Source organism: Georgenia sp. Marseille-Q6866, assembly GCF_965111665.1.
Window position 1 is genome coordinate 1 of the sequence record NZ_CBCOOR010000026.1, and the last position, 46,886, is coordinate 46,886.

39 protein-coding genes and 2 riboswitches are annotated in these 46,886 nt (G+C 73.6%); of the genes, 12 read left to right on the forward strand and 27 right to left on the reverse strand.

The window, feature by feature from the left end:
- The 7 genes from ACWPXV_RS15995 to purU form a co-directional block, all read right to left on the reverse strand.
- The coding region (locus ACWPXV_RS15995; RefSeq protein ID WP_454086144.1) for an endonuclease/exonuclease/phosphatase family protein at positions 1-435 on the reverse strand (435 nt) is incomplete at its 3' end.
- 75 nt (positions 436-510) lie between these two features.
- Positions 511-2,991: a gamma-glutamyltransferase gene (ggt, locus tag ACWPXV_RS16000; protein ID WP_454086145.1), complete on the reverse strand. Its 2,481-nt coding sequence runs from the start codon at positions 2,989-2,991 to the stop codon at positions 511-513.
- A 101-nt stretch (positions 2,992-3,092) separates the two neighbouring features.
- Entirely contained in the window at positions 3,093-4,289 is a 1,197-nt protein-coding gene (locus ACWPXV_RS16005) for an MFS transporter (RefSeq protein ID WP_454086146.1), read from the reverse strand.
- Position 4,290: 1 nt separating this feature from the next.
- Positions 4,291-5,166 carry a bifunctional methylenetetrahydrofolate dehydrogenase/methenyltetrahydrofolate cyclohydrolase gene (locus ACWPXV_RS16010; protein ID WP_454086147.1) on the reverse strand — a complete coding sequence of 292 codons (876 nt, stop codon included), beginning with the start codon at positions 5,164-5,166 and terminating at the stop codon, positions 4,291-4,293.
- Positions 5,163-6,461: a serine hydroxymethyltransferase gene (gene glyA, locus ACWPXV_RS16015; protein ID WP_454086148.1), complete on the reverse strand. Its 1,299-nt coding sequence runs from the start codon at positions 6,459-6,461 to the stop codon at positions 5,163-5,165. Before glyA ends, ACWPXV_RS16010 begins: the two co-directional genes overlap by 4 nt.
- 51 nt (positions 6,462-6,512) lie before the next feature.
- A riboswitch (ZMP/ZTP riboswitch) is annotated at positions 6,513-6,601 on the reverse strand.
- An 18-nt stretch (positions 6,602-6,619) separates the two neighbouring features.
- Positions 6,620-7,117, reverse strand: coding sequence for a GNAT family N-acetyltransferase (locus ACWPXV_RS16020; protein ID WP_251838615.1), 498 nt, complete (start codon positions 7,115-7,117; stop codon positions 6,620-6,622).
- Between the two features lie 250 nt (positions 7,118-7,367).
- A complete protein-coding gene (gene purU, locus ACWPXV_RS16025) occupies positions 7,368-8,225 on the reverse strand; it encodes a formyltetrahydrofolate deformylase (protein ID WP_454086149.1) in 858 nt (285 codons plus the stop codon).
- Positions 8,226-8,677: 452 nt separating this feature from the next.
- Here purU and ACWPXV_RS16030 point away from each other — a divergent pair, with 452 nt between their 5' ends.
- The 5 genes from ACWPXV_RS16030 to ACWPXV_RS16050 are packed head-to-tail and all read left to right on the forward strand — an operon-like array spanning position 8,678 to position 15,108.
- Positions 8,678-9,712 (forward strand): ABC transporter permease, encoded by a 1,035-nt coding sequence (locus ACWPXV_RS16030; protein WP_454086150.1) that lies wholly within the window; start codon positions 8,678-8,680, stop codon positions 9,710-9,712.
- A complete protein-coding gene (locus tag ACWPXV_RS16035) occupies positions 9,709-10,620 on the forward strand; it encodes an ABC transporter permease (RefSeq protein WP_454086151.1) in 912 nt (303 codons plus the stop codon). The genes ACWPXV_RS16030 and ACWPXV_RS16035 overlap by 4 nt, the downstream gene beginning before the upstream one ends.
- Positions 10,617-12,302, forward strand: coding sequence for a dipeptide ABC transporter ATP-binding protein (locus ACWPXV_RS16040; RefSeq protein WP_454086152.1), 1,686 nt, complete (start codon positions 10,617-10,619; stop codon positions 12,300-12,302). The genes ACWPXV_RS16035 and ACWPXV_RS16040 overlap by 4 nt, the downstream gene beginning before the upstream one ends.
- Complete coding sequence (locus tag ACWPXV_RS16045) at positions 12,299-13,972, forward strand: ABC transporter substrate-binding protein (protein ID WP_454086153.1); 1,674 nt, start codon at positions 12,299-12,301, stop codon at positions 13,970-13,972. Before ACWPXV_RS16040 ends, ACWPXV_RS16045 begins: the two co-directional genes overlap by 4 nt.
- A complete protein-coding gene (locus ACWPXV_RS16050; protein ID WP_454086154.1) occupies positions 13,972-15,108 on the forward strand; it encodes an LLM class flavin-dependent oxidoreductase in 1,137 nt (378 codons plus the stop codon). Before ACWPXV_RS16045 ends, ACWPXV_RS16050 begins: the two co-directional genes overlap by 1 nt.
- A gap of 77 nt (positions 15,109-15,185) precedes the next feature.
- On the opposite strand, the gene ACWPXV_RS16055 is transcribed toward ACWPXV_RS16050, so the two are convergent.
- Genes ACWPXV_RS16055 through ACWPXV_RS16070 form a run of 4 tightly spaced genes read right to left on the reverse strand, consistent with a single transcriptional unit; the run spans position 15,186 to position 19,445 of the window.
- Positions 15,186-15,539 (reverse strand): rhodanese-like domain-containing protein, encoded by a 354-nt coding sequence (locus ACWPXV_RS16055; RefSeq protein WP_454086155.1) that lies wholly within the window; start codon positions 15,537-15,539, stop codon positions 15,186-15,188.
- Positions 15,540-15,571: 32 nt separating this feature from the next.
- Entirely contained in the window at positions 15,572-16,771 is a 1,200-nt protein-coding gene (locus ACWPXV_RS16060) for an LLM class flavin-dependent oxidoreductase (protein WP_454086156.1), read from the reverse strand.
- A gap of 46 nt (positions 16,772-16,817) precedes the next feature.
- On the reverse strand, positions 16,818-18,200 hold the full coding sequence (locus ACWPXV_RS16065; RefSeq protein ID WP_454086157.1) for an NtaA/DmoA family FMN-dependent monooxygenase: 1,383 nt from the start codon (positions 18,198-18,200) through the stop codon (positions 16,818-16,820).
- Between the two features lie 18 nt (positions 18,201-18,218).
- Positions 18,219-19,445: an LLM class flavin-dependent oxidoreductase gene (locus ACWPXV_RS16070; RefSeq protein WP_454086158.1), complete on the reverse strand. Its 1,227-nt coding sequence runs from the start codon at positions 19,443-19,445 to the stop codon at positions 18,219-18,221.
- A gap of 266 nt (positions 19,446-19,711) precedes the next feature.
- Between ACWPXV_RS16070 and ACWPXV_RS16075 the strand changes: the two genes are divergently transcribed.
- Positions 19,712-20,260 carry an NADPH-dependent FMN reductase gene (locus tag ACWPXV_RS16075; RefSeq protein WP_454086159.1) on the forward strand — a complete coding sequence of 183 codons (549 nt, stop codon included), beginning with the start codon at positions 19,712-19,714 and terminating at the stop codon, positions 20,258-20,260.
- Positions 20,257-20,796, forward strand: coding sequence for a flavin reductase family protein (locus ACWPXV_RS16080; RefSeq protein WP_454086160.1), 540 nt, complete (start codon positions 20,257-20,259; stop codon positions 20,794-20,796). Before ACWPXV_RS16075 ends, ACWPXV_RS16080 begins: the two co-directional genes overlap by 4 nt.
- A 49-nt stretch (positions 20,797-20,845) precedes the next feature.
- Here the strand turns inward: ACWPXV_RS16080 and pulA are convergent, their stop codons facing one another.
- The 5 genes from pulA to ACWPXV_RS16105 all read right to left on the reverse strand — a co-directional run bounded on the left by pulA (position 20,846) and on the right by ACWPXV_RS16105 (position 31,400).
- Positions 20,846-26,839 carry a pullulanase-type alpha-1,6-glucosidase gene (pulA, locus tag ACWPXV_RS16085; protein ID WP_454086161.1) on the reverse strand — a complete coding sequence of 1,998 codons (5,994 nt, stop codon included), beginning with the start codon at positions 26,837-26,839 and terminating at the stop codon, positions 20,846-20,848.
- A 103-nt stretch (positions 26,840-26,942) separates the two neighbouring features.
- Positions 26,943-27,674 carry an AIM24 family protein gene (locus ACWPXV_RS16090; RefSeq protein WP_454086162.1) on the reverse strand — a complete coding sequence of 244 codons (732 nt, stop codon included), beginning with the start codon at positions 27,672-27,674 and terminating at the stop codon, positions 26,943-26,945.
- Between the two features lie 147 nt (positions 27,675-27,821).
- Positions 27,822-28,802, reverse strand: coding sequence for a malate dehydrogenase (locus ACWPXV_RS16095; RefSeq protein ID WP_454086163.1), 981 nt, complete (start codon positions 28,800-28,802; stop codon positions 27,822-27,824).
- Positions 28,803-28,824: 22 nt separating this feature from the next.
- Positions 28,825-30,042 (reverse strand): NADP-dependent isocitrate dehydrogenase, encoded by a 1,218-nt coding sequence (locus tag ACWPXV_RS16100; protein WP_454086164.1) that lies wholly within the window; start codon positions 30,040-30,042, stop codon positions 28,825-28,827.
- 113 nt (positions 30,043-30,155) lie between these two features.
- Entirely contained in the window at positions 30,156-31,400 is a 1,245-nt protein-coding gene (locus tag ACWPXV_RS16105) for a hemolysin family protein (protein WP_454086165.1), read from the reverse strand.
- Positions 31,401-31,540: 140 nt separating this feature from the next.
- On the opposite strand from ACWPXV_RS16105, the gene ACWPXV_RS16110 reads away from it, so the two are divergent.
- A complete protein-coding gene (locus tag ACWPXV_RS16110) occupies positions 31,541-31,828 on the forward strand; it encodes a hypothetical protein (RefSeq protein ID WP_454086166.1) in 288 nt (95 codons plus the stop codon).
- Positions 31,825-33,078 carry an NAD(P)/FAD-dependent oxidoreductase gene (locus tag ACWPXV_RS16115; protein WP_454086167.1) on the forward strand — a complete coding sequence of 418 codons (1,254 nt, stop codon included), beginning with the start codon at positions 31,825-31,827 and terminating at the stop codon, positions 33,076-33,078. The genes ACWPXV_RS16110 and ACWPXV_RS16115 overlap by 4 nt, the downstream gene beginning before the upstream one ends.
- A gap of 365 nt (positions 33,079-33,443) precedes the next feature.
- Here the strand turns inward: ACWPXV_RS16115 and purH are convergent, their stop codons facing one another.
- On the reverse strand, positions 33,444-35,012 hold the full coding sequence (purH, locus tag ACWPXV_RS16120; protein WP_454086168.1) for a bifunctional phosphoribosylaminoimidazolecarboxamide formyltransferase/IMP cyclohydrolase: 1,569 nt from the start codon (positions 35,010-35,012) through the stop codon (positions 33,444-33,446).
- Positions 35,013-35,042: 30 nt separating this feature from the next.
- Positions 35,043-35,132, reverse strand: a riboswitch (ZMP/ZTP riboswitch).
- A 123-nt stretch (positions 35,133-35,255) separates the two neighbouring features.
- On the opposite strand from purH, the gene ACWPXV_RS16125 reads away from it, so the two are divergent.
- A complete protein-coding gene (locus tag ACWPXV_RS16125) occupies positions 35,256-36,338 on the forward strand; it encodes a polysaccharide deacetylase family protein (RefSeq protein WP_454086169.1) in 1,083 nt (360 codons plus the stop codon).
- Between the two features lie 81 nt (positions 36,339-36,419).
- On the opposite strand, the gene ACWPXV_RS16130 is transcribed toward ACWPXV_RS16125, so the two are convergent.
- Both ACWPXV_RS16130 and purN read right to left on the reverse strand, forming a co-directional pair.
- Complete coding sequence (locus tag ACWPXV_RS16130) at positions 36,420-36,983, reverse strand: DUF6434 domain-containing protein (protein WP_454086170.1); 564 nt, start codon at positions 36,981-36,983, stop codon at positions 36,420-36,422.
- Positions 36,984-36,987: 4 nt separating this feature from the next.
- Positions 36,988-37,596, reverse strand: coding sequence for a phosphoribosylglycinamide formyltransferase (purN, locus tag ACWPXV_RS16135; RefSeq protein WP_454086171.1), 609 nt, complete (start codon positions 37,594-37,596; stop codon positions 36,988-36,990).
- Between the two features lie 38 nt (positions 37,597-37,634).
- On the opposite strand from purN, the gene ACWPXV_RS16140 reads away from it, so the two are divergent.
- Positions 37,635-38,048, forward strand: a complete 414-nt coding sequence (locus tag ACWPXV_RS16140; RefSeq protein WP_454086172.1) for a hypothetical protein — start codon at positions 37,635-37,637, stop codon at positions 38,046-38,048.
- A 74-nt stretch (positions 38,049-38,122) separates the two neighbouring features.
- Positions 38,123-38,671 carry a type 1 glutamine amidotransferase domain-containing protein gene (locus tag ACWPXV_RS16145; protein WP_454086173.1) on the forward strand — a complete coding sequence of 183 codons (549 nt, stop codon included), beginning with the start codon at positions 38,123-38,125 and terminating at the stop codon, positions 38,669-38,671.
- 1 nt (position 38,672) lies between these two features.
- On the opposite strand, the gene ACWPXV_RS16150 is transcribed toward ACWPXV_RS16145, so the two are convergent.
- The 8 genes from ACWPXV_RS16150 to ACWPXV_RS16185 form a co-directional block, all read right to left on the reverse strand.
- Positions 38,673-39,944 (reverse strand): cell division protein PerM, encoded by a 1,272-nt coding sequence (locus ACWPXV_RS16150; protein ID WP_454086174.1) that lies wholly within the window; start codon positions 39,942-39,944, stop codon positions 38,673-38,675.
- A gap of 158 nt (positions 39,945-40,102) precedes the next feature.
- On the reverse strand, positions 40,103-41,023 hold the full coding sequence (gene sucD / locus ACWPXV_RS16155; protein ID WP_454086175.1) for a succinate--CoA ligase subunit alpha: 921 nt from the start codon (positions 41,021-41,023) through the stop codon (positions 40,103-40,105).
- Positions 41,024-41,038: 15 nt separating this feature from the next.
- Entirely contained in the window at positions 41,039-42,199 is a 1,161-nt protein-coding gene (gene sucC / locus ACWPXV_RS16160; protein ID WP_454086176.1) for an ADP-forming succinate--CoA ligase subunit beta, read from the reverse strand.
- 203 nt (positions 42,200-42,402) lie between these two features.
- Positions 42,403-43,362 (reverse strand): aldo/keto reductase, encoded by a 960-nt coding sequence (locus ACWPXV_RS16165; protein WP_454086177.1) that lies wholly within the window; start codon positions 43,360-43,362, stop codon positions 42,403-42,405.
- Positions 43,363-43,392: 30 nt separating this feature from the next.
- The gene (locus ACWPXV_RS16170) at positions 43,393-43,998 is read right to left on the reverse strand and encodes a class I SAM-dependent methyltransferase (protein WP_454086178.1); all 606 of its coding nucleotides are present in this window, start codon (positions 43,996-43,998) and stop codon (positions 43,393-43,395) included.
- 147 nt (positions 43,999-44,145) lie between these two features.
- Positions 44,146-44,277 carry a hypothetical protein gene (locus ACWPXV_RS16175; protein ID WP_454086179.1) on the reverse strand — a complete coding sequence of 44 codons (132 nt, stop codon included), beginning with the start codon at positions 44,275-44,277 and terminating at the stop codon, positions 44,146-44,148.
- Positions 44,278-44,350: 73 nt separating this feature from the next.
- Complete coding sequence (locus ACWPXV_RS16180) at positions 44,351-44,944, reverse strand: DNA-3-methyladenine glycosylase I (protein ID WP_454086180.1); 594 nt, start codon at positions 44,942-44,944, stop codon at positions 44,351-44,353.
- Positions 44,937-46,823, reverse strand: a complete 1,887-nt coding sequence (locus ACWPXV_RS16185; protein ID WP_454086181.1) for an acyltransferase family protein — start codon at positions 46,821-46,823, stop codon at positions 44,937-44,939. The genes ACWPXV_RS16180 and ACWPXV_RS16185 overlap by 8 nt, the downstream gene beginning before the upstream one ends.
- Positions 46,824-46,886: the final 63 nt, after the last annotated feature.

The following is a 46,886-nucleotide window of genomic DNA, read 5'->3' on the forward strand; positions in this document are numbered from 1 at the left end:
CTCCGAGAGCGTGGTGAGCCGGGCGGTCACCTTGTCCAGGTGCGCGTACTTCGCGGCCATCCGCTCCGGCTCGCTCGCCGTCCCCGAGTGGACGTAGACGGACACCAGGGTGAGCGGACGGTCGCTGCCCGGCAGCTCGACGTCCATCTCCACCCAGCGGCCGGTGTCGACGGGCGGCTCGTCGTCGCCCAGGCCCACCCGCACCGCCGTCGCCGGCAGCCGCGACGCGACGGCCACACCGGCCCGGCCCTTGATGTCGCAGGCCTGGTGGGCCACGTGCCAGCCTTCCCCGAGGAGGTCGTGGACGACGTCGTCGGGGGCGCGGACCTCCTGGAGGAGGAGCAGGTCGGGCGAGCGGTCGGCGAGCCACGTGTCCATGCCCTTGCGGACGGCGGCGCGGATCCCGTTGACGTTGACGGTGGCGATTCTCAGCATCCGGCCATTCTCGCCTCGGGCGGTGACATGGCCGAAACCGGCGGGACCCGCCGTTGCGGGTCCCGCCGGCCCGTCCTACGGGCGGCGCACGCCCAGGGTGTCGGTCCCGTTGCCGTCCCAGTCCCCCACGTACACCTCGTCGCCCTCGCGGCCGAAGGTGAGGACACGGTCGGCGTCCCCGCCACGCAGCGAGTTGTTGACGTGGAAGACGCGCCCGCGCTGGATGGCCAGCGTGTCGGTGCCGTTGCCGTCCCAGTCGCCCGCGAGGGTGATGTCACCGGCGCGGCCGTAGGTGAAGACCGTGTCGGCGTCCCCGCCCCGCAGGGAGTTCTTCACGTGGTAGGTCGCGTCGCGGCGCACCGTGAAGGTGTCCGTCCCGTCGGCGTCCCAGTCACCGACGAGGACCGTGTCGTCCTCGCGGCCGTAACGGACGACGCGGTCGGCGTCGCCTCCGGTCAGCCGGTTCTTCACGTGGTAGTCCGCGCCGCGGCGCACGGCGAGCGTGTCGCGGCCGTCGCCGTCCCAGTCACCGACGAGCAGCGTGTCACCCGGGCGTCCGTAGGTGAAGGTCCGGGCCGCGTCACCGCCGCGGTGGCCGCCGGACACGTGGACGACGTTGCCGCGGCGCACCGCGATCGTGTCGACGCCGTCGCCGTCCCAGTCGCCGATGAGGACCTCGTCCCCGGTGCGGCCGTAGCGGAAGACCTCGTCCGTGGTGCCGCGCCAGTCGTTGCTCAGGTGGAACTGCGGGGACGCCGTGGGCGGGGGGACGTCCCCGGGCCGCACGACCATGGCGCTGCCACCACCCGAGCGCTCCGGCTCGGCGGCTGCCTGCAGCCGGCCGTCGGGAAGGAAGGCGATCCCAGTGACGTTGCCGAGCGTGCCCACCTCGGTGACCGTGTGGCCGCGGGCGCGGAGGGCCTCACCGAGCGCGGTGCCCGCGATCGCGGCCTCCGCCTCGCTGGCGGGGCCGTTACGGCTGGACAGCCGGGGAGCGGCGATGGCCTCGGGCAGCGACATGCCCAGGTCGAGGTGGTTGATCGCCACCTGGAGCACCGTCGTGATGATGGTGGACCCGCCGGGTGAGCCGAAGGCGGCGACCGGGGCGCCGTCGTCGAGCACGATCGTCGGCGCCATGCTGCTGCGCGGCCGCTTGCCGCCCTCCGGCGCGTTGGCGGGGTGCTCGGGGTCCGGCTCGAAGTCGGTGAGCTGGTTGTTGAGGAGGAAGCCGTACCCGGGCACGGCGATCCCGCTACCGCCGATCTGCTCGATCGTGAAGGTGTAGCTCACGACGTTGCCCCACTTGTCGGCGACCGTGAGGTGCGTCGTCGAGCCGTGCCCCTCCGCCGACCCGGCGGACGCGGCCGCGCCCTCGCCGTCGTCGTAGGGCCACGGGTCCCCGGCCGGGACGGGCCGGGCCTGCGCCTCGGGGCCGACGAGCTCGCGCCGCTCGTCGGCGAAGCCCTGGGACAGGAGGCCGGTGAGCGGGACGTCGAGGAAGGCCTCGTCACCGACGTAGGCGTTGCGGTCGGCGAAGGCCAGGGACGAGCTCTCGGCCATGAGGTGGAGGACCTCCTCCTCGGCCATGTCGGCGAGGTCGAAGCCCTCGAGGATGTTGAGGGCCTCACCCACCGTCGAGCCGCCGCTCGAGGGCGGCGCCATCCCGTAGACCTCCAGGCCGCGGTAGTCCACCATCGTGGGCTCCTGCTCGAGCGCCTCGTAGCCGGCGAGGTCCGCCAGGGTCATCTCCCCGGGCCGGACCGGGCGCTCGGCGCCGTCGGCCAGCGGCGGGTTGGTGTTCGTCGCGACGATCGCCTCGGCGATCTCGCCCTCGTAGAAGACGTCGGCGCCCTCCTCACCGAGGAGGCGGTAGGTGTCGGCAAGTTCCTCGTTGGTGATGACGGTGCCCTCCGCGGGCGCCTCGCCGTCGACGAGGAAGGTCTCGCTGCTCGAGGTGAAGTCCTGGAAGATCTCGAGGTTGTCCTCGGTCCGCGACTCGTACTGGGAGTCGGCGACGAAGCCGTCCTCGGCGAGCTCCACTGCCGGCGCCAGCACCTCCGCCAGCGGCATCGTCCCGTACTCCGTGAGCGCGACGTCCCACCCGGCGACCACGCCGGGCACGCCCTGGGACAGGCCCGAGACGCGCCGCTCGCCGAAGGGGATGGGCTCACCGTCCTCGAGGAAGACGTCGGGCTCCATCGCCGCCCACGCCTCCTCGCGCGAGTCGATCGTCGTGACCTCCTCCGTGTCGGCGGAGTAGAGGACGAAGAAGCCGCCGCCCCCGATGCTGCCGTCGTAGGGGCGGGTGACGCCGAGCGCGGCGGAGGCGGCGACAGCGGCGTCGACGGCGTTACCCCCCGCGCGCAGCACCTCCAGGCCGGCGGCCGAGGCGTAGGGGTCGAGCGAGGCGACCGCGCCGTCGTAGCCGGTGGCGGTCGCCTCCCTTTCATGTTTTTGGGGGATGCCGTGGGCGGGGACGCCGCCGACGACGAGCGCCGCGGTCAGCGGCAGGATGAGGGTGGCCGGCCGGAGCGGCCGTCTCGCGTGGTGCGACATCGTTGTCCTCCGTGCTGTAGGGACCGTCCGTGGATGCTACGGGGGCCCCCGCGCCCGGGGCATCGTCGAGAAGGATGACTGGCGGGTGGTTCGCGCGGCCCTCAGCGGCCCAGGATCAGCCCTGGGCGCGCCGCCCCGAGCACGACGACGAGCTGCGCCACCCCGAAGCCGGCGACGACGACGAGCACGAGGCTCCAGGAGAAGGTGCCCCCCACCCAGCCGGCGAGCAGCGGCCCGGACGCGGCGATCGCGTACCCGATGGTCTGCGCCATCGAGGAGAGCTGGGCGGTGTGCCCGGAGTGGGCCGTGCGCAGTCCGAGGAGGCTCAGCGCGAGCACGAGGGAGCTGCCCGTCCCCACGGCGGCGAGCCCGACCCAGGCGACGGCGGCCTGCGGCGCCAGCAGCAGCCCGCCCATCGCCACGACGATGCACAGGCTGATGACGACGCCGAGCGGTCGCAGGTCGGTGCGGCCACGCATGAGCGTGGCGACGAGCAGCCCAGCGAGCATCCCGACGAGCTGGAGGACGAACAGGTGCCACCCGGCGGCGCGCGGGTCCACGCCGAGGGAGGTCTCCACCGTGGGCAGCCAGGTGGACAGGGTGAAGAACGACGCGGACTGCAGCCCCATGAACGCACTGACCACCCAGGCGCTCGGGGTGCGCCACATCGTCACCGAGCGTGTCCCGGCGGCGGGCAGCCCGGCCGGTGCGTGCTCCTCCGCCGGCCGCGGCGTGCGCACCGCCCGGACGACCCAGAGGAGCGCGACGGGCAGGACGACGACGGCGAGCGCTCCCAGCGGCAGCCGCCACCCGCCGCCCCACGCGTCCGAGACGGGCACGGCGAGGCCGGACGCCGTCGCCGCCGTCGTCGTCATGACCGCGGTGAAGCAGGCCGTGACGAACGCGATCCGCCCGGGGTGGTCGCGCTTGATCACCGCGGGGGCGAGCACGTTGCCAGCGGCCGAGGCGATGCCGATGACGGCGGTGCCCACCCACAGCGCGCCCACGACGGGCACGGAGCGCAGGACCACGGCACCCGCCAGGGCCACGAGCGCGAACGCGAGGACCCGCTCGAGGCCGAACCGCATCGCCGGCCGGTGGACGAGCGCCGAACCGACGCCGAAGCCGATGACCGGCAGCGAGCCGAGGAGCCCCAGGGCCGTGGCGCCGAGCCCGGTGTCCTCGCCGACCCGCTCGAGGAGCGGGCCGACCGAGGTCACCGGTGCGCGCAGGCACGCGGCCAGCAGCATGACGGCGACGAACGCCCAGACGAGACGCCCTGGGCGCCGGTGCGCCAACTCAGCCCTGCTCTGCTGCGTCCACGACGTTGGCGAGCAGCATGGCGCGGGTCATCGGGCCGACCCCGCCCGGGTTGGGCGAGAGCCACCCGGCGACGTCGGCGACGCCGTCGGCGACGTCCCCGCGCAGGCGGGCCTTGCCGGTCTCGGGGTCCTCGACGCGGCTGACGCCGACGTCGAGCACCGCCGCGCCCGGACGGACCATGTCCGCCGTGACGATCCCCGGCACCCCGGCGGCCGCGACGACGACGTCGGCCTGGCGCACGTGCGCGGCGAGGTCGCGGGTGCCGGTGTGGGTGAGGGTGACGGTCGCGTTGACGTCGCGGCGGGTGAGGAGCAGGCCGATGCTGCGCCCCACCGTGGTCCCGCGGCCGACGACGACGACGTGCGCGCCCTCGAGGTCGACGTCGTAGCGGTCGAGCAGCTCGATGACGCCGCGTGGGGTGCACGGCAGCGGGCTGGTGACCGGCTCCTTGACGCGCAGGACGAGACGGCCGAGGTTCGTCGGGTGCAGGCCGTCGGCGTCCTTGTCGGGGTCGATGCGCTCGAGGACGGCGTTGGTGTCCACGCCCGCGGGCAGCGGGAGCTGGACGATGTAGCCGGTGCAGGCAGGGTCGGCGTTGAGCCGGTCCACCGCCTCCAGGATCTCCTCCTGCGTGGCCGTGGCCGGCAGGTCGACGCGGATCGACTCGATGCCGATCTCGGCGCAGTCGCGGTGCTTGCCCGCGACGTAGCTGCGCGAGCCCGGGTCCTCGCCCACGAGCACCGTGCCCAGCCCGGGCACGATGCCGCGCTCGCGCAGGGCGGCGACGCGGGTGGCGAGCTCGGACTTGATCTGCGCCGCGGTGGCCTTGCCGTCCAGGATGCGTGCGGTCACTGCTGGAGGCCCTCGTACAGCGGGAACGCGTCGGTCAGCGCCGTGACGCGGGCGTGCAGGGCGCTGACGTCCGCCGCCGTGCCCTCGGTGAGGGTGGTGGCGATGATGTCGGCGACCTCGGTGAACTCCGCGGCGCCGAAGCCGCGGGTGGCCAGGGCGGGCGTGCCGATGCGCAGGCCGGACGTGACGCGCGGGGGACGCGGGTCGAAGGGCACGGCGTTGCGGTTGACGGTGATCCCGGCGGCGTGGAGGAGGTCCTCCGCCTGCTGGCCGTCGAGGGTGGAGTTGCGCAGGTCGACGAGGACGAGGTGGACGTCGGTGCCGCCGGTGACGACGGAGACGCCGGCCTCGGCGACGGCCGGGGCCATGAGGCGCTCGGCGATGATCCGCGCACCCTCGAGGGTGCGGCGCTGACGGTCGGCGAACTCCTCGCCGGCGGCGACCTTGAGCGCCACGGCCTTGGCGGCGATGACGTGCATGAGCGGGCCGCCCTGCTGGCCCGGGAAGACCGCGGAGTTGAGCTTCTTGCCCAGCTCCTCGGCGTCGCGGGACAGGATCATGCCCGAGCGGGGGCCGCCGAGGGTCTTGTGGATGGTCGTGGAGACGACGTCGGAGTCGGGCACCGGGTTGGGGTGCAGGCCGGCGGCGACGAGCCCGGCGAAGTGGGCCATGTCGGTCCACAGGTAGGCACCGACCTCGTCCGCGATCGCCCGGAAGGCGGCGAAGTCGAGGTGGCGGGGGTAGGCGGACCAGCCGGCGATGATGACCTTGGGGCGCTCGGCGAGGGCCTGCTCACGCACCTGGTCCATGTCGATGCGGTGGGTCTGCTCGTCGACGCCGTAGGCGGCGATGTCGTAGAGACGGCCGGAGAAGTTGATCTTCATGCCGTGGGTGAGGTGGCCACCGTGCGGCAGGGACAGACCCAGGACCTTGTCCCCCGGGCGGGCGATGGCGTGGAGCACCGCGGCGTTGGCGGTGGCACCGGAGTGGGGCTGGACGTTGGCGTACGCGGCGCCGAACAGCGACTTCGCGCGCTCGATCGCGAGATTCTCCGCGATGTCGACCTGCTCGCAGCCGCCGTAGTAGCGCTTGCCGGGGTAGCCCTCGGCGTACTTGTTCGTCAGCACCGAGCCCTGCGCCTGCAGGACGGCGCGCGGGACGAAGTTCTCGCTGGCGATCATCTCCAGCGTCTCGCGCTGTCGGGTGAGCTCGCCGTCGAGGACGGCGGCGATCTCGGGGTCGAGCTCGGCGAGGGCCTGGTCGGCGACCGGGCGCGTGTCGGTGGGCTGGCTCATCGTTCCTCCGCATGTCTCACTGGGTGCGCGCCGGAGCGCGCGTTGCCGGTGACCCTCGGCCCAGGCGGGCGACCTGAGGTCTGCGTGGTTCGTCGCTCCCCGGTGGTGATCCACCTCTGGCGCCAGTCGCGACAGGGACAGACTCTACCCGCTCCGGCTCAGCCCTGGGGCTCGGCCGGCTCCTCCTCGCCGAGGATGCGGCGCAGGTAGGCGTAGGTGAGGTCACCGGTGTGCTGGTCGTACTGGTGCTCGTACCCGTGCTTGGCGTACATCGACAGGTTCTGCTTGGAGTCCTGGCCGGTGAAGACCCAGACCTCCTTGGTCTGCTCGGGCAGGTACTCGAGGACCGACATGAGCAGCTGCGTGCCCAGGCCCTGGCCCTGGAGGTCGGGGACGACGGCGAGGCGCCCGAGGTTGGCCCGCTCGCCCTCGAGCTCGACACGGATCGAGCCGACGAGCCGGGTGCCGATCCACGCCCCGAGGGTGACGACCTCCGGGCGCTGCAGGTCCGCGCGCAGCTCCTCGAGGGTCTGTGTGAGGGCAGGGATGCTGGGGTCGCCGTAGAGCTGGGCCTCGGTGACGAAGGCCGCGCGCCGAACCGTCAGCAGCTCGCCGGCGGCGTCGTCGTCGACCACATCGATGCGAACGTCGTCCATGCCGCCATCCTTGCACCGTCCGCCGCCCCCGGCGTACACGTCCACCCCGCGATCCCCACTCCAGCCCCCTCCGCCGACAGCCGGCTTGCGCCAGGCGGTGACCGTCGTGCACCTGGAGCAATCCGGCTGTCGGCGCAGGGGGCGGGGGACACCTCGCGACAGCCGGATTGCGCCCAGCGGTTGCGGGCAGGCGCCGGGCGCAATCCAGCTCTCGGCGGGGAGGGGGCGGGCGGGTGGGTGGCGGCGCGGGCTACCGGAAGATGACGGTGCGGGCGCCGTCACGCAGGACGCGGTGCTCGGCGTGCCAGCGCACGGCGCGGGCGAGCACCCGCCGCTCGACGTCCTCGCCCAGGGCGACCATCTCGCGCTCGTCGTCGCCGTGGTCCACCCGCTCGACGTCCTGCTCGATGATCGGGCCCTCGTCGAGGTCCGCCGTGACGTAGTGCGCGGTGGCGCCGATGAGCTTGACGCCACGGGCGTGGGCCTGGGCGTAGGGGCGGGCGCCCTTGAAGCTCGGCAGGAAGGAGTGGTGGATGTTGATGACCCGCCCCTCCAGGCGGCGGCACAGGTCGTCGGAGAGCACCTGCATGTACCGCGCGAGGACGACGAGCTCGACGTCCCGCTCCTCGACGAGCTCGAGCAGCCGCGCCTCGGCCTGCGCCTTGGTGTCCGCGGTGACCGGCACGTGGTGGAAGTCGTAGTCGTAGAACCGGGCGAGGTCCTCGAGGACCGTGTGGTTGGAGACGACGCCGACGACGTCGATGGGCAGCCGGTCGTTGCGCTGGCGGTAGGCGAGGTCGGCGAGGCAGTGCGCTGCCTTGGACACGAGGACGAGGGTGCGCAACGGACGACCGACGACGTCGAGGTGCCACGTCATGTCGAAGGCCCCGGCGAGCTCGGCGAGCGCCGTCTCGAGCTCCTCGCGCGGCGCGCCGGTCTGGACCTGCACGCGCATGAAGAAGAGTCCGGTCGAGGGGTCGCCGAACTGCTGGGACTCGGTGATGTTCCCGCCGTGCTCGGCCAGCAGGCCGGCCACGGCACTGACGATGCCGGGCCGGTCCGGGCACGAGAGGGACAGGACGAGGTGGAGGTCGCCGTCGGTGTTCACCCGCCAGAGGCTAGCCGACCCCGCGCCCCGTGCCGGTGGCCGTCCGCCGGCCGCGACGACGGGCGCCCCCGGCCGCGCACCGTCCTGTCCCCGAGACCAGACCGGTTCTCGTCCCAGTCGGTGAGACGACGCCCGTGCGGGGGCGACCGGCGCCACCGGTGCCCACTACACCTGCTCCCACGACACCACCTCGCCGCGGCGAGGAAGGAGACCACTCATGGACGCTCAGCGCACTGCCTGCACCACCGCCCGCGCCGCCGGGCTCGGCCCCGCCATGCCCGTCGCGGGCATGTGCTGTTGTCGCTGACCGCGACCCGCTGACGTCCGTCGTCCTTCCGGCCCCTCGGCCGCCCCGGTTCCCCGAGACCCGTCGTCCTCACGTGGACGAGGAGGTCCGGGCTGCCGACCCGTGTCCGCCGCGTGCCCCGCGCACGCCTCGCCCAGGAGCTCCCTTGGCACTCACCCAGCCCGTCCGTCCACCCGCCGACCTCGGCGGTGACGTCACGGCCACGGCGCGGGCCCGCCGCGGCGCGGCCGCCGGCAGCCTCGCCCTCGCGGCAGCCCGCCGCCTGGCCACTGCCCTGCTCGTGCTGTGGGCCGCCGTGACGGTCACCTTCCTCGCCGTGCACGCCTCCCCCGGCAACACCCTCGACATCATCCTCGGCGACCTGCGCGAGGACCCGCAGCTGCGCGCGGAGACGGCGGCACAGTGGGGGCTCGACCGCCCCGTCGTCGTCCAGTACCTCGACTACGTCGGCGGGGTGCTCCGGGGCGACCTCGGCACCTCCTACCAGCTGCATGCCCCGGTCACCGACCTCATCGCCGCCCAGGCCGGGCCGACCGTGGCGCTCACGGCCACGGCCGCCACGGCCGCGGTGCTCCTCGCCGGGATCGTCGGGACCCTCACCGCCGGTCGCGGACGGATCGCCGGCCGGGCCGCCGGCGTCGTCGAGCTCGTCCTCGTCTCGGTGCCGCCGTTCTGGCTGGGTATCGTCGCGCTGGCGGTCTTCTCCTTCCAGCTGCGGCTCTTCCCCGTGGCCGGTGACGACGGCTGGCGCTCCCTCGTCCTGCCGGCACTCGCCCTCGCGCTGCCGATCGCGGCGATCCTCACCCAGGTGCTGCGTGAGGGCATCGACCGGGCGCTCGAGGAGCCCTTCGCCGTCACCGCTCGGGCACGGGGGCTGAGCCCCGCAGCCGTCCGCTCCCGCCACGCGCTGCGCCACGGCCTGCTCCCGAGCATGACGCTCGCCGGCACTGTCGTCGGCGGCCTGCTGGGCGGCACCGTGATCATCGAGCAGGTCTTCGGCCGCCCGGGCCTGGGCGACCTCACCGTCGACGCCGTGTACGGCAAGGACCTGCCCGTCGTCCTCGGGGTCGGCCTGCTGTCAGCCCTCGTGTACGTCGTCGTCTCGACGATCGTCGACCTGCTCTACCTCGTCGTCGACCCGCGGCTGCGGGCCGGCACCACCCGTCGGGAGGCCTCATGACGACCACGACCGCTCGCCCCGCCAGCCCCACCGTCCCGCTCGGCGCGGCCGCCACCGTGCCCGCGGCGCCGGCCACGACACCGCGCCCGCGACGGCGCCGGTCCCGCCTCGGCGTGAGCGGCTGGGTCTCCGTCGCGGTCCTCGGCCTCGCGGCGGTCGCGGCGCTCGCCCCCGGGCTGCTCACGGGCACCGACCCGACGGCGACCGACCCGCTCGCGGCCTTCCAGCCGCCGGGCGCCGACCACCTCGCCGGCACCGACTCCCTCGGCCGCGACATCTTCTCCCGCATCGTCCACGGCGCGCGCTACTCCCTGCTCATCGGGGTGGCGGCCACCGCACTGGCGCTTGTCGTCGGCGTCACCGTCGGGCTGCTCGCCGGCGTCGCCGGCCGGGTCGCCGACACGGTCCTCACCCGGGCGCTGGACGTGCTGGCCTCGTTCCCCGAGATCCTCCTGGCGCTCGTCCTCATCGCCTTCACCGGCCCGGGCATCGGCAACCTCGTCCTCGCCCTGGCGGTGGCGGGCGTGCCGCGCTACGCCCGCGTCGTGCGGGCCCAGGTGTTCGTCGTCGAGGGCCAGGGCTACGTCGAGCAGGCGCGGACCTTCGGGCTGAGCCGCGCACGGCTCGTGCTGCGCCACGTCCTGCCCAACGCGCTGGGCACCGTGCCGGTGCTCGCGACGATCGGCCTCGGCACGGCGATCATCGGCGCGGCCGGCCTCAGCTTCCTCGGCCTCGGCCCGCAGGCCCCGACCCCCGAGTGGGGCTCGATGCTCGCCGAGAACCGCGACTACCTCCGGGTCGCGTGGTGGGGCGGCATCCTGCCGGGCCTCGCGCTCACCTCGACCGTCATCGCCGCCACCGTCCTCGGCCGCCGCCTCCAGGCCGTCCTCGAGAGGAGGGCGGCATGACCGCCACCGACACCCGTCCCACGGTCACCGACCCGGCGGCCGGCGACGTCGTCGCGCGGGTCGAGGACCTGCACGTCACCTTCCCCACCGACACCGGCGACGTCCACGCGGTGCGCGGGGTCAGCTTCGAGGTCCGCCGCGGCGAGGTGCTGGCCATCGTCGGCGAGTCCGGTTCCGGGAAGTCGGTGACCGCGCGGGCGCTCGTCGGCCTGGCCGGGCACCGGGCCGCGCTGCGGGCCGCCCGCCTGGAGGTGGCGGGCGAGGACGTCCGCCACCTCTCCGAGCGCCGCTGGCAGTCGCTGCGGGGCCGCCGGGTGGGCCTCGTCCTCCAGGACGCGCTCGTCTCCCTGGACCCGCTGCGCACGGTGGGCCGCGAGGTCGGCGAGGTGCTCCGCGCCCACCGCCTGGCGGCACGCCGGGACATCCCGGGGCGCGTCGTCGAGTCGCTCACCGCCGTCGGCATCCCCGACGCCGAGGTCCGGGCCCGGCAGCACCCGCACGAGCTCTCCGGCGGCCTGCGCCAGCGCGCGCTCATCGCCTCGGCGCTCACGGCGGCCCCCGACCTCCTCGTCGCCGACGAGCCCACGACCGCCCTGGACGTCACGGTCCAGGCGCAGGTGCTCCAGGTGCTCGCCACCCGCCGCGAGGCCGGCACCGCGCTGCTCCTCATCTCCCACGACCTCGCCGTCGTGTCCTCGATCGCCGACCGCGTGCTCGTCATGCGCCACGGCGAGGTCGTCGAGGCCGGGCCCACCCGCGAGCTCCTCCGCGCGCCGCAGCACCCGTACACGCGGCGGCTCGTCGCAGCCGTCCCGTCGGCGTCCTCCCGTGGCCGCCGGCTGAGCATCACCGAGCACGACGACGGCGGAGCGCTCGACCGCGCCCCGCTCCCCACCCGCCGCGTCGACACCGGGACCGAGCTGCTCCGCGCCGGCCACGTGACCAAGCACTTCCCGCTCCCGGGCGGGGGGCGGCGCACCGCCGTCGACGACGTCAGCGTCCACCTCCACCGGGGCGAGACGCTGGGGATCGTCGGGGAGTCCGGCTCGGGCAAGTCGACGCTCGCCCGGATCCTCCTCGGGCTGCTCCCGGCGGACTCCGGGACGGTGACCGCCCGTCCGGCGCCCGCCGCCGAGGGCGGCTCCGCGGCCCGGCGGCGCCTGGACCTCCAGCTCGTCGCGCAGGACCCCCTCGGGTCCTTCGACCCGCGCTACACCGTGGGTGAGGTGGTGGCCGAGCCGCTGCGCACCCTGCGGGTGCCGCGTGCGGCCCGGGCCCGGCGCGTCACCGAGCTGCTCGACCAGGTCGGGCTGCCGGGCACGGCGGCGGCCCGCCACCCCCGGGAGCTGTCCGGCGGGCAGCGCCAGCGCGTGGCCATCGCCCGCGCCCTGGCGCCGGAGCCCAGCGTGCTCGTCGCCGACGAGCCGGTCTCCGCGCTGGACGTCTCGGTGCAGGCGCAGGTCCTCGACCTGCTCGCCGAGCTCCAGGCCGAGCTCGGCACCTCGCTCGTCCTCATCTCCCACGACCTCGGGGTCGTCCACCACCTCGCCGACCGGGTGGCCGTCATGCGTGACGGCCGGGTCGTCGAGGACGGCGACGTCGACCGCGTGTTCCACGACCCGCAGCACCCGTACACCGCTGCCCTCCTGGCAGCCCTTCCCGATCTGGTGGTCAACCGATGACTCTTGTCCCCCGTCCTTCCGTCCCGCGCCCGCGCCGACGCAGCGCCGTGGGGGCCGCCCTCGCGGTCGGCCTCCTCTCCCTCGCCACCGCGTGCGGGGGTGCCGGCAGCGCGGCGGCCCCTGCTGCCGGGTCCGCGACCGGCGAGCCCGTCCCCGGCGGTGCCCTCACCTTCGCCGTCGGCAGTGAGCCGCTCTCGCTCAACCCGCACGTCGAGGGCTCCCACAAGGCGAAGATCATCCTGCGCAACGTCTTCGACTCCTACCTCTTCAAGGCCGAGGACGGCAGCTACCACCCGTGGCTGGCCGAGTCCTTCGAGCTGGACCCCGAGGCACCGTCGATCACGCTGCACCTGCGCGAGGACGTCACCTTCCACGACGGCACCCCGCTGGACGCGGCCGCCGTCGTCACCAACTTCGAGCACCTGCAGGACCCCGAGTACTCCCCCACCGGCTCCTTCCTGCTGCGCAACCTCGAGGGCATCGAGACGCCGGACGAGCACACGGTGGTCCTCTCCCTCGCCCAGCGCGACACCCACCTCCTGGACCTCCTCGCGGGCGTCGGCTCGGCCCCGCTCTCACCGGCGTCCTTCGAGACCGACTCGCTGCAGGCCGGCGGCCCCGAGCTGGCCGGGACCGGGCCGTTCTCCCTCGCCGAGTACACGCGCGGCCAGGACCTCGAGCTCGAGCGCTTCACGGACTACGACTGGGCACCGGAGCAGCTCGCCACGCACGACGGCGCCGCCTACCTCGACGCCGTGACCTTCCGCTTCCTCCCCGAGGCAGCGACACGGACCGGCGCGCTCAGCTCGGAGCAGGTGGACGTCATCGAGGGCGTCCCGCCCGTGGACACCGCCCTGTTCGAGGACGACGACGCCTTCACCTCCGGCCGGATCCTCAACAACGGCGCGCCGTACACCTACTACCTCAACGTCTCCCAGCCGCCCTTCGACGACATCGACGTGCGCCGCGCGTTCATCCAGGCCGTCGACGTCGACACGCTCGTCGCGAGCATCTACCAGGGCACCGCCCAGCCGGCCACAACCGGCGTCTCCTCGGCCAGCGCCTTCCACGACGAGAGCGCCGCCCGCCCGCCCTACGACCCGGACGCCGCCAACGCGCTCCTCGACGAGGCCGGGTGGGGCGAGCGGGACGCCGAGGGCTACCGGGTCAAGGACGGTGAGCGGCTCACCGTGACGACCGTCGCGAGCGCCCCGTACATCCGGGAGAGCCGCGAGCTGCTGGGCCAGGCGGTCAGCGCCCAGGTCAAGGACAGCGTCGGCATCGACCTGCGCTTCGAGGTGGCGGACGCGGGCACCGCACAGAACGTGCTGCTCGACAACGGGCACCAGTACTTCGAGAACTCCTACGCCACCGCCGAGCCGAGCATCTCCCTGTCCTACCTCTACGCCTCCGGTGGGGTCATCCCCTACGGCAACTACGCCGACGCCGAGCTCGACGCCCTCGTCGCGGAGGTGTCGGCGACCGCGGACGCCGAGGAGCAGGAGGCGCTGTACTCCCAGATCCAGCACCACATCACCGACCAGGCGCTGTCGCTGCCGATCTACAACCCGCAGGACACGTGGGCGGCCCGCGCGGCCGTCCACGGCCTCACGACCGACCCGGCCCTGGGCACCATCTGGAGCCTGTACAACGTGTGGAAGGACAGCTGATGAAGTTCCTCGCCGCCGACCTCATCCTCAACGCCCCCAACCCGCTCACCGGGACGCCCACCCCCGACCACGAGAAGCTCCGGCAGACCGTCGCGTGGGCCGAGTTCGCCGAGCAGGTGGGCTTCGACGCCGTCGGGATCGGGGAGCGGCACACCCGTCCCTTCCTCTCCTCGGCCCCCGCCGTCGTCCTCTCCCACATCGCGGCCCGGACCTCCCGGGTCCGGCTGCTCACCACGGTGGCCGTCCTGCCGCTGCTCGACCCCCTGCGGGTGGCGGAGGACTACGCGACCGTCGACCACCTGTCCGAGGGGCGCGTGGAGCTCGTCATCGGCAAGGGCAACGACCCGCACCAGAACGAGCTCTTCGGCTACGACCTCAGCGACCAGTGGGAGCGCAACCGGGAGAACTACGAGCTGCTCCGCCGGCTGTGGACCGAGGAGTCGGTCACCTGGTCGGGCCGCTACCGGCCCGACCTCGTCGAGGCGACGTCGCTGCCGCGGCCCTACCAGGAGAGCATCAGGGTCTGGCACGGCAGTGCCAGCTCCACGGAGTCCACCGAGCTCGCCGCCCGGTGGGGCGACCCCCTGTTCTCCGCCAACGGCTTCCACCCGCTGGAGACGTACGGCCGGCTCGTGGACCACTACCGCGAGCGCTACGAGCACCACGGCCACGGGCCGGGCGCCTCCGCCCTGGTGGGCGCGGGCGCGGGCGGGCTGTACGTCGCGCGGACCACGCAGGAGGCGGTGGAGACCTACCGCCCCTTCTACGAGGCCTTCCTCCAGACGCCGGCGGCGAAGCACAACAAGACGCCGTTCACCGACCTCGACGACATGCTCGAGCGTGGTCCGGCCCTCGTCGGCTCGCCGCAGCAGGTCCTGGACAAGCTGCACCGCTACCACGAGGCCTTCGGCCACGAGGTGCTGTCGATCGGCATCGACGGGGTCGGGGTGAGCGAGGCGCAGCAGAAGGACAGCCTCGAGCTCTTCTTCACCGAGGTGGCACCCGTGCTGCGCCGCGAGATCCCCTCGCGCGTGTGGAACGAGGGACCCGCGGTCACCGAGCGGTCGCTCACCGGGTCCGGCCGCACCGCCGACGGCGAGGCGGCGAACGTCGCCCTCGTCGGCGCCGGCCGCTGAGGAGCCCACCGCACGTCGGCACAGCGCACAGCCCCCGTCACCGTGACGGGGGCTGTGCCGTGTGCCGGGCGGGGCGCTCAGTCCCCGATGCCCGCACCCCGGAGCGCGGGGTAGCCGCCGTCGACGTGGACGACGTTCGTGAAGCCCTGCTGGAACAGGGCCTGCGCGGTGGGGCCGGACCCGTGGACGGACCCGCAGAACAGGACGATCTCGGCGTCCTTGGGCACGCCGTCCAGCGCGGCGGCCCCGTCCTGCGCGATCGCGTCCTTGGCCACGACCCGGGCAGCCGGCGCTGCGCCGTCCTGCGTGCGCCCGGCGTCGCTGCGCACGTCGACGAGCACGGCGCCGGCGGCGACCCTCGCGACGGCCTGCTCGGCGGTGACCAGCGGGGCGAGCGCGCGGGCCTGGTCCTCGGTGATGCTCTCGGTCATGTGCGGGTCTCTCTCTCGTGTGGTGGGGCGGGTCAGCTGACGGCGGTGAGGGCGGCGGTCTCGGCGGGAGCGGCGTCCAGCCCCCACTCCTGCGCGAGCAGGCGGTAGGAGCGCACGCGGTCGGCGTGGCGGTGGGTGATCGTCGTGACGATGAGCTCGTCGGCACCGGTGACGCGGGCCAGGGCGCGCAGCCGGGCGGCGACCTGGGCCGGTGCGCCGACGATCTGGGTGACGAGCCGGTCGTGGACCAGCGCCTCCTCCTCCTCGCTCAGGGCGACGCCCGCCGCCTCCTCGGGGCTGCGGTACGGCTCGGCGCCGCTGAGGTTGCGCACGGTGCGGACGAAGTGGGGGTAGCCGGCGGTGAGCCGCCGAGCCTCCTCCTCGGTGGGCGCGACGACGACGTCGGCCGAGACGGCGACGTAGGGCTCGCTCAGCACGCCGAGCCGGAACGCCCGCCGGTAGGACTCCACGGTCTGCCTGATGGTCGCCGGGCTCACGTGGTAGTTCGCGGCCAGCGGCAGCCCGAGCTCCCCGGCGACGGTCGCGCTCTCCCCGCCCGAGGACGCCAGCGGCCAGACCTCGAGGTCGGCGCCGGTGGTCAGCGGGCTCGCGTAGCAGCGGCCGTCCGAGGTGACGTGCTCGCCGGCGAGCAGGTCGAGCACGAGGCGCACCTCCTCGGCGAAGGACGGGATGTCGGCCCGCGTCCCGACCACCCGGCCCCGGGCGGCGAGGACCTCGCGGACCGCCGGGTCGGTGAGGGTGAAGGGCGGGGGCGCGGGGATGACGACGCCGTCGACCACCTCGTCGGTGCGTGGCGCTGCCGCGGGGGTGCTCGGCGTCGGGCTCCCGGCGGACGCGGCCTGCCGCTGCGCGGTGGCGATCGCGGCACGGCCCAGCCCGAGGTCCACCCTGCCGGGGTGGATCCTCGCGATGGTGGCGAACTGCTCGAGCGCGACGAGCGGGCTGGTGTGGGACAGCACGACGGCCCCGGACCCGACGCGGATGCGCCGGGTGCGCTCGGCGACGAGCGCCGCGAGCACGGCAGGCGCCGCCGAGGCGACGCCGGGAGTGAGGTGGTGCTCGGCGAACCAGACCCGGTGGTAGCCGAGCCGGTCGAGCTCCCCGGCCAGGTCGAGGGAGTCGGCCAGGGCCTCGGCACCGCTCCCCCCGCTGACCACGGGGGCGAGGTCGAGCACGGACAGCGGGACGGCGCGGGTGGGGGCGTCGGTCATGGGGTCACATCCAGGTGGTCGGTGCGGTGCGGGTGGCGGCGACCGGTCAGCCGGCCCGACGCTCCGCGTCGGTGGGGACGGAGTCGGCGGCGGAGAAACGGGCGACCCCGGGCTGCGCGAACGGCGCCCGCTCCGGTAGTCCCAGCAGCTCGCGGAACGTCGCGCCCTCCGGGTACTCGGTGCGCAGCGAGCCGCGCTCCTGGAGGAGCGGGACGACCCGGTCGACGAACTCGTCCAGGCCGTGGGGCACGATCGTCGGGCTGATGATGAAGCCGTCGCTCGCGCCGGTCTGGACCGCCTCGTCGATCCGGTCCGCGACCTGCTGCGGCGTGCCGGCCGTGGCCTGCTGACCGCTCTTGGCGATGACGAGCTCCCGGATGCTCAGCCCGCGCTCGACCGCCTCGGCGTACCACTCCTGAGCACGGCGCTGGAGGTCGGCGCTCTGGATGGTGCGCCCCGCGACGAGGTTCTCCACCTCGGGCGCGTCCTGCGGCGCCGGGGGCGGACCGTCCGGGTCGAAGCCGTTGAGGTCCCGCTGCCACGTCTGCTCGAGGAGCACGAGCGCCGTCGCCGGCGTCACCTGGGCACGGGTCACTTCGCGGGCGTTGTCCAGTGCCTCGGCCTCGGTGTCCCCGAGGACGACCGTCAGCCCGGGCAGCACCCGCAGCGTCTCGGGGTCGCGCCCGGCCCGTGTGGCCCGGGCGGCCAGGTCCGCGACGAACGCCCGCCCACCCTCGAGCCCGCGCCAGAAGGTGAAGACGGCGTCGGCGTTACGGACCGCGAAGTCCCGGCCCTCCCCCGAGTCACCGGCCTGGAAGAGCACCGGGTGGCGCTGCGGGGAGGTCGGGACGGGAAAGACCCCCTCGATGTCGACGTGCCGGCCGTGGTGGGCGAACTCGCCGCTGCCGCCGCCGGTCCAGCTGTCCCACAGCCCGCCCGCCGCGGCGAGGACCTCGGCGGCACGCTCGTAGCGCTCCTCGCGCGGCAGGTAGCCCCCGCGGCGGAAGTTGGCGCCGTGGAAGGCGTCGGACGTCGTGACGACGTTCCACCCGGCGCGTCCCTCGGAGAGGTGGTCGAGGCTCGCGAGCTTGCGGGCCAGCTCGTAGGGCTCGTTGAAGGTCGCGTTGATCGTGGCGAGCAGCCCGAGGTGCGTCGTCGCCCCGGAGAGGGCGGCCTGGAGCGTGAGGATGTCGGGGCGTCCGGCGACGTCGTTCTCGTAGAAGCGGCCCTTGCGCTCGCGCACGCGCAGCCCCTCGGCCTGGAAGAAGAAGTCGAAGCGCCCACGCTCGGCGGTGCGTACGTAGTGGAGGAAGGAGTCGATGTCGATCTGCGACCCGGAGCGCGGGTCGGCCCAGACCGTGTAGTGGTTGACCCCCGGGAAGTAGGCGCCGAGGTGGACCTGCTTGCGGGTCGTGTCGTCGAGGGGCACGGGACTCTCCAGGGGTCTTCAGAGGGCGGGCTGCACGAGGCGGTCGCGGACCGCCCGGGCGCGCCCGTCGAGGAAGCGGTTGGCCGGGCGGTCGAGCCCGAGGTGCTCGCGGAGTGTCTCGCCGCGGTAGTCGGGCAGGCGCAGGCCCCGACGGACGAGCTCGGGGACGAGGGCGTCGCGCACGAGCGGGAGGTCGACGGCGTTCTGCGCCGGACGCAGCCGCACGCCCTGGACCCCGACGGCGCGCAGTGCCTCGAGGTGGTCGGCGACCTCGCCCGCCGAGCCGGCGAGGAGGTCGGCGTCGGACGCGCGTCCGCCCGGCGCGGCCGCCTCGAGCTCACCGAGCCGGGTGACGGCGGCACGCCTGTCCTCACCGAGCACGACGACGAGGTCCGCGAGGATCCGCAGCGGCTCACCGCTGCGGCCGGCCTCCGCCTCGGCCTGCCGCACCTCGGCGACGATCCGCGCCGCGTGGTCGACGTCGAAGGGCGTGACGACGACGACGTCCGCCGCCCGGGCCGCGAACAGGTAGGGCACCGTCGCGTGCGCGAGCGCGACGACGGGCGGCTGGCCCTGCGGGGGCCGCGGGACCACGGACGGGCCGGCGACCGAGAACCCGCGGTGCTCCGCCTCCACCCGGTGCAGGCGGTCGGCGTCGAGGAAGCGGCCGGTGGCGACGTCGCGGATGACGGCGTCGTCCTCCCAGCTGTCCCACGTGTCCCGCACGGTCTCCACGACCGCCGCGGCCTCGTCGAAGACCTCCTGGACGGCGGCCGAGGCGACGAGCTCGGCACGGTCCAGGCCCGTGAGGTCGGGCGCCTCCCGCAGGCCGGTGAGGCGGGCGTCCGCGGGGCTGAGCGAGACACGGGGCTGCCACCCGCTGCGGCCGCGGCTCGCGTGGTCGAGCGTGGCCGTCCGGATCGCCACGTGGTACGGCTCGGTGTGCGTCGTCGTGATCGTCGGGACCAGCCCGATGCGGCTGGTGACCGTGGCGAGCGAGGCCGCGAGGACGTGGGCGTCGAGCCGGGGACGGCGCCGGCCGGCGACGTCCGCGGGCGGCCCGAAGGTGTCGTCGAGGGTCACGAGGTCGGCGCCGGCCTCCTCGGCCAGCCGGACCTGCTCGCGCCAGTAGCGCGCGGTGAGGACCGCGCCGTCCGTGGCGGGCGGGTTCGCGGCCGGGTGCCAGCCGGCACCGTCGAGGGCGACGGCGAGGTGCAGCGGGCCGGTGTGCGGGGTGCTGGTCATGCGGGCCTCCAACGGTGGACGTCTCGGCGTGCGGCGGCCGGTGACGCGTCGAACCGTGCCACGGCGGAGGGGGCGGGCGAGCCGGTGGCCACCGGGCATCTCGCCATCCGGGAACGTCGGCGGCCATCGGCCCCCCGGGTCTCGGATCCCGAGATTCCCCCCGACCGCCCCGGAGACCGCGCCGCGCGGCTCAGTACGTTGACGCCCACGCAGGACCCTTCGGCCGACCTCGGCCGGACGGACCGAGAGACCTCCAGGAGGCACGCATGGCCAGCACGACCTCTGTCGTCGCCCTCGTCGGTAATCCTCTTCCCGGGTCGCGCACCCGGACAGTGGCCGACCACGTCGCGTGTCGCGTGGCCGGGCTCATCGGGTCGCCCGACGTGCACACCGTCGAGCTCAGCGAGCTGAGCGGCGAGATCTTCGCGCCCGGGGCAGCGGTGGCGCAGGCCCGGGAGCGCGTGGCCCACGCCGGCGTGCTCGTCGTCGCGACCCCCACCTACAAGGCCACCTACACCGGCCTGCTCAAGTCCTTCCTCGACCTCTACGGGAACGACGGGCTCGCCGGCGTCGTCGCCGTGCCGGTGCAGGTGGCCGGCAACCCGGCCCACCTCCTGGCGGCCGAGGTCCACCTGCGGCCGCTGCTCGTCGAGCTCGGGGCGCAGGTCCCCACACGGGCGCTGGCGCTCACCGAGGCGCAGCTCGCGGACCTCGACGGCGTCGTTGGCACCTGGCTCGCCGCCGAGGGGCCGCGGCTGGCGGCGGCTGTCTCCGCCCGCGCCGAGTCCGCGCTCGTGAGCGGCGGTGTGGCATGAGCGTCGACCAGCGCGTCCGGCCGGTGCTCGGTACCGGGCCGGCGGAGGTCAGCCCCGAGGACTTCAAGTCCGTGTTCCGCCACCACCCCGGCGGCGTCGCCGTCATCACGCTCCGCACGGCGGGCCGCCCGGTCGGCTTCACCGTCACGTCGGTCATCTCGGTGTCGGCGGAGCCGCCCGTGCTGGCCTTCTCGCTGGCCGCGACGTCCTCCTCCCGTGCGGCGGTGGAGTCCGCGGGGAGCGTCGTCGTCAACTTCCTCGGCCCGGACCAGGAGGAGGTCGCCACGCGGTTCGCCCTGCGCGGCATCGACCGCTTCGAGGGCGTGTCCTGGTGCCCGCTGCCCACCGGGGAACCGGTCCTCCGGGGCACCGCCGCGTGGATCCGGGCCGAGATCGACACCCGGATCCCGGTCGGTGACAGCCTCCTCGTCACGCTGCGCGCCCGGCTGGCGCACCAGCGCGAGGACCCCGCTCCCCTCGTCTACGTCGACCGCGGCTACCACCGCCTCGGCGACCACTCGCGCACCGGGGCCTGAGTCCACCGGGCGGCGCTCACGCCGCCCGGTGGCTCGCGCCGCCCGGCGCTCATCCCGCCCGGTGGCGCCTCGCCAGGAGGACCGACCCGGCCAGCAGGAGGAGCAGCGCGACGGTGAGGGGCACAGCGAGGACGACGCCGGTCTGCGGCAGCTTCCCGCCGGGGCCCGCATGCCCGTTGTCGTCACCCGGCCGGTCGCCGTCGCCGCCCAGGCCGCCGTCGTCGTCCCCGCCGGTCGGTGCGGGCGTCGGGTCGGTCGGCGTCGGCGTCGGCGTCGGCGCCACCTGCTCCTGCGCCTCGACGAGCACGGCCACCGTGCGCGCCGGGACCGTCACCGTCCCCGTCTCCGCGTCCCACGCGGTCTCGCGCACGACGGCGTCCGAGCCGCCCAGCTGCACCGGCGAGAGCGCGAGCTCTCGTCCGGCGAAGCCGTCCACCTGCTCGGTGACCGCCTCGGGGGAGGCGTTGAACACCGCGAGCAGGCCGTCGAGGGCCGGGTCGACGTCGGTCTCGCCGGCGGTGTCGTCCACCGCCATGACGAGGAGGCCGGGCGTCGCGTCCGGCCCCGAGCCCGGGAACGTCACCTTCTCCTCGATGAGCTCGGCCGAGCCGAGGCGGAAGAGCTCGGTGGAGAAGCGCAGCTCGAGGAGGTCCTGGGCCATCGCGGCCGACTGCTCGATGTCGGCCGGCTCCGGCCGGAGCTCGGGGTTCTCGAGCAGCGGTGCCATGACCTCCCACGCCCCACTGTTGTCGTCGGCGGGCGGCAGGCCGACACCGAAGTTGTTGGTCTGCATCGACCAGTCGAGCCGGTTGAAGTGGTCACCGGAGTTGTAGCTGTTGCGGTCCAGCGACTTCGAGCGGAGCAGGTCGGTCCCCGCGTGCCAGAACGACGGCGTCTGGGACAGCGCCGTCGTCGCCAGCGACAGCGTGTTCATCCGCACCCGGTCCTCCATCGAGGTGTCGACCGGGAGCTTGAGCGCGAGGTTGTCGAACAGCGTCTCGTTGTCGTGGGCGTCGACGTAGGTGACGACCTCGTCCGGCTGGGTGGCGTACCCGGCGGGCTGGCCGTTGTAGTCGATCTCCGCGCCGGTCTGCTCCTCACCGGCAGCGGTGAGGAAGGAGTAGCCGGCGAGGTTGCCGGCCAGCCCGAGCCGCACGAGGTCGGTCTGGTGGGCCAGGCGCGCGGCCTGCTCCTCCGGCGTCCCCTCGGCGACGGCGTTCGGGTCGGTGAAGGAGCCCGAGCCGAAGCCCTGGATCGTGCGCTGGTCCTCGTCGAAGGGCCCGCCGCCGCGGACTGCGTCGCGCAGCCGGTCGGAGAAGGTCCCGATGCCGGTCCCGTCGAGCTGGCCCTGCGTCGCCTGCTCGAAGCGCGCGTTGTCGGCGACCTCCCCGAAGTTCCAGCCCTCGCCGTAGACGTAGACCGACTCGCCGTCCACGCCGTCGTCCTCGAGGGTGAGGGCGTCCAGCGCCTCGCGGACGGCCAGCATGTTGTCGCGCGAGTGGTGGCCCATGAGGTCGAAGCGGAAGCCGTCGACCCCGTAGTCGGTGGCCCAGGTGAGGACCGAGTCGACCATGAGCTTCTCGGCCATCTCGTGCTCGGTGGCGACGTTCTGGCAGCACGTGGACGTCTCGACGCTGCCGGTGGCGCTGAGCCGGTGGTAGTAGCCGGGGACCACCCGGTCCAGGACGGACCGCTCGTCCTGCCCGGAGGCGGACGTGTGGTTGTAGACCTTGTCGAGCACGACCTGCAGCCCGGCGTCGTGCAGGCCGCCGACCATGGTGCGGAACTCCGCCGTGCGGCTGCCGCCGTCCCGCTCGACAGCGTAGGAGCCCTCCGGCGTCGAGAAGTGCCACGGGTCGTAGCCCCAGTTGAAGCCGTCGAGGTCGCGGGCGGCGCTGACTGCGGCCTGCTGCTCCTCGGAGTCCGGCGCGGCGTCGGGTACGTCCGGCTCGGTGCGTGCCCCCGGGTCCTCCTCGATCGTCGCGATGTCGAAGGTCGGCAGGAGGTGGACGGTGTTCATCCCGGCCTCGGCGAGCGTGCGCAGGTGGCGCATCCCGTCGCTGTCCTCCTGCGCGAAGGCGAGGTAGGTGCCGCGCAGCTCCTCGGGCACGGTCTCGTCGCTGATCGAGAAGTCGCGCACGTGCAGCTCGTAGATCGTGCGGTCCACCGGCCGCTCGACGACCGGCCGCGGGGTGTCGGCCCACAGCTCCGGCGCCCAGCGCGGGTCGTCGAGGTCGACGAGCACCGAGTGGGTGGAGTTCTCGGTGAGCCCGACCGCGTAGGGGTCGGTGACCTCGTTGGTGACGACCTCGTCCACGCTCGGGGCGTAGACGGTGACGGCCAAGCGGTAGGCCGCGTCCTCCCAGCCGGGCTCGCCCTCGACGGTCCACGTGCCGTCGTCCTGGCGGGACATGTCGAGGACCTCGGGCTCGCCGGTGACGGCGGCCGGAGCGACGGCGCCTGCCTGCGGCTCGTCCCACAGGTGGAGCTCGACGTCGGTGGCGGTGGGCGCCCACAGCGCGAGCGTCGGGGTGCCGTCCTCGGCCCACTCGACCCCGAGCGTGCGGCCCGCGGCGGCGTCCGCGTAGAGGTCGTCGAGGACGCCGGGCACCTGGAGCCCGGTGAAGGCGGAGACGACCTCCCCCTGCCGCTGCAGCACCTGCACCTGGCCGGTGAGGAACTCCTGCACCTCGGCGGTGCTCAGGCCCTCCACGCGCAGGGCGAGGTGGTCGGCGAGGTGCGGGAAGCGCTCGGCGAGCGCCTCCGGCAGTCCCTCCCCCACGAGGGTGAGCGCCGCGGAGCCGTCCGCACCGTCGACCTGCCCGTCGAGGACCTCCATGCCGCCGGTGGCAGCGTGGTGCAGCGACCACTCGAGATCGGCCGGGTCGGTGCCGGCGGGCACGAGGGACGCCGGCCACGCGATGGTCGTCTCGTCGAGCCAGTGCGCGGCGAGCTGACCGGTGCCGGCCAGCGGCGGGTCGGTCACCTCGACGGTGAGCACGTGCGTCGCGAGGTCGTAGCTGAAGGACACGAGCGTGCCGCTGGTGGCGCTGAACGTGACGTTGGGGCCGTCGAGGACACCGCCGGCGCCGTAGTTCTCGTCCCAGCTGCGCCCGTGGGCCACCTTGACCTCGTAGCTGCCGGTCGCGAGCGCCGCCGTCGACCACTCGTAGGTGCCGTCGCCGTCGGGGTCGGTCATCCACGTGGCCATGCAGTCCGGCTGCCAGTCGCCGGGGCACCCGACCTGGCTCTGGAAGCTGCCGGGCAGGGTGATGACCGGCCCCTCCGCGGTGTTCGCGAAGAGGTGGGTCACCGGGTCGTAGAAGAAGGCGACCGGCCCGCCCTCGTGGGTGTAGGTGACGTTGTCGCCGCCGGGCACGCCCCCGGCGCCGTAGTTGACGTCCCAGCTGCCGCCGACGGCGACCTTGTACTCGTAGCTGCCGGCGGGCAGGTCGAAGGTCGCGGAGTAGACGCCGTCCGCGCCGAGGGTGAGGGCCGCGGCCTGGCAGTCGGGCTGCCAGTCACCGGGGCAGCCCATGGCGGCGTTGTGGCTTCCCGGCACGGTGACGAGGTCACCGCCCGGCTGCTCCGGCGCGGTGCCGTCGACCGCCTGCCCCACCGAGCCGACCGTCGAGGCGGCGCTGCGGTTCCCCGCGGCGTCCACGGACACGGCGCGGTACTCGACGAGCGTGCCGGTGGGCAGCCCGGAGACGTCATGGAAGACCCGCGGCGCATCGCCCTCGGCGGTGCCGAGCGGCGTCCACTCCTCCGCGCCGACGAGCCGGTAGGCGAAGGAGGTCTCCGCCCACACGTCGTCGGCGACGTCGGCGCTGACGGGGGCGACGCCGTCGAGGCGGCCGCCCTGGGCGGGTGAGAGCGTGATGTCGCCGGGCTCGGCGGGTGCGCCCACGGTGTCGCCGGCGACGAGGACGACGGCGGACAGCCCGGGCACGTTGAGCGTCACCGACCCCGTCGCGTCCGCCGTCACGGCGGCGTGGTCCCCGTACAGGGAGGTGTAGGTGGCGCCGGGCGTGAGGGTGGTGAAGGTGGCCGTGGCGGCAGCGGTGCGGTTGTTGACGGCGACGACGTGCTCGCGCCGCTCCTCCCGGTCGACGCGGGCGAAGGCGTAGACCCCGGCGCCGTCGTCGGCGTGGAGCTCGACCTGCGCGCCGGTCGCGAGCGCCGGGGTGCTCGAGCGGAGCTCGGCGAGCTCGGCGATGTGCGTGTAGAGGGGCGCGTCGGTGTCGTACCGGTCCTGCGCGCCGATCGGCTCGCCGTCGAGCGTCTCCTCGTCCTGGTACTGCTGTACCTGGCTGGCGAAGAGCGACTGGCGGGCGTCCTTGTCCCCGCCCTGGCCGGCGAAGCCCTGCTCGTCGCCGTAGTAGACGACCGGCTGGCCGCGGGTGAGGTACATGAGGGAGTGGGCGAGCATCGAGCGCTCGCGCTCGTCGCCGGAGCCCTGGAGGAAGAAGCCGACGCGGCCCATGTCGTGGTTGCCGAGGAAGGTCGGCAGGTCGTGGGCGCTCGTCGTCGGGGTCGTGTAGTACGCGTCCGTGGCGAACAGCCCGGACAGGCCTGCGGCCGTGAAGCCCTTGGCGTAGCTGACCGCGGCGGACTGGTAGGCGAAGTCGAGGACGCCGTTCATGTCGGTGTCGCGCACGTACGGGGACAGGAGGCGGGCGTCGGCGTCGTAGACCTCGCCGAACATGAAGAACTCCTCGTTCCCCTGGGCGCGGGCGTGGTCGAGGACCTCGGCGGTCCACTCCTCCCAGAACTCGACGTTCACGTGCTTGGCGGTGTCGATGCGGAAGCCGTCGATGCCGAGGTCGATCCAGTCCTCGTAGACCTCGATGAAGCCCTCGACGACGGTCGGGTGCTCGGTCATGAGGTCGTCGAGCCCGTCGAAGTCGCCGTAGGTGACCGACTCGCCCTCCCACGTCGAGTTCCCGCGGTTGTGGTAGAGCGTGACGTCGTTGAGCCACTCGGGGACCTTGACGTCCTCCATCCCCTCGTCGACGACGGGGGTGTAGGGGAACGAAGTCTCGGCGTCGAGCGCGGGGAACTGGTCGGTGCCGGCGTAGGCGCCCGGGTCGAAGACCTCGCCGTCCGCGTCCCGGTAGGGGGAGGTGGCCGTGTCGACGTAGCCGTACTCGCCCTCCGCATAGTCGACGACGTCGGCGGTGTGGTTGGTGATGATGTCGAAGTAGACCTTGATCCCGCGGTCGTGGGCGTCGTCGATGAGCGCCTCGAGCTCCTCGTTGGTGCCGAGGTGCGGGTCGATCTGGGTGAAGTCGGTGATCCAGTACCCGTGGTAGCCGGCCGAGGCGTTCTCGCCCTCGCCCTGGACGGGACGGTTCTTGAACGACGGCGTCAGCCAGATCGCCGTCGTGCCCAGGCCCTCGATGTAGTCGAGGTTCTCGTGCAGGCCGGCGATGTCACCGCCGTTGTAGAAGCCCTTGTCGGTGGGGTCGAAGCCGTGGTCGAGGCGACCGCCGGCGATGCCACCGGTGTTGTTGGCCGCGTCGCCGTCGGCGAAGCGGTCGGTCATGACGAAGTAGAACTGCTCGTCCGCACCGGGCTGGCGGACGGGCTCGGCAACGAGCGCCGCGTCCGCGTCGGTGTAGCCCTCCTCGAGGCCGAGGACCTCGAGCGCGAGGAGGCCCTCGGCGCGGTCGAAGGTGAAGCGGATGTCGGCCGGCCCGGCGAGGTCGAGGGCGTAGTTGGTGTCCCCTCCCCCGACGCCGTAGGCCTCGTCCCAGGTCCCACCGACGGCGACCTTGTACTCCCAGTGCCCGGCGGGGACGGTGAGTTCGGCGGAGTAGACGCCCTCGGTGCCGGTCGGCTCCAGGGCGGCCCCGGTGCACCCGGGGTCCCAGTCGGCGGGGCAGCCGAGCTCGGACTGCAGGTCCCCGGCCAGCACGACGACGGCATCGTCGGCCACCGCGGGCAGCACGGTACTGGCGGCGGCCAGGCCTGATGTCAGCAGCCCGGCCGCTGCAAGAGCGGCGACGGCGGCGCGCGGGCGGGCAGATCTCGCGGACATGGGACTCCCTCGTCTCCGGATGATGACCGCAGCGTAGACCCGCCTGAAAGCCCCGTGCAAGGCTTGCAGATAGTTTCACGGCGCGCCGTGGGCGCCGCCCCGCTCACCCGCCGAACAGGCCCCCGAGCCCGCCGCCGCTGCTCTTCGTGCGGTTCTCCTGGTGCCCGCCGCTGACGACCGTCTCGCTCGGCTGGACGATGACGTAGCCCTGCCCGCCGAAGGCCATCTGGAAGGTCTCCCCCGTGCCGCCGCGCACGAGCGAGGACAGCCCGCCGGTGTCGACCCGGATGTCGGCGCTGACACCGCCCGTCCACAGGACCACGGCCTGGGCGTCGGCGAAGGTGGGGGCGCTGGCGACGTCGAGGGCCACCGGCTCACCCTGGGTGGTGACGGCGACGTAGCCGGTGCCCCGCAGGGAGACGTTGTACAGCCCGCCGGTCATCGCTGCCCCGCGGGCCTGGAGACGGTGGATGTCCCACTCGATGGAGGAGGAGAAGGCGAGCACGCTGGCGCCGTTGACCGAGACCATGTCGTTCTCGAGGTAGAAGACCTGGACGTCGGCGGCGCCGTCGGCGACGAAGAGCTCACCCTGGCCGGTGCACTCCATCATGCTCACGCCCTCGCCGGTCATCGCCGACTTCACGATGCGGCCCAGGCCGCCGGAGCCCTTGTTCTGGAAGTGGACGTCGCCCTGGTAGGCGACCATCGAGCCGGACTTCGCCCAGACCGGGCCGTAGCCCATCTGGATCTTGAGGAGCTTCTTGTTCTGCAGGACGAACGGCTCCCGCGCGGTCGTCTCCTGGAAGTCGCTGAACAGGGTCCCGTGGATGGGCATGGTTCTCCTCCGCGCGTGTGGCTGGCAGGCGCAGCCTAGTGGTCCCGGCACGGGGGCGGGAGCCTTTTCGGCGCGCGGCCGCCACGGTCGACGGAAGACACCGAGGGCCGGGACGGGGTGTCCCCTCCCGGCCCTCGGTCGGTCTGCTCAGATGAGGCCGAGCTCCTGCACGGCGTCCCGCTCGCCGACGAGCTCGGCGACGGAGGCGTCGATGCGCTGGCGCGAGAAGTCGTTGACCTCCAGGCCCTGGACGATCTCCCAGCGGCCGTCGACGGAGCGCACCGGGAAGGAGGAGATGATCCCCTCGGGCACGCCGTAGGAGCCGTCGGACGGGATCGCCGCCGAGGTCCACGAGGACCCCGTGCCGTTGACCCAGTCGTGGACGTGGTCGATGGCCGCGTTCGCCGCCGAGGCCGCCGAGGACGCGCCGCGCGCGTCGATGATGGCCGCGCCGCGCTTGGCGACGGTCGGGATGAACTCCCCGTCCAGCCAGGCCTCGTCCACGAGCTCGGTGGCCGGACGGCCGCCGACCGTCGCGTGGAAGACGTCGGGGTACTGGGTGGCGGAGTGGTTGCCCCAGATCGTGAGGTTCTCGATCTGGCTCACCGGGGTGCCGGTCTTCTGCGCGAGCTGGCTCAGCGCCCGGTTGTGGTCCAGGCGGGTCATCGCGGTGAAGCGCTCGGCCGGGACGTCCGGGGCGTGGCGCTGGGCGATGAGCGCGTTGGTGTTGGCCGGGTTGCCGACGACGAGCACCCGGATGTCGGATGCCGCGTTGTCGTTGATCGCCCTGCCCTGCGGGCCGAAGATGCCGCCGTTGGCCTCGAGTAGGTCACCACGCTCCATGCCGGCCGTGCGGGGACGCGCCCCGACGAGCAGCCCGACGTTCGCGCCGTCGAAGGCGGCGTTCGCGTCGTCGAAGATGTCGATGCCGGACAGCAGCGGGAAGGCGCAGTCGTCCAGCTCCATGGCGGTGCCCTCGGCGGCCTTGACGCCCTGGGGGATCTCCAGGAGGCGCAGCCGGACCGGGGTGTCCGGGCCGAGCAGGTGGCCGGAGGCGATGCGGAAGAGCAGGGCGTAGCCGATCTGGCCGGCGGCCCCGGTGACGGTGACGTTGACGGGCTGGTTCATGAGCGTTGTCTCCTTCGGGCCGTCAGCCGAGACGGGCGGCGAGGTTCTCGTCGATCGAGGCGAGGAAGCCCTCGGTCGTCTGCCACTCCTGGTCCTTGCCCACGAGCAGGGCGAGGTCCTTGGTCATCTTGCCGGACTCGACGGTCTTGATGATGACGTCCTCGAGGGTCTCGGCGAAGCCGGTGACCTCGGGGGTGCCGTCGAGCTTGCCGCGGTGGGACAGGCCCCGGGTCCACGCGAAGATCGAGGCGATCGGGTTCGTCGAGGTCGGGTTGCCGGCCTGGTGCTGGCGGTAGTGACGGGTCACCGTGCCGTGCGCGGCCTCGGCCTCCACGGTCCGGCCGTCCGGGGACATGAGCACGGAGGTCATGAGGCCGAGCGAGCCGAAGCCCTGCGCGACGGTGTCGGACTGGACGTCGCCGTCGTAGTTCTTGCAGGCCCAGACGTAGCCGCCCTCCCACTTCATGGCCGCGGCGACCATGTCGTCGATGAGGCGGTGCTCGTAGGTGAGGCCCGCGGCGTCGAACTGGTCCTTGAACTCGGCCTCGAAGATCTCCTGGAAGATGTCCTTGAAGGCGCCGTCGTAGGCCTTGAGGATCGTGTTCTTCGTCGACATGTAGACCGGGTAGCCCCGCTGCAGGCCGTAGGAGAAGGACGCGCGCGCGAAGTCGGCGATCGACTTGTTGTAGTTGTACATGCCCATCGCGACGCCACCGTCCTCACCGAACTTGGCGACCTCGAGCTCCATGGGCTCGCTGCCGTCGTCGGGGGTGTAGGTGATCGTCACGGTGCCCGGGCCGGGGACCTTGAAGTTCTGCGACTTGTACTGGTCGGCGTGGGCGTGGCGGCCGATGATGATCGGCTTGGTCCAGCCCGGCACGAGGCGCGGGATGTTGGAGATGATGATCGGCTCGCGGAAGATCACGCCGCCGAGGATGTTGCGGATGGTGCCGTTGGGCGAGCGCCACATGTTCTTGAGGCCGAACTCGGCCACGCGGGCCTCGTCGGGGGTGATGGTCGCGCACTTGACGCCGACGCCGTACTCCTGGATCGCGTGGGCGGCGTCGATCGTCACCTGGTCGTCGGTGGCGTCGCGGTGCTGGATCCCGAGGTCGTAGTACTTGAGGTCGATGTCCAGGTAGGGGTGGATGAGGCGGTCCTTGATGAACTGCCAGATGATCCGCGTCATCTCGTCGCCGTCGAGCTCGACGACCGGGTTCTCGACCTTGATCTTCGCCATGTTCCTGCGCTCTCCTGACCACCACGAGGGTGTGTGCTCGGCGTCCTCGGCGCCGGGGCGCCGGCACCGCCACCAAGATTACTCGACATCGAGATAAATGGGCCACACCTCCGCTACGGGTGCTGGCCGGCCACCCCCGGGTCCGCGCCGGCGACGGCGGTGGCGCCGTCGTCGGCCTCCTCGGTGGCCCGGACGTGGAGGCGGTCCACGCGCCGCCCGTCGAGGGCTGCGACCGTGAGGGTGAGGCCCTCCCACTCGACGGCGTCGCCCACCTCCGGCATGCGGCCCAGCCGGGTGACGACGAAGCCGGCGAGGGTGTCGAAGGGGCCCTCGGGCAGCTCGCGGTCCAGGAGCTTGGCGACGTCCGCCCGTCCCAGCAGCCCGGCGACGTCACCGACGTCGCCGCGGGCCTGCACGCCGGGCTCGGGGCGGTCGTACTCGTCGTTGATCTCCCCGACGAACTCCTCCACGACGTCCTCGAGGGTGACGATCCCGTCGGTCCCCCCGTACTCGTCGACGACGACGGCGAGGTGCGCGTTCTGCGTGCGCATGTCGGTGAGTGCCGAGAGCACCCGCTTGCCGGTGGGGAAGAAGGGCACCTGGCGCACGAGGTCACCGACGACGCGGGCGCCGGGGCGGATGCTGATGAGGTCGCGCACGTGGATGAAGCCGAGGACGTCGTCGTCGTTGCGGCCGCGCACGGGGTAGCGCGAGTGCTCGAGCGTGGCGACCAGCGCCTGCGCGTCGTCCACCGGCAGGTCCGCGTCGAGGAACTCGACCTCGGTGCGGGGCGTCATGATCTCCTCCACGCCCCGGTCCCCGACCGCGAGGATGTCGACGACCATGTCGCGTTCCACGGCCCCGATCGACTCGTGCTGGGCCACCATCGAGCGCAGCTCCTCCGCACCGATCTCCTCGCGCTGCTCGTGGGGGTCACGCCCGAGCAGGCGCATGACGAGGTTGGTCGAGGCACCGAGGAGCCAGATGACGGGCCGCATCGCGGTCGCGATCCAGTCCAGCGGGGTCGCGACGACGACGGCGAAGCGCTCGGCGCTCTGCATCGCCAGCCGCTTGGGCACGAGCTCGCCGAAGACGAGGGAGAGGTAGGAGATGAGGACGGTCGTGCCGACGAAAGCGACGGTGCTCGCGACCCCGCTACCCAGCCCGAGGCGCTCCAGGGCGGGCGAGACCTGCGGCGCGATCTGCGCGGCGCCAAAGGACGCGGAGAAGAAGCCGGCGAGGGTGACGCCGATCTGCACGGAGGACAGAAAGCGGTTGGAGTCCTCGGTGAGGCGGGCCACCCGGGCGCCGGGTCCGCCCCTCTCGGCCAGCGCGCGTACCTGGCTGTCGCGCAGCACACGAGGGCGATCTCGGACGCGGCGAAGACGCCTCCGAGGAGGACGAAGGCGAAGACGAGGAGATGTCGACGACGAGGTCGGTCATCGGGCCATTGTCCCAGGAGGGGCGCCGTCCGCACGGGGCGGCCGGGGGCGGTCAGGTGAGGTTGCCGGCCGGGAAGGACGGCGAGCGCGGCCGCGGCGACGAGGAGCAGGGTGACGTCGAAGCCGGTGGAGCGGGCCCGGAAGGCGGGCGGCACGCCACGGTCGGTGCCGCGGACGACGGCGAGGACGACGCACAGCACCGCGAGGACGAGGGCGGCGGACGGGACGTCGACGAGAACGGCGGTGAGGCCCGCGGCGAGCGTGCCGAGGACGACGAGCCACAGCACCGCCGTGCCTGCGCCGCGCGTGGAGTCCATGGCGACGAGGCTACCGTGGGGCCGTGAGTCTCCCTCCCCTCCCCACCCGGGTGGCCGTCGTCGGCACCGGGCTGGCCGGTCTGCGGACCGCCGCCGAGCTGCGCGGCCAGGGCTTCACCGGCCACCTCACCGTCGTCGGGGAGGAGCGGGCCGCGCCCTACGACCGCCCGCCGCTGAGCAAGGAGCTCCTCACCCGCACCGCGCCGGTCGACCTCGCCGGTGAGGGCTACGGCGACCTCACCGCGCTCGCCGACGACCTCCTCACCGGTCACCGCGCCGTCGCCCTCGACGCGGACGACGACGGCGCACGCCTCACCGTCGCGGGTCCGGACGGGACGCGCGAGGTGGTAGCCGACGTCGTCGTCGTCGCGACCGGGGCCGGTCCCGTCGTCGTGCCGGGGTGGAGCGACGTCCTCACCCTCCACGACCTCGACGACGCCGCGCGGCTGCGGGACCTGCTGCGGCCGGGGGCCCGGCTCGCCGTCATCGGCGCGGGCTGGGTCGGCGCCGAGCTCGCGACGGTCGCCGCGGCGGCCGGCGTGGACGTCACGGTCCTCGAGGGCGGCCCGGTGCCGCTCGGGCACGTGCTCGGCCCGCGGGTCGGGGACCTGCTCGTGCCCTGGTACGCCGAGCGCGGGATCGCGCTGCGCTGCGGCGCGACGGTGACCGCCGCGGACGCGAGTGGTGTGGGGCTGGCCGGCGGCTCGCGGGTGGCGGCCGACGTCGTCGTCGCCGCGGTCGGGGTGCGGCCGAGCACGGCGTGGCTGTCCGGCTCGCTGCCCCTCACCGCGCGCGGTGCGGTGCCCGTCGATCTCACCGGGCGGGTGCGCGGCGGGCCGGCGTCCGTCCGCGCGGTCGGGGACTGCGCGGACCGCCACTCCCCGCGCGACGGCGTCGTCCCGGGCGCCCACTGGGACGGGGCGCTGTCCCACCCCGCCGCGCTCGTCGCGGACCTGCTCGGCGCGGCCGACGGCCCGGCGCCGGACCCGGCGCCCTACGTCTTCTCCACCCAGCTCGGCCACGAGCTCACCGTCGTCGGGCACGTGCCCGCGGGCGCGGAGGTCGTGCTGCGCGGCGAGCCCGGCGCCGGCCCGTGGACCGCGCTCTTCGTCGTCCCCGACGCCGACGGGGCCCCGCGCCTGCACGCCGCGCTCACCGTGGACCGCCCCCGCGACGTCGGCCCGCTCCGCAAGGCACTCTCGGGCCCCGAGCACCCCGTCATCGACGTCACCGCCGCCGCGGACCCGGCCACCCACCTCCGCAGGACCCTCACCTGACGCGCCCCGCAAAGAACCCACCGCCGAGAGCTGACCTATTACCAACACCCCCCACGCCGAGAGCTGAGTTGTTACCGACAGCCCCCCGCGGAAAGCTGACCGACAGCCCACCCATCGCTGAGCACTGACCGACAGCCCACCCATCGCGAGAGCTGAGTTGTTACGGACGAGGGCCTGGGGGAACAAGTCAGCTGTCGGCGGTGGGTAAGGGCCTGGGGGAACAAGCCAGCTGTCGGCGGGGGGTGAGGGTCCGACGGAACACGTCAGCTGTCGGCGGTGGGTGAGGGTCCGGCGGAACACGTCAGCTGTCGGCGGGGGGTGAGGGCTCGGCGGAGCACGTCAGCTGTCGGCGGGAACGGGGCTCGTCAGTGGGCGAAGTGGCGGGTGCCGGTGAGGTACATCGTCACGCCGGCCGCCTGGGCCGCCGCGACGACCTCGTCGTCGCGGATCGAGCCGCCGGGCTGGACGACGGCGCGCACGCCCGCGTCGAGGAGCACCTGGAGGCCGTCGGCGAAGGGGAAGAAGGCGTCGGAGGCGGCGACGGCGCCGCGAGCGCGCTCGCGGCCCTCCCCCAGGGCGTTGGCCCGCTCCACCGCGAGGCGGCAGGAGTCGACCCGGTTCACCTGGCCCATGCCCACGCCCACGCTCGCGCCACCGGCGGCGAGGAGGATCGCGTTGGACCGCACGGCCCGCACCGAGCGCCACGCGAAGGCGAGGTCGGAGAGCGTGGCGGGGTCGGCGGCCTCGCCGGCGGCCAGGGTCCAGCCGCTCGGGTCGTCGCCGGGCGCGTCGACGAGGTCGCTGGCCTGGACGAGCAGCCCACCGCTGACGGCGCGCATCTCCAGCCCGGAGCCGGACCCCTCCGGTACGACGAGCAGGCGGATGTTCTTCTTCGCTGCGAGGATCTCCACCGCCTCCGGCTCGAAGGCCGGCGCGACGACGACCTCGGTGAAGACCGGCGCGATCTGCGCGGCCGCCTCGGCCGTGATCGGCCGGTTGGCGGCGATGACGCCACCGAAGGCGGACACTGGGTCGCACGCGTGCGCGGCGGCGTGGGCGGCGGCGATCGTCGCACCGACGGCGATCCCGCACGGGTTGGCGTGCTTGATGATCGCGACGGCGGGGTCGGCGTGGTCGTGCGCGGCCCGCCACGCGGCGTCGGCGTCGACGTAGTTGTTGTAGCTCATCGCCTTGCCGTGCAGCTGCTCGGCCTGCGCGATCCCCGGCTGGCCCGAGCGGTACAGCGCGGCGGCCTGGTGCGGGTTCTCGCCGTAGCGCAGCACGTCGGCCCGCTGCCACGTGGCACCGGTCCACGCCGGGAAGCGGCTCTCGTCGTCGGGCGCGACGACGTTGCCCATCCACGACGCGACGGCGACGTCGTAGTCGGCCGTGTGCCGGAAGGCGGCTGCCGCGAGGCGGCGGCGCTGCTCGAGGGTGAAGCCCCCGGCGGCGACGGCCGCGGCGACGTCGTCGTACCCGGAGGGGTCGACGACGACGGCGACGCTCGCGTGGTTCTTCGCGGCGGCGCGCACCATGGTCGGCCCGCCGATGTCGATCTGCTCGACGCACTCGTCGGGCGCGGCACCGGAGGCCACCGTGTCGGTGAAGGGGTAGAGGTTGACGACGACGAGCTCGAAGGGCGCGACGCCGAGCTCCTCGAGCTCGCGGACGTGGGCGTCCTTGCGGAGGTCGGCGAGGATCCCCGCGTGGACCCGCGGGTGGAGGGTCTTGACGCGGCCGTCGAGGCACTCGGGGAAGCCGGTCACCTCCTCCACGGGGGTCACCGGGACGCCGGCCTCGGCGATGGTGCGGGCGGTGGAGCCGGTGGAGACGATCTCCACGCCGGCGGCGTGCAGCGCCTGGGCGAGCGGCGCGAGGCCGGTCTTGTCGTAGACGGAGACGAGGGCGCGGCGGACGGGACGCGAGTCGGTCACGAGGTCACTCCTGGGTTCGCTGGTATCGGACCCGGGCACCCAGGCGGGCGGCACCCTGCAGGGGACTTCCGGCCGCTTCCCGGTGGTGACTCCACCTCTGCGCCAGTCACGGCCGAGGCCGAGTCTACCTGTCGCTGTCGGCACCCCGGGCCTGGCCCATCGACGGGCCGGGACCGAAGCGAGTGGCTACGTTGGGGCGGCGCCCACGGGTGGCGCGACCTGACCACTCACAGAGGAGCCTCGATGAAGAAGCTTGCACTCGCCACGGCCTGCGCGGTCCTCGCGGCAGGCAGCGCCGTCCTCGGCACAGCAGCGGCCGCCGGCTCGTCACGGCCCACGGTCGACGACACCTGCACGGCCGGCCACGTCGCCCTCACCTTCGACGACGGGCCCTCGTCGTTCCGGCCCCAGACCCTCGAGATCCTCCGGGAGGAGCTCGTCCCGGCCACCTTCCTCGACATCGGCATGCGTGTGGCAGCGAACCCGCACATCTCCGCCTTCCAGGTGCGAGAGGGCCACACCGTCCTCAACCACACCTACTGGCACGACAACCTCGGGCAGCTCAGCGCCGAGGACGTGCGGAGGGAGATCCTCGCGACCGAGATCGCCTTCCGCGACGCCCGGGTGCGCATGCCCTACGACGGTGTCCGCGCCCCCTTCGGCGGCTCAAGCCCCACCTCGGAGCAGGCCATCGCGGACCTCGGCTACGTCAACGTCGGTGCCGACGCCGGGGGCTTCGACTTCATCCCGACAACCCCGGCGGCGACGATCCGCGACGCCATCCTCGACAACCTCGAGGACGGCGCGATCCTCCTGATGCACGACGGACCGATCGACACCCCCGCGGGCGGTGCCGTCATCGAGGCACTGCCGCAGGTCATCGACGGCGTGCGCGAGCAGGGGTACTGCTTCGGCTCCGTCGACGCCGACGGCGACGTGGTCCCCGACCGCCTCAGGCCCACGGGGCAGCCGATCCCCACGATCGAGAACCCGGTGCCCTTCCGCCCCATCGCCTTCGCCGGGACGCCACCCCTGGCCCCGCCCGAGCCCTACGCCGTCGTCGAGGGCGATCCGGTGCGCCACCTCTCCGTCGACGTCGCCGACCACGTGGCGGAGGGGGCTCTCGACCGCGGCCTGGCGAACCGCATCGAGCGCCTGGTCGACGACGGCGAGGAGGCGCAGCTGCGTGGTGACGTCACGCACCAGTGGGTCGTGCTGAACCGCATCGAGCAGGTCGTGACGAGCGCTCCCGCGCGGAAGATCGACGATGCCGCGCGGGAGCAGCTGCTCACCGAGATCGGGGGTCTGCTCGACAGCCTGGACTGACGCCCGGCTGACCTGGTCCGGCGCCGGCACCCGCCGGCGCCGGACCAGCGTCGTCACCGCCCGCGCGATCGCGCCGAGCCCTCAGCCGCCGGGACCGCGGCGGTCGACGGCGGACGTGCGGTGGCGCCACCACGCCTCCTGGCACTGCTCGCGGGTGCCGCCGGGGTTCGCGGCGAACCACTCTCGGGTGAAGCGGTTGTACTCGAACTGGCGGCCGATCTCTCCCGGCGGCTCATCACGCGTGCGGTACCAGTGCTCCACAGCCTCACCGAGTGCGCGGCCCTCGCCGTGGGCGACGAAGTGGCGCATGTGCTCGTCGAAGTGGAAGCCCGGCCCCACGGCGTCAATGAAGTAGGCCCGGAGCACCTGGCTGCACCGCTGGCCGGGCGGGATCACGGTCTCGGGCCCGACCGGCGCGGTGAGCTGCCGAGCGGTGCGTGGTCGGGGAGCCGGCGCGGGCACCGGCTCGCCGTCGAGCGCGGCGGTCACCCGGAAGAGCAGCTCCTCCTTGCCGCCGCTGCGGGACACCCCCAGTGCCGCGGCGAGCTCCTGGAGCTCGGTGCGCAGCCAGTACCAGCGGCGCAGCTCGGCGCCGCTGCGCACCTCCGTGACCGGGGGCCGCGACTCCTCGACAGGTCCTGCCACCGGCTCAGCCGTCGACGACGACGCGTCGCCCCTCGACCCGCCACGGCAGGCGGGCGAGACGGCTCACCTGCTCGACGAGCTGGGCCCGCTCGGCCACCTTGATCCGCTCGGTGAGGGTGTCGACCGTGTCGTCGTCGTGGACGGGCACGGCGACCTGGGCGACGATCGCGCCGGTGTCCACGCCCTCGTCGACGACGAAGAGCGTGGCCCCGGCGATCTTCACCCCGTACTCGAGGGCGTCGCGCGGGCCGTTGATGCCGGCGAAGGCGGGCAGCAGGGAGTTGTGGGTGTTGAGGTAGCGCCCGCCGAAGCGCGCGAGGAAGTGGTGGCCGCACAGCTTGAGGAAGCCGGCGGAGACGACGAGGTCGGGCTCCGCGGCCGCGACGGCTGCGGTGAGGGCCCGGTCCCAGGACTCACGGTCGGGGTGGTCGCCCACGCGCTCGACGAAGGTCGGGATGCCGGCCTGCTCGGCGAGCGCGAGCCCGCCGGCGGAGGGCCGGTCGGCCCCCACGGCCACGACCTCGACGCCGTAGCCCGGGTCCCGGGCCGCGTCGAGGAGGGCGGCGAGGTTGGATCCCCCGCCGGAGATGAGGACGACGACTCGTGTGGGCACGTGCCGAGGGTAGTGGGCCGGAATGGAACACTGGGAGCATGTCCCGCGACCAGCCCGCTGCGCCCCCCAGCGACGAGGCGGTGCGTGCCGCGACGCGTCCGGTGCTGTGGTTCTCCGTCGTCCTGCTCGTCGGCCTGTGGCTGTCGGTGACCCGCCCGTCGTGGCCGCTGCCGCTCGTCCCGGGGCTGCTCGGGCTCCTCGCCGTCGTGCTCGGCGTCGTCGGCCTCGTGCGGATGCGGCGCGCCCGGATGGGCGGGGCGATGGTCGTGCTCGTCGTCGTCGGCCTCGGCATCGCGGCCGCGATGGTGCTGCTCACCGGCCTGCAGGCCCTGCTCTGGCCGGTGTACGAGGACTTCTACGCCTGCCTCGACCGCGCCCTCACCCACCAGGCCGAGGCCGCCTGCCTCAGCGGTCTGGAGGACCGCGCCCAGCGGATGCTCCTGCGGCCCTGACACCGCTCGGGAAGCGGGATGGCCCGAACGCTCCTAGCGTGGACGGTGAACCCCAGACCCAAGGAGGCACACCCATGGCCCAGCTGACGAACAAGACCGTCGCGTTCCTCTCGACCAACGGCTTCGAGGACTCCGAGCTCACCGTGCCCTGGGAGGCCGTGACGTCCCAGGGCGCCGAGGCCGTCCTCATCTCCCCGGAGTCGGGCACGATCACCGGCAAGAACGGCCACGAGCAGCAGGTGGACCTCACCACCGCCGAGGCCACCCCCGACCGCTTCCACGCCCTCGTCCTGCCCGGCGGCGTCGTCAACGGGGACAAGCTCCGCATGGACGACGCGGCCGTCGCGTTCGTCCGGGAGATCTTCAACCAGCACAAGCCCGTGGGCGTGATCTGCCACGGCGGCTGGATCCTCACCGACGCCGAGGTCCTCGAAGGCCGCACGCTCACGTCCTACCCCAGCCTCAAGACGGACCTCAGGAACGCCGGGGCCACCTGGGTGGACGAGGAGGTCGTCGTCGATGCCGGGCTCGTCTCGAGCCGCACGCCGGACGACCTCCCGGCCTTCTGCGACAAGCTCGTCGAGGAGATCGGCGAGGGCGAGCACGAGGGCCAGACGGCCTGACCTACTCGGGCGAGTCGGACGGCGGCGTGGGCGCGGAGCCTGCGCCGCCGTCGTCGTTCCTGCGGCTCGCCCGGGCCCGGACGGCACGGCTGCCGCGCCCGACGGCGGCGTGGACCTGCGGGTGCAGGGCGAGGAGCACGACGACGGCGCCCACGGCGGTCTGCCAGGCCAGGGCACCGGCCAGCGCGGGGGCGGAGACGCCGACGGTCGCGAGCCGGCCGGGCCCGATGCTGCCGGAGGCGGCGACGGCGAGGAGCGCACCGAGGACGGCGAGGGTCGCGGCCGCGACGACGCCGCTGAGCGCCGCCTGCCACCAGCGCTCCTGGAAGCGGCCGCGGTGCAGCCACGCCCCGACGGCGGCGCCGACGAGGACGGGGACGAGGACGACGAGCCCGAGCCCCGGCGCCCCCGGCTCGGGCAGGACACCGAGCACGGGGAAGGCCGGCAGCGGGGCCGTGACGACCTCGCTCGGGGAGAAGAGCGTCCCCTGCCCGACGGCGAAGCCGGGTCCGCACAGCCAGGCGAGGGCCCACACGACCATGGTCGGCAGGTAGGCGAGCTGGCCGAGGAGCAGGACGACGGTGCCGAGGCGGCCCGGCGCGAGCGCCTCGTGGAGCTCGAGGACCGTGACGATCCCGCTGACGAGCCCGACGGCGAGGACGAGGACGGCGAGGGCGAGGAGGCCGGCGAGGGCCAGCCAGGCGCCCCGGACGCCGGCGCGCGCCCAGTCCGGTGTGGCCTCGCGCAGGCGCAGCCACCACGCGGGCCTCGGCGTGCGGGCGCGCCACAGCGCGAGGAGCAGGGCGACGCCGCCGATGACGAGGGCGACGAGCGCGACGGCCGGCCGTGCCGCGGGCCCGGGCACGACGGCGGACAGCCCGAGGACGCTGAGGACGAACCCGCCGAGGGCGAAGGCCGCGGTGGCCGGCCGGCGCAGCCGCGCCCGGCGGGCGCCGCCGTAGACGAGGGCGGCGCTGACGAGGCTGGTGCCGGGCGGGGCCAGGGAGACGACGCCCGCCTCCCCGACGTCGACCGCGGCGCCGTGGCCCAGCAGCCACACGCCGGTGCCGATGGCCGCCGCGTCGGTCCAGGTGGCCTCGCCGAGCAGGGGCGCCGCAGCGGTGGCGACGTAGGTCGCGACGGTCGGCACGACGACGAGCAGCCAGCTGATGATTGCGGCCTCGATCCCCGACAGGGTGGCACGCAGCCACGCCTCGGGGAGCGGGGCGCGGCGGGCGGGGCCGCTCACCTGGGGGTGGACCGTCGTCGTCATCTGCCCCATCGTCGGTGACCGGGCGGCGCGGCACGCGAAGGTGGCGGCGTGTCGTGGCGATGTGTCCGATCCGTTGCCCGGCGCCGTCGTCCCGGTGCCGGGACGCACGACGGCCCGCCGCGCAGGTGCGCGGCGGGCCGTCGGTGGTGCGGTGGGCTCTAGCCCTGGAGCAGCTCGCGGGCCAGGCGCGCGGTCTCGCTCGGGGTCTTGCCGACCTTGACGCCGGCGGCCTCGAGGGCCTCCTTCTTCGCCTCGGCCGTGCCGGAGGAGCCGGAGACGATGGCGCCGGCGTGGCCCATCGTCTTGCCCTCGGGCGCGGTGAAGCCGGCGACGTAGCCGACGACGGGCTTGGTGACGTTCTCCTTGATGAACGCCGCGGCCCGCTCCTCGGCGTCGCCGCCGATCTCGCCGATCATGACGATGAGCTCGGTGTCGGGGTCCGCCTCGAAGGCCGCGAGGGCGTCGATGTGGGTGGTCCCGATGACGGGGTCCCCGCCGATGCCGATGGCGGTGGTGAAGCCGATGTCCCGCAGCTCGAACATCATCTGGTAGGTCAGCGTGCCGGACTTGGACACGAGGCCGATGCGGCCCGGACCGGTGATGTCGGCCGGTGTGATGCCGACGTTGGACTTCCCGGGGCTGATGATGCCGGGGCAGTTGGGGCCGATGAGCCGCACGCCCTTGCTCTCGGCGTAGGTGAAGAACTCGGCGGTGTCGGCCACCGGGACGCCCTCGGTGATGATGACGACGAGCGGCATGCCGGCGTCGACGGCCTCGATGACGGCGGCCTTGGTGAAGGCCGGCGGGACGAAGACGACCGACACGTCAGCGCCGGTGGCCTCCATCGCCTCGGTGACGGTGCCGTAGACCGGCACGGAGACCGTGCCGGCGGTCCGCTCCTCGGCGCCGGGGCCGATGGGGGTGACGTCGAAGTCGACGCTCGTGCCGGCCTTGCGCGGGTTGACGCCGCCGACGATCTGGGTGCCCGAGCCGAGCATCCGGCGGGTGTGCTTCTGGCCCTCGGCACCGGTCATGCCCTGGACGATGACGCGCGAGTTCGCGTCGAGGAAGATCGACATGCTGTTGTCCCGTCCTTACTTCGCGAGCTCGGCGGCCTTGGCCGCGGCGTCGTCCATCGTGTCCACCATGGTGACCAGCGGGTGGTTGGCCTCGTCGAGGATGCGACGTCCCTCGACCACGTTGTTGCCGTCCAGGCGGACGACGAGCGGCTTGGTGGCGGAGTCGCCGAGGATCTCCAGCGCCTGGACGATGCCGCTGGCGACCTGGTCGCACGCGGTGATGCCGCCGAAGACGTTGACGAAGACGCTCTTGACCTGCTCGTCACCGAGGATGACGTCCAGCCCGTTGGCCATGACCTCGGCGTTCGCGCCGCCACCGATGTCGAGGAAGTTCGCCGGGCCGACGCCGTACTGCTCGCCCGCGTAGGCGACGACGTCGAGGGTGCTCATGACGAGGCCCGCGCCGTTGCCGATGATGCCGACCTCGCCGTCGAGCTTGACGTAGTTGAGGCCCAGCTCCTTGGCCTTGGCCTCGAGCGGGTCGGCTGCGTCCTTGTCCTCGAGCTCGGCGTGCTCGGGGTGACGGAAGGCGGCGTTCTCGTCGATCGTCACCTTGCCGTCCAGCGCGATGATCGCGCCGTCCTCGGTGCGCACGAGCGGGTTGACCTCGACGAGGGTCGCGTCCTCGTTCGCGTAGACGGTCCACAGCTTCTGGATGACGTCGGCGACGGCGTCGGCCACGTCGGCGGCGAAGCCGGCGGTGGAGACGATCTCCTTGGCCTTGGCCTCGTCGATGCCGACGACCGGGTCGACGGCCACGCGGGCCAGCGCCTCGGGGCGCTCGACGGCCAGCTGCTCGATCTCCATGCCGCCCTCGACGCTGGCCATGGCCAGGTAACGGCGCTCGGCGCGGTCGAGGAGCACCGAGAAGTAGAACTCCTCGGCGATCTTCGCTCCCTCGGCGATCATCACGCGGTGGACGGTGTGGCCCTTGATGTCCATGCCGAGGATCTCGCTCGCGCGAGCCTCGGCCTCCTCCGGGCTGTGGGCGAGCTTGACGCCGCCCGCCTTGCCTCGGCCGCCGGTCTTGACCTGTGCCTTGACGACGACGGTCCCCCCACCCAGCTGCTCGGCCGCGGCACGTGCCTCTGCCGGCGTGGTCGCCACGATCCCGCCCAGGACGGGTACCCCGTGCTTCTCGAACACGTCCCGTGCCTGGTACTCGAAAAGGTCCACCAGGTCAGTCCTCTCATCGACGTTCTCGGAATGCCTCGACATCGAGACATCTCCGTCCACTGTACCCGGCGTCGCGGCGGGAGGCCCACCCGGGCGCGGCTCCGCCGGGGCTCCGCCCCTGACCTCCCCGGTTGTCCTCCGGCCTCCCCCACCGGCTCACGGTGGGAGGAGGACGACCGGGGAGATCAGCGGCGCACCACCTCTCAGACGAAGCTGGCAGAGGCCTCGTCCAGGCGCTGCACCTGCTCGACGGTGAGCTCCAGGGCGACCGCGGCGAAGAGCTGGTCGAGCTGGTCGGTGCTCGTCGCGGCCGCGAGCGGGGCGGTGACCTTGCCGTTCGCCGTCGCCCACGCGAGCGCGACGGAGGCCGGGTCGGTGCCGTGCTCCCGGGCGACGGCGTCGAGCACGTCGAGGACCCGCAGCCCCTCCGGGGTGAGGTACCGCTTGACGGCGGCACCGCGGGCCCGGCCCTCGGTGTCGGCCTCGGTGCGGTACTTGCCGGTGAGGAAGCCGCCGGCGAGGACCTGGTAGGGGAAGACGGACATGCCCAGGCGCTGCGCGACCCCGGCCAGACCGGTCTCGTACGCGCGCGAGACGAGGGAGTAGCGGGGCTGGAGGGCGACGGGCTTGGCGAAGCCGTTCTCCTCGCAGGCCTGGAACCACTCCTCGATCGCGGCGACGGAGAAGTTGGACAGCGCGACGGCGCGGACCTTGCCCTCGGTGACGAGGCGGTCGAAGGCCGCGGCGCTCTCGACGATCGGCGTCTCGTCGTCCTGGTAGTGGGCGTAGAAGAGGTCGATGTGGTCGGTCCGCAGGCGGCGCAGGGAGTCCTCGGCGCCGCGGACGACCGTCTCGGGCTTGAGGCCGAGGAGGTCCGGCTTGCCGGAGACCTTGGTAGCGATGACGACGTCGTCGCGGTTGCGGCGGTCGGCCACCCACTGGCCGATGATCGTCTCGGACTCACCACCGGAGTTGCCCGGCACCCAGTAGGAGTACATGTCGGCGGTGTCGATGAAGGTGCCGCCGCGCTCGACGAAGCCGTCGAGCACCGCGTGGAACGGCTTCGCGTCACCGGGGTTGTTGAACGTGTTGGTGCCCAGGCCGAGCGGGGAGACGTGAAGCTCGGAGCTGCCGACGGGCAGGGCGGTGGTGGTCTCGGTCATGGAGTCCTCTCGGGTGGTGGTGTCGGTCGGTCAGGCGCGGCGGAGCACGGCGACGAGGAAGTCGGAGTCCTCGGTCGCCGGGCGCAGGTCCCAGGTGGACAGCAGGTGGTCGGCGACCAGCCCGCCGGCGACGGCGTCGCCGAGGAACTCGTCGAAGTCGTAGCCGCGGCCGGCACCGAAGCCGATGACGGCGCGCCCGTCGTGCGTGAGGTGGCGAGCCATCCGCCGCAGCACCTCCCGCCGGGTGCTTGCCGCGAGGAAGGTCATGACGTTGCCGGCGCAGAGGATCGCGTCGAAGGGCTCGGCGATGCCCCGCGCGGGCAGGTCCAGCTCGGCGAGGTCCTCCACGACCCAGGTCGCGTCGGGGAAGTCCTCCTGCGCCGCGGCGATGAGGACGGGGTCGACGTCGACACCGACGACGGTGTGCCCACGCCCGGCGAGGTAACCCCCGTGACGTCCCGGGCCGCAGCCGGCATCCAGGATCCGGGCCTCGCGTGGCACCATCGCGTCGATGAGCCGCGCCTCACCGACGAGGTCGGCACCGGACTCAGCCATCTTCCGGAAACGCTCGACGTACCAGTGCGAGTGCTGGGGATTGCCCTGGGTCATCTGCACCCACTTGCTCTGCTCGGTCATGCCCCCATCCTCTCCCCCGGCGGGGCATGTGCCACAAAGCAGCTCGTCCGGGCTACCCCGGGGCCCCGCCGTCGGCATCGTCGACCGGTGGGTCGGCCGCAAGGGCGTGTTTGTGGCACATGCCCACCGGCCGGGGGTCGGGCACCGTCAGTCCAGACGGCGCTCGACGAGCTCCTCGACGTCCTCCCCGGCCCGCTCGAGGCTCGAGGTCTCGTCCTCGCGCTCAGCGGCGTCCGGCTCCGGCACGTCGCGCGTCGTCTCCGGCGTCTCTCGTCCCACGGTTCTCTCCTCGGTCCGGCTGCTCGACCCGACGCTAGGACCGCGGCACCGGCCCTGCATCCGGGAAGCTGCGTCAGCCCGGCCAGACCCCGGAGGAGCCGCGTCGGTGGCTGCCCAGGAGGTGGGTGTCGACGATGCCGACGGCCTCCATGAGCGCGAACATCGTCGTCGGACCCACGTGGCGGAAGCCCCGCGCCTTGAGTGCCTTGGCCAGCGCGACGGACTCGGGGGAGGTCGTGGGGACCTCGGCGTAGGTCCGCGGCCGGGGCGTCTGGGCCGGCTGGTAGGACCAGACGAAGGCGGGCAGGCCGCCGTCGGCGCGCAGGGCGACGGTCGCGCGGGCGTTGGCGATCGTCGCGTCGACCTTGCGCTGGTTGCGGACGATCCCGGCGTCGGCCATGAGGCGGGTGACGTCGTCGTCGTCGAAGGCGGCGACGGCGTCGGGGTCGAAGCCCGCGAAGGCGCCGCGGAAGGCGGGTCGCTTGCGCAGGATCGTCGCCCACGAGAGCCCGGACTGGAAGGCCTCGAGGCTGAGGCGCTCGAAGAGCCCGCGCTCGTCGCGCACCGGCATGCCCCACTCGGTGTCGTAGTACTCGCGCAGCAGCGGGTCGGTCGCCGCCCACGTCGGGCGGGCGAGGCCGTCGTCGCCGACGACGAGGTCACTCACCGGCGGTCTCCGCCAGCAGTCGCTCGGAGAGCTCGGCGAAGGCCTCGGCGACGACGTCGGTGTACAGGTGGCCACCCTCGATGTCGGGATGGATGCCGTCGGACTGGAGCTTCTCCGGCTCGGCGTCGATGGCGGCGTACCAGTCCGCGACGATCGCGTTGGGGTAGTCGCCGACGACGTCCGCGAGCGCCGCGTTCGCCTCCGGGATCCAGTACGAGCCGCCGTAGAGGTTGACGACGACGACCATCCGGCCCGGGCCGAGCGCGTCCAGCACCGCCCGCACGACGTCGGGCTCCCCGACACCCGCGTTCGTCCCGAAGTCGAGGACGACGGCGCGGCGCACCGTGCCCTGCTCGACGGCCTGCTCGACCGCGGCCAGCCCGTCGGGCCACTGACGGTTGGACTTCGCGTCGAGGGCGATCTCGGGCCAGCGGGCGGTGAGGCCGTGGGCGCTCGTCACCATGATCGAGTCACCGAAGCCGCTGATCTCGTCGCCGGCGGGCACGGTCCAGTCGGCGTCGGCGGGCGGCGTCTCGGGCGCCTCGGTCTCGGCGGCGGAGGCGGCGACGAGCTCCTCGTTGGCCTCGATCTGCTGCTGGGTGAGGGACGTCGTCGGCGCCGTCGCGACCGCGACGGCGGTCGTGACGAGGAGGACGACGGCGGCGCCACCGACCACCTGGGCGGCGCGCCGGCCGCCGCGCAGGGCGCTGCGCCAGCGGCGCCACACCCCGAGGAAGCCCTCCTGGCGCACCGGCATCTCCAGCCAGCGGTAGGAGGCGCCGGCGATCACCAGCGTGAGGACGAGCGCCAGCACCCGGGTGGTCCAGCTGAGCGCGGAGTCGTAGGTGGTGGCGGGCATCAGCTCGGTGAGGACGAGGATGAGCGGCCAGTGCCACAGGTAGATGCCGTAGGAGCGCTCCCCCAGCCACGCGACCGGCGGCATCCGCAGCAGCCGCTGGTAGAGGACCACCGGCCCGAGGAGCGCCGCGACGAGCACGGCGGTGAGGAGGGAGGCGGCGAGGATGCCGCCGCGGAAGGTGAGCGCCGTGTCCTCGTGAAGGACCGTCATGAGGGCGAGCAGGCCGGCGAGGGCGACGAGGGCCGCCGGCTGACGCCAGCGCTGCCACGCCGCGGAGTGCAGCCAGCTGTGCGGGGAGGCCCAGGCGAAGGCGAGCGCCACCCCGATCATCAGCCCGAACAGGTGGGTGTCGGTGCCGTAGTAGACGCGGGTCGCGTCCTGTCCCGGCGTGTAGAGCACCGCCATGAGGAGCGCGGAGACTGCGGCGACGGCGAGCGCGACGCGCACCCGCTGCCGGCCGGTGCTCGTCAGCGCGAGGAGCAGCCCGAGCAGCGGCGGCCACAGGAGGTAGAACTGCTCCTCCACCGCGAGGGACCAGAAGTTGACGAAGAGCAGCGGGGAGGTCTGGGCGAAGTAGCTCGAGCCCGCGCCGATCTCCAGCCAGTTGTTGGAGAAGGTGAGCGCCCCGAGCACCTGCCGGCCGATGTTGACGAGCAGGTCACCGCCCGCGACGGCTGCCAGGCTCACGCTCACGACGACGACGCTGACCAGCGCCGGCAGCAGCCGCCGGGCGCGCCGCAGCCAGAACCGCGGGAGGTCCACCCGGCCCTTCCTGCCGAGCTCGCGCAGGAGCAGCGTGGTGATGAGGAAGCCGGAGATGACGAAGAAGACGTCCACCCCGAGGAAGCCACCGGGCAGCGAGGTGGGTCGCAGGTGGTAGACGAGCACGGCGCCGACGGCCAGGGCCCGCAGCCCGTCCAGGCCGTGGATGTGCCCGGCCCGCGCGGTCGTGGCCGCGGGAGCACGACGGGAGGTCGTGCCGGTGCGCGCGGGACGAGCCGGCGCGGCGGTCTGAGCCATCCGCCCTCCTCGACAGTTGTGTCGGGCACAGGCTAGGTGCGCCGCGCCTGGACTCGTGGGAGC

Bases quoted from the DNA above. Each gene is read 5' to 3' on its own strand.
- ACWPXV_RS16170 (WP_454086178.1), bottom strand. From the start codon at position 43,998: ATGACCGAGCAGAGCAAGTGGGTGCAGATGACCCAGGGCAATCCCCAG.
- ACWPXV_RS16145 (WP_454086173.1), top strand. From the start codon at position 38,123: ATGGCCCAGCTGACGAACAAGACCGTCGCGTTCCTCTCGACCAACGGC.
- ACWPXV_RS16045 (WP_454086153.1), top strand. From the start codon at position 12,299: ATGACTCTTGTCCCCCGTCCTTCCGTCCCGCGCCCGCGCCGACGCAGC.
- ACWPXV_RS16150 (WP_454086174.1), bottom strand. From the start codon at position 39,944: ATGACGACGACGGTCCACCCCCAGGTGAGCGGCCCCGCCCGCCGCGCC.
- ACWPXV_RS16095 (WP_454086163.1), bottom strand. From the start codon at position 28,802: ATGAACCAGCCCGTCAACGTCACCGTCACCGGGGCCGCCGGCCAGATC.
- ACWPXV_RS16055 (WP_454086155.1), bottom strand. From the start codon at position 15,539: ATGACCGAGAGCATCACCGAGGACCAGGCCCGCGCGCTCGCCCCGCTG.
- ggt (WP_454086145.1), bottom strand. From the start codon at position 2,991: ATGTCGCACCACGCGAGACGGCCGCTCCGGCCGGCCACCCTCATCCTG.
- ACWPXV_RS16100 (WP_454086164.1), bottom strand. From the start codon at position 30,042: ATGGCGAAGATCAAGGTCGAGAACCCGGTCGTCGAGCTCGACGGCGAC.
- ACWPXV_RS16020 (WP_251838615.1), bottom strand. From the start codon at position 7,117: ATGGACGACGTTCGCATCGATGTGGTCGACGACGACGCCGCCGGCGAG.
- ACWPXV_RS16035 (WP_454086151.1), top strand. From the start codon at position 9,709: ATGACGACCACGACCGCTCGCCCCGCCAGCCCCACCGTCCCGCTCGGC.
- ACWPXV_RS16125 (WP_454086169.1), top strand. From the start codon at position 35,256: ATGAAGAAGCTTGCACTCGCCACGGCCTGCGCGGTCCTCGCGGCAGGC.
- ACWPXV_RS16050 (WP_454086154.1), top strand. From the start codon at position 13,972: ATGAAGTTCCTCGCCGCCGACCTCATCCTCAACGCCCCCAACCCGCTC.
- ACWPXV_RS16140 (WP_454086172.1), top strand. From the start codon at position 37,635: ATGTCCCGCGACCAGCCCGCTGCGCCCCCCAGCGACGAGGCGGTGCGT.
- ACWPXV_RS16040 (WP_454086152.1), top strand. From the start codon at position 10,617: ATGACCGCCACCGACACCCGTCCCACGGTCACCGACCCGGCGGCCGGC.
- ACWPXV_RS16090 (WP_454086162.1), bottom strand. From the start codon at position 27,674: ATGCCCATCCACGGGACCCTGTTCAGCGACTTCCAGGAGACGACCGCG.
- ACWPXV_RS16075 (WP_454086159.1), top strand. From the start codon at position 19,712: ATGGCCAGCACGACCTCTGTCGTCGCCCTCGTCGGTAATCCTCTTCCC.
- ACWPXV_RS16070 (WP_454086158.1), bottom strand. From the start codon at position 19,445: ATGACCAGCACCCCGCACACCGGCCCGCTGCACCTCGCCGTCGCCCTC.
- sucD (WP_454086175.1), bottom strand. From the start codon at position 41,023: ATGTCGATCTTCCTCGACGCGAACTCGCGCGTCATCGTCCAGGGCATG.
- pulA (WP_454086161.1), bottom strand. From the start codon at position 26,839: ATGTCCGCGAGATCTGCCCGCCCGCGCGCCGCCGTCGCCGCTCTTGCA.
- glyA (WP_454086148.1), bottom strand. From the start codon at position 6,461: ATGAGCCAGCCCACCGACACGCGCCCGGTCGCCGACCAGGCCCTCGCC.
- ACWPXV_RS16080 (WP_454086160.1), top strand. From the start codon at position 20,257: ATGAGCGTCGACCAGCGCGTCCGGCCGGTGCTCGGTACCGGGCCGGCG.
- ACWPXV_RS16165 (WP_454086177.1), bottom strand. From the start codon at position 43,362: ATGACCGAGACCACCACCGCCCTGCCCGTCGGCAGCTCCGAGCTTCAC.
- ACWPXV_RS16185 (WP_454086181.1), bottom strand. From the start codon at position 46,823: ATGGCTCAGACCGCCGCGCCGGCTCGTCCCGCGCGCACCGGCACGACC.
- ACWPXV_RS16060 (WP_454086156.1), bottom strand. From the start codon at position 16,771: ATGACCGACGCCCCCACCCGCGCCGTCCCGCTGTCCGTGCTCGACCTC.